Origin of the sequence: Pseudomonas batumici (assembly GCF_000820515.1) — a bacterium.
In the GTDB taxonomy this organism is placed as follows: domain Bacteria; phylum Pseudomonadota; class Gammaproteobacteria; order Pseudomonadales; family Pseudomonadaceae; genus Aquipseudomonas; species Aquipseudomonas batumici.
Window position 1 is genome coordinate 1 of the sequence record NZ_JXDG01000003.1, and the last position, 57159, is coordinate 57159.

50 protein-coding genes, 1 tRNA gene and 2 pseudogenes (1 of these 53 only partly in view) are annotated in these 57159 nt (G+C 62.3%); 31 read left to right on the forward strand and 22 right to left on the reverse strand.

From position 1 onward, the window contains the following. Positions 1–45: 45 nt before the first annotated feature. The 5 genes from UCMB321_RS00575 to UCMB321_RS00595 all read right to left on the reverse strand — a co-directional run bounded on the left by UCMB321_RS00575 (position 46) and on the right by UCMB321_RS00595 (position 6610). Complete coding sequence (locus tag UCMB321_RS00575; protein WP_040063018.1) at positions 46–3165, reverse strand: efflux RND transporter permease subunit; 3120 nt, start codon at positions 3163–3165, stop codon at positions 46–48. Further along, on the reverse strand, positions 3162–4385 hold the full coding sequence (locus UCMB321_RS00580; protein WP_040063021.1) for an efflux RND transporter periplasmic adaptor subunit: 1224 nt from the start codon (positions 4383–4385) through the stop codon (positions 3162–3164). The genes UCMB321_RS00575 and UCMB321_RS00580 overlap by 4 nt, the downstream gene beginning before the upstream one ends. Then, entirely contained in the window at positions 4382–5647 is a 1266-nt protein-coding gene (locus UCMB321_RS00585; RefSeq protein ID WP_040063022.1) for a TolC family protein, read from the reverse strand. The genes UCMB321_RS00580 and UCMB321_RS00585 overlap by 4 nt, the downstream gene beginning before the upstream one ends. A 101-nt stretch (positions 5648–5748) precedes the next feature. Continuing rightward, complete coding sequence (locus UCMB321_RS00590; protein WP_040063025.1) at positions 5749–6090, reverse strand: hypothetical protein; 342 nt, start codon at positions 6088–6090, stop codon at positions 5749–5751. Positions 6091–6187: 97 nt separating this feature from the next. After that, complete coding sequence (locus tag UCMB321_RS00595; protein WP_040063027.1) at positions 6188–6610, reverse strand: hypothetical protein; 423 nt, start codon at positions 6608–6610, stop codon at positions 6188–6190. A gap of 311 nt (positions 6611–6921) precedes the next feature. On the opposite strand from UCMB321_RS00595, the gene UCMB321_RS00600 reads away from it, so the two are divergent. Both UCMB321_RS00600 and UCMB321_RS00605 read left to right on the forward strand, forming a co-directional pair. Further along, positions 6922–7665, forward strand: coding sequence for a DJ-1/PfpI family protein (locus UCMB321_RS00600; RefSeq protein ID WP_040063028.1), 744 nt, complete (start codon positions 6922–6924; stop codon positions 7663–7665). A 57-nt stretch (positions 7666–7722) separates the two neighbouring features. After that, positions 7723–8148, forward strand: coding sequence for a hypothetical protein (locus UCMB321_RS00605; protein ID WP_040063031.1), 426 nt, complete (start codon positions 7723–7725; stop codon positions 8146–8148). A gap of 52 nt (positions 8149–8200) precedes the next feature. On the opposite strand, the gene ptrR is transcribed toward UCMB321_RS00605, so the two are convergent. After that, positions 8201–9079 (reverse strand): putrescine utilization regulator PtrR, encoded by an 879-nt coding sequence (ptrR, locus tag UCMB321_RS00610; RefSeq protein WP_040063531.1) that lies wholly within the window; start codon positions 9077–9079, stop codon positions 8201–8203. Between the two features lie 101 nt (positions 9080–9180). On the opposite strand from ptrR, the gene UCMB321_RS00615 reads away from it, so the two are divergent. Beyond that, entirely contained in the window at positions 9181–10572 is a 1392-nt protein-coding gene (locus UCMB321_RS00615) for an aldehyde dehydrogenase family protein (RefSeq protein WP_040063033.1), read from the forward strand. A gap of 142 nt (positions 10573–10714) precedes the next feature. Here UCMB321_RS00615 and UCMB321_RS30525 read toward each other — a convergent pair. Both UCMB321_RS30525 and UCMB321_RS31675 read right to left on the reverse strand, forming a co-directional pair. After that, positions 10715–11061, reverse strand: a pseudogene (locus UCMB321_RS30525) (integrase core domain-containing protein); the annotation flags it as partial. Then, the gene (locus UCMB321_RS31675; RefSeq protein ID WP_425338514.1) at positions 11051–11377 is read right to left on the reverse strand and encodes a hypothetical protein; all 327 of its coding nucleotides are present in this window, start codon (positions 11375–11377) and stop codon (positions 11051–11053) included. The pseudogene UCMB321_RS30525 and the gene UCMB321_RS31675, both read right to left, overlap by 11 nt. A 403-nt stretch (positions 11378–11780) precedes the next feature. On the opposite strand from UCMB321_RS31675, the gene UCMB321_RS00630 reads away from it, so the two are divergent. The 5 genes and pseudogenes from UCMB321_RS00630 to UCMB321_RS31300 all read left to right on the forward strand — a co-directional run. Further along, positions 11781–13103: a hypothetical protein gene (locus UCMB321_RS00630; protein WP_040063036.1), complete on the forward strand. Its 1323-nt coding sequence runs from the start codon at positions 11781–11783 to the stop codon at positions 13101–13103. 170 nt (positions 13104–13273) lie between these two features. Beyond that, entirely contained in the window at positions 13274–14710 is a 1437-nt protein-coding gene (locus UCMB321_RS00635) for an ABC-three component system protein (RefSeq protein ID WP_040063038.1), read from the forward strand. Then, the gene (locus UCMB321_RS00640) at positions 14707–15411 is read left to right on the forward strand and encodes an ABC-three component system middle component 1 (RefSeq protein ID WP_040063040.1); all 705 of its coding nucleotides are present in this window, start codon (positions 14707–14709) and stop codon (positions 15409–15411) included. Before UCMB321_RS00635 ends, UCMB321_RS00640 begins: the two co-directional genes overlap by 4 nt. Beyond that, complete coding sequence (locus UCMB321_RS00645) at positions 15408–17801, forward strand: AAA family ATPase (RefSeq protein ID WP_040063042.1); 2394 nt, start codon at positions 15408–15410, stop codon at positions 17799–17801. The genes UCMB321_RS00640 and UCMB321_RS00645 overlap by 4 nt, the downstream gene beginning before the upstream one ends. Positions 17802–17950: 149 nt before the next feature. Continuing rightward, positions 17951–18240, forward strand: a pseudogene (locus UCMB321_RS31300) (IS5/IS1182 family transposase); the annotation flags it as partial. Positions 18241–18258: 18 nt separating this feature from the next. Here UCMB321_RS31300 and UCMB321_RS00650 read toward each other — a convergent pair. Both UCMB321_RS00650 and UCMB321_RS00655 read right to left on the reverse strand, forming a co-directional pair. Then, positions 18259–18334 (reverse strand) — tRNA-Asn (locus UCMB321_RS00650). A gap of 82 nt (positions 18335–18416) precedes the next feature. Then, positions 18417–19724 (reverse strand): MFS transporter, encoded by a 1308-nt coding sequence (locus UCMB321_RS00655; protein ID WP_040063046.1) that lies wholly within the window; start codon positions 19722–19724, stop codon positions 18417–18419. Positions 19725–19930: 206 nt separating this feature from the next. Between UCMB321_RS00655 and UCMB321_RS00660 the strand changes: the two genes are divergently transcribed. Genes UCMB321_RS00660 through UCMB321_RS00675 form a run of 4 tightly spaced genes read left to right on the forward strand, consistent with a single transcriptional unit; the run spans position 19931 to position 22909 of the window. Further along, positions 19931–21154, forward strand: coding sequence for a SpoIIE family protein phosphatase (locus UCMB321_RS00660; RefSeq protein WP_040063534.1), 1224 nt, complete (start codon positions 19931–19933; stop codon positions 21152–21154). Continuing rightward, positions 21147–21716 (forward strand): SiaB family protein kinase, encoded by a 570-nt coding sequence (locus UCMB321_RS00665; RefSeq protein WP_052451034.1) that lies wholly within the window; start codon positions 21147–21149, stop codon positions 21714–21716. Before UCMB321_RS00660 ends, UCMB321_RS00665 begins: the two co-directional genes overlap by 8 nt. Before the next feature lie 19 nt (positions 21717–21735). Then, a complete protein-coding gene (locus tag UCMB321_RS00670) occupies positions 21736–22125 on the forward strand; it encodes a DUF1987 domain-containing protein (protein WP_040063049.1) in 390 nt (129 codons plus the stop codon). A gap of 22 nt (positions 22126–22147) precedes the next feature. After that, the gene (locus tag UCMB321_RS00675; protein ID WP_040063052.1) at positions 22148–22909 is read left to right on the forward strand and encodes a GGDEF domain-containing protein; all 762 of its coding nucleotides are present in this window, start codon (positions 22148–22150) and stop codon (positions 22907–22909) included. A 26-nt stretch (positions 22910–22935) separates the two neighbouring features. Here the strand turns inward: UCMB321_RS00675 and UCMB321_RS00680 are convergent, their stop codons facing one another. Together UCMB321_RS00680 and UCMB321_RS00685 are read right to left on the reverse strand one after the other, a co-directional pair. Continuing rightward, a complete protein-coding gene (locus UCMB321_RS00680) occupies positions 22936–24264 on the reverse strand; it encodes an OprD family porin (protein ID WP_040063053.1) in 1329 nt (442 codons plus the stop codon). A 345-nt stretch (positions 24265–24609) separates the two neighbouring features. Then, complete coding sequence (locus tag UCMB321_RS00685; protein ID WP_040063054.1) at positions 24610–25806, reverse strand: amino acid aminotransferase; 1197 nt, start codon at positions 25804–25806, stop codon at positions 24610–24612. Between the two features lie 325 nt (positions 25807–26131). Between UCMB321_RS00685 and uvrB the strand changes: the two genes are divergently transcribed. From uvrB to UCMB321_RS00700, 3 genes are read left to right on the forward strand one after another with little or no spacing between them, the layout of a single operon-like run. Next, entirely contained in the window at positions 26132–28147 is a 2016-nt protein-coding gene (uvrB, locus tag UCMB321_RS00690; protein WP_040063055.1) for an excinuclease ABC subunit UvrB, read from the forward strand. Positions 28148–28171: 24 nt separating this feature from the next. Further along, the gene (codA, locus tag UCMB321_RS00695; protein ID WP_040063057.1) at positions 28172–29416 is read left to right on the forward strand and encodes a cytosine deaminase; all 1245 of its coding nucleotides are present in this window, start codon (positions 28172–28174) and stop codon (positions 29414–29416) included. Beyond that, positions 29413–30384, forward strand: coding sequence for a hypothetical protein (locus tag UCMB321_RS00700; protein WP_040063059.1), 972 nt, complete (start codon positions 29413–29415; stop codon positions 30382–30384). The genes codA and UCMB321_RS00700 overlap by 4 nt, the downstream gene beginning before the upstream one ends. Positions 30385–30390: 6 nt before the next feature. Here UCMB321_RS00700 and UCMB321_RS00705 read toward each other — a convergent pair whose 3' ends face one another. From UCMB321_RS00705 to UCMB321_RS00720, 4 genes are all read right to left on the reverse strand, one after another. Further along, the gene (locus UCMB321_RS00705; RefSeq protein WP_040063062.1) at positions 30391–30981 is read right to left on the reverse strand and encodes a hypothetical protein; all 591 of its coding nucleotides are present in this window, start codon (positions 30979–30981) and stop codon (positions 30391–30393) included. A 185-nt stretch (positions 30982–31166) separates the two neighbouring features. Continuing rightward, positions 31167–32159, reverse strand: a complete 993-nt coding sequence (locus tag UCMB321_RS00710) for a diaminopimelate epimerase (RefSeq protein WP_040063066.1) — start codon at positions 32157–32159, stop codon at positions 31167–31169. A 189-nt stretch (positions 32160–32348) separates the two neighbouring features. Next, the gene (gene gudD, locus UCMB321_RS00715) at positions 32349–33701 is read right to left on the reverse strand and encodes a glucarate dehydratase (protein ID WP_040063068.1); all 1353 of its coding nucleotides are present in this window, start codon (positions 33699–33701) and stop codon (positions 32349–32351) included. 28 nt (positions 33702–33729) lie between these two features. Then, on the reverse strand, positions 33730–35085 hold the full coding sequence (locus UCMB321_RS00720) for an MFS transporter (protein ID WP_040063070.1): 1356 nt from the start codon (positions 35083–35085) through the stop codon (positions 33730–33732). Between the two features lie 351 nt (positions 35086–35436). On the opposite strand from UCMB321_RS00720, the gene UCMB321_RS00725 reads away from it, so the two are divergent. Beyond that, on the forward strand, positions 35437–36153 hold the full coding sequence (locus tag UCMB321_RS00725) for a FadR/GntR family transcriptional regulator (protein ID WP_040063072.1): 717 nt from the start codon (positions 35437–35439) through the stop codon (positions 36151–36153). Between the two features lie 40 nt (positions 36154–36193). On the opposite strand, the gene UCMB321_RS00730 is transcribed toward UCMB321_RS00725, so the two are convergent. Both UCMB321_RS00730 and UCMB321_RS00735 read right to left on the reverse strand, forming a co-directional pair. Continuing rightward, complete coding sequence (locus tag UCMB321_RS00730) at positions 36194–36733, reverse strand: cytochrome b (protein WP_040063074.1); 540 nt, start codon at positions 36731–36733, stop codon at positions 36194–36196. After that, the gene (locus tag UCMB321_RS00735) at positions 36730–37809 is read right to left on the reverse strand and encodes a catalase family peroxidase (protein ID WP_040063076.1); all 1080 of its coding nucleotides are present in this window, start codon (positions 37807–37809) and stop codon (positions 36730–36732) included. Before UCMB321_RS00735 ends, UCMB321_RS00730 begins: the two co-directional genes overlap by 4 nt. A 185-nt stretch (positions 37810–37994) precedes the next feature. On the opposite strand from UCMB321_RS00735, the gene UCMB321_RS00740 reads away from it, so the two are divergent. Both UCMB321_RS00740 and UCMB321_RS00745 read left to right on the forward strand, forming a co-directional pair. Continuing rightward, positions 37995–38501 (forward strand): RNA polymerase sigma factor, encoded by a 507-nt coding sequence (locus UCMB321_RS00740; protein WP_040063077.1) that lies wholly within the window; start codon positions 37995–37997, stop codon positions 38499–38501. Continuing rightward, positions 38498–39247, forward strand: coding sequence for an anti-sigma factor family protein (locus UCMB321_RS00745; protein ID WP_040063079.1), 750 nt, complete (start codon positions 38498–38500; stop codon positions 39245–39247). Before UCMB321_RS00740 ends, UCMB321_RS00745 begins: the two co-directional genes overlap by 4 nt. Positions 39248–39262: 15 nt before the next feature. Here UCMB321_RS00745 and UCMB321_RS00750 read toward each other — a convergent pair whose 3' ends face one another. Next, positions 39263–40105 carry an IclR family transcriptional regulator gene (locus UCMB321_RS00750; protein ID WP_040063538.1) on the reverse strand — a complete coding sequence of 281 codons (843 nt, stop codon included), beginning with the start codon at positions 40103–40105 and terminating at the stop codon, positions 39263–39265. 241 nt (positions 40106–40346) lie between these two features. Here UCMB321_RS00750 and UCMB321_RS00755 point away from each other — a divergent pair, with 241 nt between their 5' ends. From UCMB321_RS00755 to UCMB321_RS00795, 9 genes are all read left to right on the forward strand, one after another. Continuing rightward, positions 40347–41375, forward strand: coding sequence for an ABC transporter ATP-binding protein (locus UCMB321_RS00755; protein ID WP_040063080.1), 1029 nt, complete (start codon positions 40347–40349; stop codon positions 41373–41375). Beyond that, complete coding sequence (locus tag UCMB321_RS00760) at positions 41372–42247, forward strand: ABC transporter permease (protein WP_040063082.1); 876 nt, start codon at positions 41372–41374, stop codon at positions 42245–42247. Before UCMB321_RS00755 ends, UCMB321_RS00760 begins: the two co-directional genes overlap by 4 nt. Then, positions 42248–43042 carry an ABC transporter permease gene (locus UCMB321_RS00765; RefSeq protein WP_040063084.1) on the forward strand — a complete coding sequence of 265 codons (795 nt, stop codon included), beginning with the start codon at positions 42248–42250 and terminating at the stop codon, positions 43040–43042. It begins immediately after the preceding gene. 7 nt (positions 43043–43049) lie between these two features. Next, positions 43050–43340, forward strand: a complete 291-nt coding sequence (locus tag UCMB321_RS00770; protein WP_040063086.1) for a (2Fe-2S)-binding protein — start codon at positions 43050–43052, stop codon at positions 43338–43340. Further along, a complete protein-coding gene (locus tag UCMB321_RS00775; protein ID WP_040063088.1) occupies positions 43337–44692 on the forward strand; it encodes an FAD/NAD(P)-dependent oxidoreductase in 1356 nt (451 codons plus the stop codon). The genes UCMB321_RS00770 and UCMB321_RS00775 overlap by 4 nt, the downstream gene beginning before the upstream one ends. Beyond that, positions 44689–45804, forward strand: a complete 1116-nt coding sequence (locus tag UCMB321_RS00780; protein ID WP_040063090.1) for an NAD(P)/FAD-dependent oxidoreductase — start codon at positions 44689–44691, stop codon at positions 45802–45804. The genes UCMB321_RS00775 and UCMB321_RS00780 overlap by 4 nt, the downstream gene beginning before the upstream one ends. 33 nt (positions 45805–45837) lie before the next feature. After that, positions 45838–46890, forward strand: a complete 1053-nt coding sequence (locus UCMB321_RS00785) for an ABC transporter substrate-binding protein (protein ID WP_040063092.1) — start codon at positions 45838–45840, stop codon at positions 46888–46890. Between the two features lie 179 nt (positions 46891–47069). Continuing rightward, positions 47070–48263 carry a cell division protein ZapE gene (gene zapE / locus UCMB321_RS00790; protein ID WP_084614748.1) on the forward strand — a complete coding sequence of 398 codons (1194 nt, stop codon included), beginning with the start codon at positions 47070–47072 and terminating at the stop codon, positions 48261–48263. 60 nt (positions 48264–48323) lie between these two features. Next, the gene (locus tag UCMB321_RS00795; protein ID WP_040063094.1) at positions 48324–49634 is read left to right on the forward strand and encodes a leucine-rich repeat-containing protein kinase family protein; all 1311 of its coding nucleotides are present in this window, start codon (positions 48324–48326) and stop codon (positions 49632–49634) included. A gap of 135 nt (positions 49635–49769) precedes the next feature. Here the strand turns inward: UCMB321_RS00795 and UCMB321_RS00800 are convergent, their stop codons facing one another. Further along, entirely contained in the window at positions 49770–50474 is a 705-nt protein-coding gene (locus UCMB321_RS00800; protein WP_040063095.1) for a YebC/PmpR family DNA-binding transcriptional regulator, read from the reverse strand. Between the two features lie 215 nt (positions 50475–50689). Between UCMB321_RS00800 and UCMB321_RS00805 the strand changes: the two genes are divergently transcribed. Further along, positions 50690–52519 (forward strand): type VI secretion system Vgr family protein, encoded by a 1830-nt coding sequence (locus UCMB321_RS00805; RefSeq protein WP_052451035.1) that lies wholly within the window; start codon positions 50690–50692, stop codon positions 52517–52519. Here the strand turns inward: UCMB321_RS00805 and UCMB321_RS00810 are convergent. Then, entirely contained in the window at positions 52465–53349 is an 885-nt protein-coding gene (locus UCMB321_RS00810) for a LysR substrate-binding domain-containing protein (protein WP_040063096.1), read from the reverse strand. The genes UCMB321_RS00805 and UCMB321_RS00810 overlap by 55 nt on opposite strands. Positions 53350–53462: 113 nt before the next feature. Between UCMB321_RS00810 and UCMB321_RS00815 the strand changes: the two genes are divergently transcribed. Beyond that, on the forward strand, positions 53463–54572 hold the full coding sequence (locus UCMB321_RS00815; protein WP_040063097.1) for a 2-aminoethylphosphonate--pyruvate transaminase: 1110 nt from the start codon (positions 53463–53465) through the stop codon (positions 54570–54572). Positions 54573–54722: 150 nt separating this feature from the next. Further along, complete coding sequence (gene phnX / locus UCMB321_RS00820; protein ID WP_040063098.1) at positions 54723–55550, forward strand: phosphonoacetaldehyde hydrolase; 828 nt, start codon at positions 54723–54725, stop codon at positions 55548–55550. Positions 55551–55577: 27 nt separating this feature from the next. Here phnX and UCMB321_RS00825 read toward each other — a convergent pair whose 3' ends face one another. Continuing rightward, positions 55578–56681 carry a DUF2855 family protein gene (locus tag UCMB321_RS00825; protein ID WP_040063100.1) on the reverse strand — a complete coding sequence of 368 codons (1104 nt, stop codon included), beginning with the start codon at positions 56679–56681 and terminating at the stop codon, positions 55578–55580. 53 nt (positions 56682–56734) lie between these two features. On the opposite strand from UCMB321_RS00825, the gene UCMB321_RS00830 reads away from it, so the two are divergent. Continuing rightward, positions 56735–57159, forward strand: partial view of a TetR/AcrR family transcriptional regulator gene (locus UCMB321_RS00830; RefSeq protein WP_040063101.1) — the 5' portion only. 238 nt of this gene lie beyond the right edge of the window; the window shows 425 of its 663 coding nt (coding positions 1–425); the start codon lies at positions 56735–56737; its stop codon lies off the right edge, out of view.

The window sequence follows — 57159 nt, forward strand, 5'->3', positions numbered from 1 at the left end:
CCCCCCTTGTGGCGAGCGGGCTTGCCCGCTCGCCACAGATCTGATTTACCGCCGACGCTTCATCAACCAGTAGGCCGCCGGCAGCACCAGCATCGACAACAACGGCGCGGTGATCATGCCACCGACCATCGGCGCGGCGATCCGCTTCATCACTTCGGAACCGGTGCCGCTGCCCCAGAGAATCGGCAGCAGGCCGGCGATGATCACCGCCACCGTCATCACCTTGGGCCGGACCCGCAAGACCGCGCCCTCGCCTATCGCTTCAAGCAAATCGCGGTCCTCCTCGCTTCCTGCGTCTTGGCGCGCCGTCCAGGCGTTCTTCAGATAGAGCAGCATGATCACGCCGAACTCCGCCGACACCCCGGCCAGTGCGATAAAGCCCACCCCCGTGGCCACCGACAGGTTGAAGTCCAGCAGGTAGAGCAACCAGACGCCGCCGGACAGCGCGAAAGGCAGGGTCAGCATGATCAGTCCCGCTTCGCTGAAACGCCCGAAGGTGAGGTAGAGCAGCACGAAAATGATCAGCAGGGTGGCCGGCACCACCCACATCAGCCGGGCATTGGCCCGCTCCAGGAACTCGTACTGCCCGGAGTAGGAGACGGTCATCCCGGCCTTGAGCTTCACCTGCCGGGCCACCTGTTGCTGCAGGTCCCTGGCGGTCGAGGCCAGGTCGCGCCCGCGGACATCCACATAGACCCAGCCCGACAGGCGGCCGTTCTCGCTGCGCAGCATCGGCGGCCCCGCGCTCACGCCGATATCCGCCACCGCGCCGAGGGTGATCTGTTGCCCGCTGGCGGTGAGCATCGGCAAGCGCTGCAAGGCCTGCGGGCTGTCCCGCCATTCCCGCGGGTAACGCAGGTTGATGGGATAACGGGCCACGCCCTCGACCGTCTCCCCCACCGTGCTGCCGCCCACCGCACCGGACACCACCGCTTGCACATCGGCAATGCTCAACCCATAGCGGGCCGCAGCGAGGCGGTTGATCCGGATATCCAGGTAGCTGCCCCCGGTCAAGCGCTCCGCCAGGGCAGAACTCACACCCGGAACCTGCTTGGCGACAGCTTCGACCTGGTGGGCGACCTCATCGATGTCGGCCAGGGATGTACCGGCCACCTTGACCCCGATCGGACTCTTGATGCCCGTGGCGAGCATATCGATGCGGTTGCGGATCGGCGGGACCCAGAGGTTCGACAACCCCGGCACCTTGACCGCCTGGTCCAGCGCCTCGATCAGTTTCTCCGGGGTCATGCCGGCGCGCCATTGCTCACGGGGCTTGAACTTGATGGTGGTTTCGAACATCTCCAGGGGCGCCGGATCGGTGGCGCTTTCCGCCCGGCCGGATTTACCGAAGACGTGCTCGACTTCCGGCACCGTGCGGATCATCCGGTTGGTCTGTTGCAACAGCTCGCCGGCCTTGCTGGCCGGTAGCCCCGGCAGCGCCGACGGCATGTACAGCAGGTCGCCTTCATCCAGCGCCGGCATGAACTCGCCCCCCAACCGGGTCAAGGGCCAGAGGCTGGAAAGGAAGATCAGCAGCGCCAGCATCAAGGTCAGTTTCGGCCATTTCAGCACCGCCTCCAGCAGGGGGCGATAGGCCGCGATCAGCCAGCGATTGAGCGGGTTCTGCTGCTCGCCGGGAATATGACCGCGAATCCAGTAACCCATGAGCACCGGCACCAGGGTCACCGACAGCCCCGCCGCCGCCGCCATCGAATAGGACTTGGTAAACGCCAGCGGGCCGAACAGCCGCCCCTCCTGGGCCTCCAGCGTGAATACCGGGAGGAACGACAGGGTGATGATCAGCAGGCTGAAAAACAGCGCCGGCCCGACCTCCGCCGCCGCATCGCCGATCACCCGCCAATGGGTCTCGCCTTGCAGCTTCTGGCCGGGATGGCGCAGTTGCCAGGCCTCGATATGCTTGTGGGCGTTCTCGATCATCACCACCGCCGCATCGACCATCGCCCCGATGGCAATGGCGATACCGCCCAGGGACATGATGTTGGCGTTGACGCCCTCGATGCGCATCACGATAAAGGCCATCAGCACCCCCAGCGGCAGGGTGATGATCGCCACCAGGGACGAGCGCCAGTGCCAGAGGAACAGCAGGCACACCAGCGCCACCACGCCGAACTCCTCCAGCAATTTGAAGCTCAGGTTGTGCACGGCCCGGTCGATCAGTTGCGAACGGTCGTAGGTGGTGACCAGTTCGACCCCGGGCGGCAAGCTGCTGCGCAAGCTGTCGAGACGTGCTTTCACCGCCTGCAGGGTTTCATCGGCGTTCTTGCCGGAGCGCAGGATCACCACGCCGCCGACCGTCTCGCCCTGGCCGTCCAGCTCGGCAAGGCCACGACGCATCTCCGGGCCGATCTGGATCGTCGCCACCTGGCCGAGCAGGACCGGCACACCTTGCGCCGAGGTTTTCAACGGGATATTGCGAAAGTCCTCAAGCGTCTTCAGGTAGCCCGAGGCCCGCACCATGTATTCGCGCTCGGCCAGTTCCAGCACCGAGCCGCCCGCCTCCTGATTGGCGCTCTTCAGCGCGTCGCTGACCTGTTGCTGGGTAATGCCGTAGGCCACCATTTTCTGCGGGTCGAGCAGCACCTGGTACTCCTTGACCATGCCGCCGATGGTGGCGACTTCGGCGACATTGGGCACGGTCTTGAGCTCGTACTTGAGGAACCAGTCCTGAATCCCGCGCAACTGCGCCAGGTCATGCTGGCCGCTGCGGTCCACCAGGGCGTATTGATAGATCCAGCCGACGCCGGTGGCATCCGGGCCGAGGCTGCTGGTGACGCCCTGGGGCAAACGGCCCTGGGCCTGGTTGAGGTATTCCAGCACCCGCGAACGGGCCCAGTACAGGTCGGTGCCGTCCTCGAAAATCACGTAGACGAAGGAGTCGCCGAAGAACGAGTAACCGCGCACGGTCTTCGCCCCGGGGACCGACAGCAAGGTGCTGGCCAGCGGATAGGTGATCTGGTTTTCGACGATCTGCGGCGCCTGCCCGGGAAAGCTGGTGCGAACGATCACCTGGGTGTCGGACAGGTCCGGCAGTGCATCGAGCGGTGTATTGCGCACCGACCAGATGCCCCAGGCGACGATAAACAGGGTGGCCAGCAGGATCAGGAAACGATTGCCGATGGACCAGTGGATCAGGCGCTTGATCATTTCATGCCCTCCATCGGCTCATCCCTTGGGGCGATGCCTTGCAGGCTGGCCTCCGAATCGAGCAGGAACTGTCCGGACGTCACCACTTTCTGGCCCTCGCTCAGCCCTTCGAGCACTTCGATACGCCCGGCGGACTCGCGCCCGATGCGAATCTCCCTGGGCTGATAACGGCCCTCGTCCTGCGCCAGCATCACCAGGGTACGTTTGCCGGTGCGGATCACCGCTTCGCTGGGCACCAGCAGGCTCGGGGTCGGATCGGGATCGGCGAGGCGCACGCTGGCGAACATGCCCGGACGCAGCTTGCCGTCAGGGTTGGGCAACTGGCTGCGTACCGTCAGGGTACGGTTCTGCGGATCGACGCTGGGCAATACCGCCACCACCCGCCCGGCCAATGTCTGTCCGGGATAGGCGGACAAGGCGACGGACACCGGGGCGCCTACCTGGACGGAGGCTGCCTGCGCCTCGGGGATCGCGCTGTCGAGCCAGACACTGCCCAGGCCGTTGATCCGCGCCAGGCTCATCCCGGCGGACACGCTCATCCCGGCACGCACGTCCAGGCTTTGCAGTTCGCCGGCAATCGGCGTGGACAGGGTCAGCACAGGACGCACCTGGCGGGTCTTCGCCACCTGGGCGATCACCGCCTCGGGCATGCCGAGCAATCGCAGGCGTTGGCGCGAGGCCTGGATCAAGCGGCTGTCGCCACTGGCAAGTACCGCGACGAACTCCAGTTGCGCGGCCGACCACTCGGGTATCAACAGATCCACCAGGGGCGCGCCGGCCGGCAGCACATCACCGGGGGCACGGTCGTAGACGCGCTCGACGAACCCCGCCGCACGGGCTTGCAGGTTGGCGATGTCACGCTGGTTGTAGCCCAGCGAACCGACGGCCTCCAGCCCGCCGGGCAGGCGTTCACGCACCACCGAAGCCGTGCGCATGCCGAGGTTCTGGGCCAGTTGCGGCGACACACTGACGGACGCTGTGTCCTCGGCGCCATCGGCATACTTGGGCACCAGTTGCATGTCCATGAACGGCGACTTGCCCGGCGCGTTGAAATGCTGGGTCGGGTACATCGGATCGAACCAGTACAGCGCCGGGCGCTCCCGCTTGGCGGCATCGGCCGTAGCAGACATCGCGGTCCCGTCGTGGCCGAGCCGGTAGCCCCCGGCAACCCCCAGTCCCGCCAGCGCGAGGGTCAACAAGGCGTAAGCGAACGTCTTCATTTGAGGCCCTCCACATAGGCGTAATACAGGCTGGCGGACAGCTGGTTGAATTGACTCTGTTGGGTGATGGTGCGCAACCGGGCCTCAATCAGTTCGCGGCGGGCAGCGATGACTTCGTTCAGCGGGAGCTTGCCGGCCTTGTAGGACGCCAGCGAAAGTTCGGCGCGGCGCTCGGCCAGGGGAATCGACGACTGTTGCGAACGCTCCAGGGCTTTCTTCAAGCGCTCGAGTTCGGCCAGGCCGCTTTCCAGCTCGGCCTTGTGCTCACGCAGCATGGCTTCCTGTTCGGCTTCCCGTTGCTCGACCGCATGCTGCCGGGCATTGATCCGCGGCCCCTGTCGGGAACCGCTGAACAGCGGCAGGTCGAAGGTGAATTGCAGCGACGCCATGTCGCCGCCGAACTGCCGGTCACGGTGGCCGTAGACCAGTTCGACGCCCCAGTCGGGTTTCTTCTGCGCGATGGCATCGGCCAGCTCGGCGTTGGCTTCGCTGACCCGGGCGGTGGCGGCCTGCAGGTCCGGATGCCGCCCCAGGGTGTGCTGGGTATGCGGCAGGATCGGGCCCCAGGTCGGCGGCCCGTCGGCCAGGGGCTGGTCGGCATCGGCGCCGATCCAGCGGCGCAGCTTGGCCCGGGCCATGGCGATATTCTGCAGCAGTTCGTCACGCCGGTCGGCCAGCGCCAGGGCTTCCTGGTCGGCCTGGAGCAGATCGCCCGCCTGCGCGGTGCCGGCGGCGATACGCGACGGGGTGGTGCTGCGCAACAGCGCGACCTGGTGATCCAGTTGATCGAAGTTTTTCACGCTGAGTTCGGCGTAATACACATTCAGCCAGGCCAGCGCGGTTTGCCGCTTGACCTCCAGCAGCGAAGCCCGGCGCTCGGCTTCGGCAACGTCCACGCTCGCCAGCGCCAGTTGCTTGCGGGCCAGGCGCTTGTCGCTGTTGGGCACGTCCTGGCGCAGGCCGATCTGGCGCTCGGTCATGGAGTCGCCGTTGAAGGAATAACGCCCGGAGCCCTGGATGGGCAGGTCCTGGATCCCCAGCATCAGCTTGGGGTCGGGCAACGCATCGGCAGGACCGACCGAGGACTGTGCCGACTCGACCTGCGCCAGGCGCGCCAGGTTTTCGGGGGCGGTGTTTTCGGCCAGCTGCTGGGCCCGCTCGAAACTCAGCGGCTCGGCCCGGATAGCCACCAGAGGGCTGGCGCCCAGGACAACAGCGATCACACCGGCCAATACGCGGTGTGGGGGAAGGAAAGCGAACATGCTTTCGTCTCCAATGCAGGATCGACGCGCCCGCTGCAAATAGCGGTCGCGATGGCCCCTACGCCGTTTTTCAGCGGCGTGCGGGGGTTCGGATCAGGGCATCAGACGTAACGCGGAGGGCGCCAGAAAGTAGCCGGCTCGGGCTGGAGCACGGCGGGCGGTTGCAGGGTGAGCGGAAGAGGCGCAAGCGGAGTGAAGCTCTTGATCGTCAGGACCTGGAGCAGCCCACCGATCTTGCACTCCTCCCCCGACTTGCAGGACGACTTGGAGACAGCACCGTGCTCCATGTCATTGCAGCAGGGGGAGTGGGTCATTTTCGACCCGGTGTGGTTCATCGACGGCATCGGACAAGGTTCGGCAAAAGACGCGGCCGCGGCCATGCTGCCGAAGATCGGCAGCATCAGGCTGAGCACCAGGGTCAAGATCAGCTGAAACCTGAACATCGAATACGCCAATGAAAGGGATTGCGCTAAAGGATAGGTTACTTAAGCGTCGACAGGTTAAGTGAATATTAATCTTCGTGGGAGCCTTGCCCACCCGTCATTCCGAAACCGCCTGCAACACCCACCCACCCTCTTGCTCCACGATCAGGCCGCAGGCCAGCAGCAGCGGACGCAACCGAACGTGCAACTCGGGCTTGACGAACTCATGCACCCTGGACAGCTCCAACGCACCGGGAATCTCCAGCTCGCTTTTGAAGTACGACAACCAGGCCTTCTTCAGCGCCAGGAGGACCTCGCTTGGGCTGGTCCGGGCGAACTGGCGGTTGACCCGCTTGCCCAGCTCGAACGTGTGCTGGAAGGCATAGCCGGTTTCGACGCCCGCCGCTTCCACGCAACGCAGGCATTTGCAGGCCCCGTCGGCAAACGCCTGGAGCAGAAAGGCGTTGAAGTCCGTCACCGGCTTGAGGGAGAGCCGCTTGTCGGTCTGAAACAAATCGTCCTGCTGTGCCATTTCCGCCATCGTGCCCTTCCTTAACAATAGGTTGCGACTGCCCGCAACCTTTTGGAGTCCCGGGTAAAAAGCCGCGAAGTTAATCCCTTGATTCCCCGATGTCAAAGCAGCGGGTCACTCGCCCTTGTTGCCGACGAACAGACCTTGCTCCCCCGATAACGCCGACTATGCTCCCCCAGACGTAGCGCTGCACGGCCTCGATCCCCATTGACCAGCTCCCGGATCCTGACGTACGGGCCGCGCCACGCCGACTAGCAGGAAGCTATACCAGCCGATGACGCATACGCGTCCGTCGCGCGGTCTTCCCCAGGGAGGGAGCCATGTCCGCCTCTGAACGGTACCTGATCGGCATTCCGGTCTACGACGGTGTCGACCTGCTCGACCTGTCCGCGCCCTACGAACTGTTCAACTGGATGGCGCAGCTCGAACCAGACCTCAACCCCCAGGCACCGACCCGGGAAGTCCGCGTGATCTCGCTCGACGGGCCCTCGGTGAAAACCCGTGACGGGCTGCCCCTGGGTGGCAATTTTCCACTGTTCAGCGACCACACCGATCCGATCGACCTGCTCTGGGTGCCCGGTGGCGACCCGCGTGCACTGCAGCGCCTGATGCTCGACGACACGCGCATGGACTGGCTGCGGCAGCAAGGCGAGGCCGCGCACTTCGCCGTATCGGTCTGCGAAGGCGCGCTGCTGTCCGCCGCGGCCGGCTTGCTCGACGGTTACCGGGCCACGACGCACTGGGCCTTCCTGGCCTGCCTGAAATTGTTTCCGCAGATCGAGGTGGTGCCCGGCTATCCGCGTTTTGAAATCGACCGGCAACGCATCACCGGTGGCGGCATTTCGTCGGGCCTGGATGAGGCCCTGAAAATCATCGAGCTGTTATCCAGCCGGATCGTCGCCGAAACGGTGCAACTGACGATCCAGTACAACCCCCGTCCCCCCGTCAGCAGCGGTGACCCTTCGGTGGCCCGGCCACCGGTCTACAACCCCGGCGACGGTAGTACCTGCAGCTTTCCCGGCATGGCCGGGACCATCGCGCAAGTGCTCGAACGCAAGGCATGACGCACACGCGGCACACCCACCCAGTCACTGGACAACACGGATAAGGAATCACCCATCATGCGCAATCCCTTTGCCGGCAAATGGACCTATAGAAGCTTTCTCAACGACCCGGCGCTGACCGACGGCGATCCGACGAAACTGGCGGCGCTGCTGTTCGCCGAAGGCGTGTGGCAAGTAGAGAACACCGCCGATCGGGAATTCATCGGCGAACTGAGCTTCGGCCCGAACGCAGTCATGGACCTGAAAGGCGTCATCACCCCCGCATACGGCAGCTTCGCGGCCCACGTGCACATCGTCGGCAGCGGTCGCCCCGGCACCTCGACACAGGACTACTTCTACGACTATGACGGCTCACTGACCGAACATTGGCCCAACGGCGTGAACCAGGTGGCAGCCATCACCGGCTCGGTGATCCGGGTCAAACCCCACAACGGCAAACCGGCCGGACTGGTCGCGTCCTTCATCGCGGTCAAGGCCGGCTAGGCGGGACCCGGCCCGCCGCGCCAACCCGCGTCGGACCGGATCCCCAGGCGTCTCAGCGCTCTTCGCGGACCACACCGCACTCCTCGAGCAAGCGCACAAACATGCACAGGCTCTGCGACACCGTGCCCCGTCGCCACACCAGCCAGGTGCGCAAGTAGCGCATGGACTCGGTCAATGGCCAGACACTCACGGTGCTGCAGCCGGGCATGCTCTCGAGCATGCTGCGGGGCATCAGCGCCAGGCCGGCGCCGGCGCTCACGCAAGCGAGCATGCCGTGATAGGACTCCATCTCGTGGATCTTGCCGGGCACCGCGCCGTCCCTGCTGAACCAGCTTTCGAAGTGGTGCCGATAGGAACAGTTGGCGCGAAACGCATAAATGCTCTCGCCGTTGACGGCTTGTGCACGCTGGATGGGCGCATGCTGGAGCGGCGCGATCAGCACCATCTCTTCCTCGAACGCCGGTACCCCCTCCAGTGCCGGATGCAGCACCGGCCCGTCGACAAACGCGGCGGCCAGGCGGCCGGACAGCACGCCATCGATCATGGTCCCGGACGGCCCCGTGGACAGGTCCAGCTCGACCTTGGCGTAGCGCTGGTTATACGCCGCCAGCAGTTGCGGAATACGCACCGCCGCCGTGCTCTCCAGCGAGCCCAGGGCAAACGCGCCCTGCGGTTCTTCACCGGCCACGGTGGCCCGCGCCTCCTGGACCAGGTCGAGGATGCGCCGGGCATAGTCGAGGAAACTCCAGCCCGCCGGTGACAACCGCAGGCGACTTTTCTCGCGGATAAACAGATCCACCCCCAGATCCAGCTCCAACTGCTTGATCCGCGTGGTCAGGTTCGACGGCACCCGATGGATGTGCTGGGCGGCCGCACTGATGCTGCCGTGCTCGGCAACGGCCTTGAAGATCTCCAACTGGACCAGATCCAAGTCATTCTCCAATCGTGAACGATAGGCTCACTATTATTCAGTTTCCAGAAAAGCAATGCCACCGTAATCTGAGGCCGTTCCCACCCCAGCAGGACGGTGCCATGTCTTCGATTTCCAGCCTCACCCATGCCCTGTCGATCAACCCCGCCAACGGCGAACAGGTCGGCCACTACCCTTTCGAGTCCGCAGCGGCCCTGGATGCCGCCCTGGCCCGTGCCGCGGCCGGGTTCTCGCGCTGGCGGCGCACAGCGCTGGAGCAACGCTCGCAGTTGCTGATCGCCCTGGCCCAGGCCCTGCGCGACAACGCCACGGCGATGGCCGAGATGATCACCCTGGAGATGGGCAAGCCTGTCACCCAGGCCCGAGGGGAAATCGAGAAGTGTGCGCAACTCTGCCTGTGGTACGCCGAACACGGCCCCGCCATGCTCAGCGCCGAACCGACCCAGGTGGAAGGCGGCAAGGCGCGCATCGAGTATCGCCCGCTGGGTCCGATCCTCGCCGTGATGCCGTGGAACTTTCCGATCTGGCAAGTGCTGCGCGGCGCGGTGCCGACGCTGCTGGCCGGTAACACCTTCGTGCTCAAGCATGCGCCCAACGTCATGGGCAGCGCTTACCTGCTGCTGGACGCCTTCAAGCGCGCCGATTTCCCCGAAGGCGTCTTCGAAGTCATCAATGTCACGCCGGATGGTGTCTCCCGGGCCATTGCCGATCCGCGCATCGCCGCGGTCACCCTCACCGGCAGCGTGCGAGCCGGCATGGCCATCGGCGCGCAGGCCGGTGCGGCGCTGAAGAAGTGTGTATTGGAGCTGGGCGGCTCGGACCCCTTTATCGTACTCAACGATGCCGACCTCGACGAAGCGGTCAAGGCCGCCGTGATCGGCCGCTACCAGAACACCGGGCAAGTCTGCGCGGCCGCCAAGCGCCTGATCGTCGAGCAAGGCGTCGTCGAAGCCTTCACCCACAAGTTCGTCGAAGCCACCCGCCGGTTGGTGGTCGGCGAGCCGATGTCCGCCGACACCTATATCGGTCCCATGGCCCGCTTCGATCTGCGTGACGAACTGGATCAACAGGTTCAGGACACCTTGGCACAAGGTGCGACGTTGTTGCTCGGCGGTAAAAAGGTCGAAGGCTCCGGCAACTTCTACGAGCCCACGGTATTGGCCGATGTCACCGACCAGATGACCTCGTTCAAGCAGGAATTGTTCGGCCCGGTGGCGTCCATCATCACCGCACGGGATGCCGAGCATGCACTGGCGCTGGCCAATGACAGCGAGTTCGGGCTCACCGCAACCGTTTACACGGCCGATCTGGAGCTGGCCCGCCAGCTGGCCGACGAACTGGAAACCGGCGGCGTGTTCATCAATGGCTATAGCGCCAGCGACCCGCGCGTCAGCTTCGGCGGCGTGAAGAAAAGCGGTTTCGGGCGTGAACTGTCGCACTTCGGGGTACGCGAATTCTGCAACGCCCAGACGGTGTGGCTGGATCGTCGCTGAGGCGATCACGCAGCCTGGGGGCCAGGAGCCACCGGGCCTAGGAGTCTGCGCGGCAGAACTCGCAGACTCCTGATGCGTGTTGAAACGGCCCATGCGAAGATTAGGCATGACCACGAGCTATCGCCCTTACCAACTGTAGTGGTCAACTGATCCCGGACACGATTTTAAGTTTTTCTTCGGCCCGATCTGGTGGCAGCCCGCCGCTGAATTGATGTGGCCGTACCCAGTTGTAGCGGTGCATCAGGTAATCGCTGATGTCGCGCTGGGCTTGCAGCATTGTCGTGTATCCCACCGCCGGTACCCACTCCGTTTTCAAGCTCCGAAACACACGCTCCATCGGCGCGTATCCCAGCAATTTCCTCGGCGGCTCATGCTCTGAAGCATCCGATAGCGCCACAGCCGCTGGCGACAGTGACGGCTGGTGTATTGCGATCCTTGGTTGGAGTGAAACAACAGGCCTTGAGGCCTCCCTCGCTGTTCATGCGTCATGCGCCATATCCAGCGCCACCAGATTCGTCAGCTCGGCTTTCATCAGGCGATCGTACGAAATCATTGTCGTACGGCCACATAGTTCCACCATCAGCGCAGTGCGCGTCACACCTGCACTGACGTACTGCTGCTCCAAAGGTGACATCTCAGCGATGTGCGTCCCTGAAAAAACGAACCTGACGTCGTGACGTTTCTTGAGAACTCTCAGCACTGCTAATTGCTGGCCTTGGGCGGCCTTCAGGTTAGGATTACTGAGGGTGGAGTAATCGGAACTGTCGAGGTAGATAACCGTTGGCTCGGTGGCTGGCATTTCCATGTCCCCGTCGATTGACACGCGTTGGCACAGGCGCCGGCAGGTAACCTCGCCCCCCTGATGATCTGAAAAAAACCTCATTCCGCCAGCCCAATCCCCGCACGCGCTGCCTAACCCAGGCGCCTTGTGGGCTCACCACAGCCAGCGATTACGGGCCAATAGCCGAGGTCGACCAGATAGCGATTTTGGATGACTATCAGCCACCGCCGATCCGCTGATGGTTGAAGCAGTGAAAAGTCGCCGGACAGCTACATATCCAAAAATTTTCTGACGCACCGCTTCTCCCAATGCGTAGTTTTGCATAAATTGCTTCGGTCGCTGGGCCGCCCCGAACTCAGCTGAGCAGCTACTGGCGGAAGACGTTTCACAGCGCTAGTCATCAAACATTTAACCAGGTCGCTTTTACATGGCAGTTGAGCTTGATTTTCTAACCACAGATCCAGAAGAAATGGAGCTGGCAAACCGCTACTGGGCAATGAACGAGTACGGCGAGTTCTTGATGCCCCTGAAAGACCTCGTACCGTTCAAAGAGATCAAGCAGCCTGCACAGCTGACCAAATTCGTGCGGACGCTTTGCCTCGCTTACGACTTGAACGATATCTGCAAATGTGGAAAGCCGCACCGGGCCAACGGCCGCTCAAACGTGAGCAGGTCTCAACGTCAATCGCACCATCCGTGCGAAGCGTGCCTTCAGAGGCAATTGCTGGAGAAGCAAGAGAGGGAAGCTGCAGAAAGGGCCGAGCTCGAAGCGAAACTCGCTCCGCATATTGAGTGGATGAAGAGTCGAACGCTTGTGTATCGAGAGCTGGCAGATGATTCGGTACTGGTGCTGCGGGCCTTGCATGCCTCCGTGGGCTCTCGGTTGTGGAAGGGCCGATTCACTCATGAAGACTGCAGTGACTTGTCGCCCTACGCCAGTGGAGGATTCGTCAACCGCCTCTACAGGGAAGGTGTGCTAGGGGATGACCCGGAAGCAGCTTGGCAAGGCACTTATTACCAGAGCGAAGGTGAGGTTCGGATCCGGCTGGAATACGCCAAACTGTTCTTGCCGCCCGATTTTGAATTCGGTTCTGGTGAGGAAGCATTCAGCCTGCTCATTGACAGGGAATTCACAGACTCTGAAGCACTGAGCACGCTGTGGCTTGATTACGCCTGTGATGACGTGACGCGATACCTGATGGATCAGTGCGAGCTGCACAATCAATTAGTCGAGCCTGTCGCATTTGTGAAAATCCAGGACACCATTCGTCATGGCTTGCGCACTTACAGCGTATCTCAGCTCTGGTTCATCGTCTGGAAGGTCGTCCGCGATGCTGCAGCCTTGTCCAGACGTTCCTATTACAGCCAAGAACGCGCTACTGCGACCATCGCTACGAAGATTCGCAAGCAACTTGAACTAGCCGACCAAACGGGCGAGCTGCGTGACACCTGGAGCCGTCCCCAGCCCCATATCGTAGGGACGCTAGGTATGGTGTTCAACGAGCTGTTTGGCATTGATGAGCGCTCGTCGGGCGAGTCGGTGCTCTACATGTTTGCTCAGATGGGTAGGCAACAGGAGGGAAATAGCGATATCCACGAACTCGCAGCTGCCTTCATGAGAGACACGATGGACAAGGACACACCTCTGCAGGCGCTGGAAGCATTTGCTGAGTTGATCAGATCTGGGCTGACCACTGAAGGTGCTTTGGTCGAGGCTGTTCAACGGAACCCCGAGCTTTTTGCAAACTGACCCATTCATCGCTCCTCTCATACCAGGCTCCTCGCTATCGACCCATCTTCGAAAGCATGGCACATAGCCACAATTCTCCTTTAAAATCGCCGGGTGCGTAGGGAGACGCTGCATTGTCCGTTTGGCCTACCCGCCCCCAAATTTTAGGTGATGGTGCTGGAGATTGTCCGATGGCTTTCGATGCTTCACCCTCCTGGAGTGGATTCAACTACCAGGGCAAGGTCGCTCTTCACCACGCGCTGACGCTAATCAATGCTCAGCCGGTTGGTTACGACTTTTCGACCACAGATTTAATGCTTGAAGCCAATGAGGATTTTGAAATCATCATCAATGGCGCATCGGTCTCATTTCATCAAGTTAAAGCCTACAACTCCAGCACATTTGAAGAATATTCGGATGCTTTATTTGGTCTCACCATAGAACTTTACAAAAGAAATGATGTGAATGGGTACATCCATACTTGGAAAAAAATTAATGACAGGCCGAAGTGCAAAGGCCTGCTCGCATCTATTAAGAACGACTTTTCCACGGTACTGAAAGAATATCGAGATGCAAACCCTAAAACAGGTAAAAGCATTCTGGAGACAGCTGCTGCCGGGGGAAACAACCTCAAAAAGAAGGCGTCAATCCTAAAAGCATCGCTTCCAGGCCTAAATGCCAAAGCGCTCGCTCTCATCATTGACAACATCGTTACCCAAAAAAACGATGCTCTAGCGCGGCTAGCCAGTTACGTTTATGAAGACGGAAAAGCATTCTGCGACCTTGGTGACATTAACACCAAAATAAAGCAGCAGCTTTCGATAGCGCTAGCTAAACGCCATATCCCGATCACCGATGACCAACTCGAAAAAAATCTCAATTACTTTTTAGGGATCATTGATAGCTATATCATTGAACGGCACAAGACCAAGACAGCCGCAACTGCAAGCCCTATTAAGTTCGAAGAAATCATCGCCGCCCTCAGCTTTGATCATGAGGATGTCAGCAGGCACTACATTGCTTGTCGCTTCAAAGATCGTTTCACACGACTGATGGACGAATACCTAGGGGATGAGGAAGATTACCCTCAACCCAAGTCCTCGGAACAGTGTAATTTGAAGGCAGCGCAAAAGCTGTTGCTATCACTCCCTCCCATGGAGTTATGGGAGCACTACCGGCATTTTTCGCCACAACTTCATCTCGACAGTGGCAACAATACCGACAATGCATTCAGTGCCGTCGACGACGGCATTCGCTTTTGCCTGCTGAAAATCCTTCACGGAATAAACTTTTCACGTTTATCTCAGGATGCTGAGCGCTACCGGTTTTCATACAAATGCACCACTATTCCACCGCAAGGTTATCTACCAACCACCATCATGCCCGTGGCCAGGATCAGCTATACGATTCGACAACTAAGCTCGAACCCATGCCTTGGAGAGCTTCTCTACGAGGTTCGTAATTTGATCTATTGCGGTACAGAAGTTCATCCATTTGCTCCAGATGACGACAAAAGCACCAGTGCGCCTCGATCAACAGAAGACGACCCGCGAGCCAAACGTGACGACATCTTGCCATTAATCACCCTCCTTCCCTTAGAAAATGCAAAAGGCGCGCTTGCAAAATGATAACAATCCTCAACAACATCATGGCAAGCAACGGGTTCAAATTGGTGGATGTCGACCTGGCGAACGAGTCATTCAACTCCAGCTTGTATAAAGCAGAGAGCAAGCTCCGAGAAGAGTATTTTTTAACAATTGATCTAAATGATAATAGCAACGAGGCGTTGAAACGATTTATTGATCAAGCCGCGCAAGAGATATTTGAAGACATTCAAAGCTCGGGCAAGGTCGAATTATACTTTGAAAAAAACTGCACCATGCTCATCTGCCTAGATTCTTCAGGCTTGGATCAGGACTTAGTGTTAGCCCTCGAAGAGGACCCCTACAACTTCAAAAAGAATGTCATCAAGTACTCTGCGACTGAATTGGCGGCGCTTAACGCCTACCTGACCAGCCACTCCATAACCGCGATCACGAACGACACGATTAACGACATTCTAAACGCAAACAGCGGCAAAGATTTCCTAGAATTCAAGCATCAGAACAGATCTCACAACCGACTTTATGACCTCATTATCAGGGTGATGCTCAAGCTCTCTTTCCTTTCCTACCACCCGCAAGAACAAAAACTCGAAAATTTGACAGGGCAGATCGACGCCGCCGTACCGGCCGCATTGACCGAAACGTTTGAGCGAATTTTGTCAGCCGACTGGAAGGACGAGGCGGTTATTGCGAACGTAGAGTCGATCTGGGGAAATAAAGCATGATCACACTGACCAAGGTGACGCTTAAAAACTTTAAAGTCTACGGGGGCGAACCTTTTACGGTAAACTTCGAAGATAATCGCCTCGCCCTGCTGGACGGCCCGAATGGATATGGAAAAACAACGGTATTCGATGCCATTGAACTCGCCATCACCGGTACCATTCGCAGGCTGATTGTGCTCGAAAGCCGGCAAAACCCCTCGGACATTGTGGTAGCCCACAACGGGCAGAACGATGTCGAAATTATTGTAGAGTTCCGCGATGAGAACGGAAACAAACGAACTTTCCGGCGGAGGCTCAAGCCCAACATATCCAACTCAGCAAGACGCATCGGGAATTTCTCAGATCTGTGGGAATTTCATGAAGTCGTAGGCACCCAAGCGATCCCGCTCCATAACGACACATTCGACCAGCTTTTCAATAGCAAAGATTTTGCTCGCGACTTCCTACTCTTTCATTATATCGAGCAGGAAGATACATCTCGATTCCTTAAATCAAACAATGAGGCCCAGCGCGCGGAGAAGTTGGCCAACCTGTTTGGCGACACCTTCGAATCGGAACAAAAACTTCTAAAGCTCACGGATGTCAAGAAAAGGCTGTTTACGGCACGCAGAGACAACAAGACCAAGATAGAGAATATACGCAGCCTGCACAACCTTGAAGCCATCAACGATCTGTCGGCAGGTGAAACCGAGCAACATGCCTATGTACTGCCATGGCTGACCGGAGAGAAGATGCCGTTCTGGGATCGTCCTTCTATTGCCCAGCTGAATGAAGATCGCATGAATAAAGCGATTGCGGAACTGGAAAAAATTCGTGCCCTGTTTACTTATCGAGAATTTTTTCTGCGCTCCAGATGGTATCAGCGGGCAGCCCAAGAGCGGGAACTCATTGAGTTATATATCGGCTATGCAAATACCTACCATCATTACCAGCAGATTGAAGCCGACTACAGCACTTACCAATTCGTAAAACGGTCGAGCGACATACTCAACAACGGCGATTTGAAAATCCTACATCAAAATCTGGAAACTGCAAAATTATTCCAAATTCTCAACGTCGACTTTCCTGACGCCTTCATCAACGATGTCGCCTCTTTGGTCGGGCTCACAGAAAAGTCCAAGGGACTGACGTCGATTTATACAGAGCTAATGAAGCATCATAAGGCCTTGCATGACAGCATGCAGGCGAACCCTACGGATACCCTGTGCGCTCTCTGCGGCCATGACTATTCGACCCATGAAGCATTGAACAAAGCGGTCACTGATCACGGCCACCTTTTACGCACTCAGTTGGGCGATCAAGACCGGGTATTGGTCACAGCGCGAGAATCATTTGAAAACAATCAACTCAAGCCCGTACTCAAGGCTTGCGACGAGTTTCTCAAATTGCGAGAGCTACCATCGCAACAGGAATTGTCGAGAATAGCAAAAGCAGCGGCTAATAAGGATAGACTGGAACGCCTACGCAGTTGGCTTGCGAGCGAAAATATTGCCGACCACGATCTCATTTCGCCTATTTTCCCTGTAACGGGTAGTCAGGCCTTTATATCAGAAAAGGCTGACCTGCTATCTGAGCGTATCCGATCGCGCATTGGCCCATCACCAGACGGCTACACAGAGTCGTTTGGCAACGATATCTATGAGCGGATTTACCTAGATTACTTCGAACGAGAAGGTGAAAAACTCCGCGGCTTTGACCTAGCCGTGCTTGAGCGCAAAGAGCGATTTATCAAGTCTCAATACTTTAGCTCGCTGACTCAAGTAGTAGCTCAACTCCTAAAGTTTGAGAAACAAGGAGCACTGCTTGATATCGCGCTATTGGACACCGGCAGGCTTATTGATGTCGTCAACACCCAACTAGGTCAGTACCGGAAAAAACTGATTACCGACATCGAAATCCCGTTCTACATATACTCAGGTAAGATACTCCAAAGCCATCAAGCTGGCCAAGGGCAAGGGGTGTTCATCAAGGATCCCCTCGGTAATGACGTACTGAAGAACGTGCGGCTCGTCTCTGACTGGACGACAGACCACGATATCATGAACACCATGAGTTCTGGTCAAATCTCGGCGGTAGTCATTGCCCTTACGCTAGCTCTAAACCGAGTCTATGCGAAAAAATTCTCAACCATCCTCATTGACGACCCCGTCCAGACAATGGATGACATCAACATGTCGTCGCTCGTCGAACTCTTACGCAATGACTTCAGCGACAGACAAATCATCATGTCCACGCACGAGGACAAGGTTGCGCGGTATTTCACTTACAAATACATCAAGCACAGCGGAAAAGTTAAAATCATCAACCTCATGCAACGTAAGGAATACGAGCCGGCGAACAACTATGTCTATCGTGCAGCCGCGAGCTCTAAACCTTCAACAGCGGTATAAGTGCTAGGAGTCTGCACGGCAGAACTTGCAGACTCCTGATGGGTGTTGAAACGGCCCATGCGAAGATTAGGTATAACCACGAGCTATCGTCCTTACCGACCCGACCAACTCGTCCTGTTGCCCGCCGCGCCACAGTGTTCAGCTCGCGCAAGATCGAGCGACGTGAAACGCGTCTGGCCACCCTCTCGCGGCCAAAGAGCGCTTGGAGCAGCGTCAGCGCGCAGCCGATCTGAAGAAGGGACGTAGTGACGACGATCGCCGTCCACGCGGGCCGGACGGCAAGCCTCAAAGAGGACGCTGCAAACGTGAGTTTGGCATCCCCGGAAACAAGGCGCAGGAGAACTTCAGCAACCCGGACAGCCGCATCGTGAAGCTTGCCAGCGATGGCTTTGACGCAGGCTATAACGAACAAACGCGCAAAAAAAAACCTGCATCGCTGCAGGCTTTTTCTTCTGTCTGGCTCCACAACCTGGACTCGAACCAGGGACCCAGTGATTAACAGTCACTTGCTCTACCAACTGAGCTATTGCGGAATGGCGCCTATGTTACTGATATAAAAAGAGAAGTCAAGCCCTGCCCGATCAGCCGTCGGCGCCGCTGGCCAGTACCCGTCCCTCACACCGGCCAGCGGCGATGCTGATCATCAATAATATAGGCGTGCTCGTGGATCTTGCCGCCGACGCCATGCAGGTGCGGGTGATCCGCCGGCAGGTCGTCATGGCTATGCCTGAGCGATGCCTGTTCGTGGGCCGGTCGCCAGATCGCCAGGCTGACCATGACCGCCACGGCGGCGAGCACGCCCAGTACCGCGAACGAGGCAACCAGGCCGACCTGCGCGCCCAACCAGCCGGCGAGCGGATAGGTGATCAGCCAGCAGGCATGGGACAGCGCAAACTGCGCCGCGAACAACGCCGGACGGTCCTCGGCATGGGAAGAGCGGCGCAACAGCCGACCACCGGGGGTCTGCGCCAGCGAATAGCCCACCCCAAGCAGGAACCAGAGCGGCAACAGCGCACTGTAGGTGCTCAGCATTGTCCCGGCACCCAGGCCGAGCACCAGCAACCCGGCCCCCAGCAGCATCACCGTGCGATCCGCCACGCGGCTCAACAGCCGCGGCAACACCAGCGCGGCGAGCATCGATCCCGCGCCAAAGGCCGCCAGGGCGAAGGCGGTAAAGCGCTGCGGCAGGGAAAAATGCGCCTGCACCAGCACCACGGTATTGACGATCACCATGGCACTGGCGGCGGCCACGGCCAGGTTGAGGGCCAGCAGCCCGCGCAGGCGCGGTGTCGCCAGGAACAGGCGCACGCCACGGGTGGTGCGTTCATAGATACTGCGCCGCGCGCCGTTCCTGGCCTTGGGCAGCACCACCGAGCCGACCAGCATGGCCGAGGCGAAGAACCCCAGCGCGGTGCCGCCGAACAGGCCGTGGAAACTGATCACGCCCAGCAGCGCGGCGGCGAGCATCGGACTGACCAGGCTTTCCAGGTCGTACGCCAGCCGCGCCAGCGACAGCGCACGGGTGTACTGCTCCTCGTCGGGGAGAATATCGGGAATGGTGGCCTGGAAAGTCGGGGTAAAGGCGGCCGAGGCCGATTGCAGCACGAAGATCAGTACATAGATCTGCCAGATCTCGCTGACAAAAGGCAAAGTCAGCGCCACCAGGGCCCGGACCAGATCCAGCGCCACCAGCATCGTCCGTCGCGGCAGGCGCTCGGCGAACGCCGCAGCCACGGGAGCGACGCCGATATAGGCGCTCATCTTGATCGCCAGGGCGGTGCCCAGCACGGCCCCGGCCTGCGCGCCGGCCAGGTCGAAAGCCAGCAAGCCGAGGGCAACCGTTGCCAGGCCCGTCCCCACCAGCGCGATGATCTGGGCCAGGAACAGATGCCGATAGGTGGTGTTTTTCAGAATATCCAACATGACGATGCTCCGACGTGCGAGGGCCCATCATATCCTGTGACCAGGAAAGAACGCTCTCTCGCCCCCCACAGGGGCCGGGCTGTCGCCGGCTCCTTGAGCAGATCGGCCAGACGAGAGGCCGTCATATAAGCTTCATATTGCGCAGATAGCATTGTGCCTTCATCTTGCCCGGCGACCCCAGCATGCGCGCGGAAAACTTCCCCTTTATGCGTCCACAGCGGCCCAGAGATCATCGCTGCGCAGGTGATTTATGCATTGAAGTCCCGGCGATCGACTCCAGCAGCACCAATGCCCTGGTGATGGAAACCTTCACCTCGCGCAAGGAAATCGCCTGCCTGGCGGTGCTGGAAGACGAGCGCCCGATCGGCCTGATCAACCGCAATATCTTCCTGTCGATGATGAGCAAGCCGTTTCATCGCGAGCTGTACGACAAGAAAAGCTGCATTGCCTTCATGGACAAGGAGCCGTTGATCGTCGATGCCGGAATGAGCATTGAAGAATTGACCTTCAAGACCGTGGAGTTTGGCGAAAAGACCCTGGCGGACGGTTTTATCATCACCCGCGACGGCCAATTCGCCGGATTGGGCAACGGCCTGCAACTGATGGAAGTGGTCGCGGCCATGCAGGCCGAGAAAAATCGCCAGATCATGCAGAGCATCGAGTACGCGAGCGTTATCCAGCGCGCCATGCTGCGCGCCTCGCGGGACACCCTGAAGTCGACCCTCGACGATGCCGTGCTGTTGTGGGAACCGCGGGATGTCGTCGGTGGCGACTTCTATCATTTCTGCGCCTACCCCGATGGCTGGTTCGGGGCGATCGCCGACTGTACCGGTCATGGTGTTCCCGGTGCCTTCATGACCTTGATCGCTTCCTCCTCGCTGACCCAGGCGCTGGTCCAGCTCGGCCCCCGTGATCCCGGAGCACTGTTATCGGCGGTGAACAAAAGCGTCAAGGAGCTGCTGGGACAGGTCCAGGGCGTCGATGAAACCCCCGAGTCCGACGATGGCCTGGATGCCGCCTTTTTCTGGTTCGATAGCGCGAGCCGGACCTTGAGCTTTGCCGGCGCGCGCATGTCGCTCTACCTCTTGCCGCCTGATGCCCAACAGCTGGAAACCCTGGCGGGCCAGCGCGTGGGCGTCGGCTACGTGGACAGCGACATCGACTACCAATGGCCGGTGAGCCGAGTGACGGTGGCGCCGGCCAGCCTGGTGTTCATTGCCACCGACGGCTTGACCGACCAGATCGGCGGCCCGCGCAACATTGCCTTCGGCAAGAGCAAGGCCTTCGACACGATACTGGAACACCGCAATCAGCCAGCGACCGTCATCTGCGAAGCCCTGCAACGCACGCTGGCCAATTGGCAGGGAGAGCAAGCCCGGCGTGACGACCTCACCCTCTTCTGCGCGCGTCTTGGAAACGATCATGATTAACTCAAATGCTGCTCACTCCGACTGCCACTTCTTCGACCTGGCCCAACAGCGCAACGTGATTTTCTATCACATGGGTTATTTCTCCCACACCATCATCACCGCGATGGCCGAGGTGGTCAGGCTGCAACTGGAAATCTCGGGTGTGAATGGGCCGACGCGACGCAAGTTGTTTTCATCCTTCGTCGAACTGTCGCAGAACATCATTCACTACTCATCCGACTCGTTGCCCACCGACCCTTGCGAAGATTCGTCGTTGCGCCAGGGCGCGGTGTGCATCAGCGCAGAGGGTGATCGCCACCTGATGCTCTGTGCCAACCCGATCGCCACCAGCGACGTCGACCGTCTGCGGGAAAAACTCGAACCCCTGCGCAACATGTCGCTCGAGGAGATCAAGCAGGCCTACAAAGTGACCTTGCGCGCGGAAACCCCCGAGGGCAGCAAGGGCGCGGGCCTGGGTTTCCTGACGATGGCGCGCGATGCCTGTGCGCCGCTGGAGTTCGATTTCTACCCGAGAGCGGACGACCCGGGAACCACGCTGTTCTGCCTTAAAGCCACTATCTAAGTAGAGGGACGCAATCGCCATGGATAATTTCTACGTTGAAGCAACCGCCACATCACCGGAAGTCGACTTTCGTTTCGATCAGAATCTGCTGACGATAAAAGGCGAGTCCTACCCGGAAAATGCCGCCGCCTTCTATACCCCCGTCCTCCAGCAACTGCGCAGCTACCTCGCCACCCGCGAGGACACCACCATCACCACCCATATCGCGCTGGCCTATTTCAACAGCTCCAGCACCAAGATGCTGTTCAGCATTTTCGATGCGCTGGACAAGGCCGCTCAATCGGGTAACGAGATGCAGGTGAACTGGTACCACGATGAAGAAGACGAAACGATTTTCGAGTTCGGTGAAGAGCTGAAGGCCGACTTTACCGCCATCACTTTCAACGACCACGCAACGACTCTGCAATGAGTCCCCGAGAAGGATGATGAGCATGACTGCTTCAGTCACTTCCGCCGGCGCACAGGATGACGCGGTACCCGACCTGTTCAGAAGCGAAACTGACGCCCTTGAACACGCCCGTTCGATTCTGGCCCTGACTGAAGCTGACGCCCCGGTGTACCAGCAGGCACTCGGCGACCTGACCGTGCACTTCGAACGGCTCATGCGCGAGACGCGCCGCCTGATACGGCGCAGCGACCGTGCCGAGCGCGAAATGAATACGCTCAACGCCCAGTTGCAAACCCTGGCCCGCCAACTCGAATACCGCGCCACCCACGATGCGCTGACCGACGTGCTGAACCGTGGCGCGATCATTGACCTGACCGTGCAAGCCTTGCAGAAGACCGGTGCGGTGATGGTGGTGCTGGACATCGACCACTTCAAGCAGATCAACGACGAGTTCGGCCATCCCGCGGGCGACGCGGTGATTCAAGGCATCGTCGGCTGCTTGCGCCGGGCGGTGGGCAATGCGGGATTCATTGGCCGCGTGGGCGGCGAGGAATTTACCGTGCTGATTCCCGCCGGCACGCTCGAGGAAGGCCTCAGCCTGGCCGAAACCCTGCGTGACAGCATTGCCTCGCATGTCTTCGGGCAGCCGGTCAACCGGCGGATCACCGCGAGTTTCGGGGTCAGCGCCAGCCCCATGGGCACCGGTTTCGACAGCGCCTATGGCTTGGCGGATGCCGCCTTGTATCAGGCCAAGCGCGCGGGCAGGAATCGCGTGGAGGCGGCGCGGACAGGCGCCGAGGCCTGACCGCCCCTCCTTTTCCCACCCCCTGATCAGAAGATCGAGATAGGGTAATCGGCGATCAGACGCAGTTCGTTGTTGTCGCCTTCAGGCTGGTCGGCGTTGGCACGGTGGAACGACTGGCGCAGACGCAGCGACAGATCCTTCACCGGACCGCTTTGCACGACGTACTTGGCTTCGAAGTCGGTCTCGTGGTGCCGGCCATCGGCACCGTAGTGCAGCTGGTTGTAGGCGCTGTCCGCCGCCATCCGGGTGCCGTTGATATCGTCACCGTAGATATAGCGGGTCATGAAGCTCAGGCCCGGCACCCCATAACTCAGCATGTTCAGGTCGTAGCGCGCCTGCCAGGACTTCTCGCCCGGGCCGTTGAAGTCCGAGTACTGCACGGAGTTGGCCAGCATGATCGAGTCGCCACCATCGCCCGGGCCGTTGGTGCCGAAGCCGACATAGTCGAACGGCGTGTCGCCGTGGATCTTCTGGAACGCCAGGGTCAGGGTATGCGCCGTCAGGAAGGTGTAGGCGGTGGCGAAGGAGAACGCGGTGTTGTTGATCGGTCCGGCCTTGGCCGCCCCCTCGTCATTGGTCCGGTACAGGTTGAAGTCGAAGTTCAGCGACTGCCCCGGCGAGATCCCCAGGGTGTAGTTGCCGTTGGTGTAGTACTGGCGCCAGACGTCTTCGAACTCGGAACCGTAGAGGGTGAAGTTGAGGTTGTCGTTGACCTTGTACTTGCCGCCGAGGTAGTTGACGGCGCTGGTGGTCACGTTGGCGTACGTGGCATACAGCGAATGATCGTTGCTGGTGGAGACCACCCCGGTACCACTGGTGAAGTGCCCGGCTTCCAGGTCCAGGTCCTTGATCTCGCTGCTCAGCAGGTTGAAGCCGGTGGCGGTTTGCGGAATCAGGCGGGTGCCGCCGGCGGCGAATACCGGCGCGGTCGGTTGCATATCGCCGTAGAGCAACTCGGTCTTGGAGATCCGCATCTTGACCGCGCCGCCGGCCTTGGCGTAATCGTCCTCGGGCTCGCCGCTGCGGCTCACCGGCAGGTTACCGGTACCGGCCGTGCCCGCGCCGCCATCGAGCTTGATGCCCCAGTAACCGAAGGCGTCCACGCCGAAGCCGACGGTGCCCTGGGTGAACCCGGAGCTGTAGTTGCCGAAGATGCCCTGGGTCCAGTCCTTCTTGTCCGCCGGACCGTTTTTCACGTCACGGTCGAAGTACTGGTTCTTCAGATGCAGGTTGAGGCTGCTGTCCTCGACGACCCCCTTGGCCTCGTCCTGATCCGTGACCGTGGTCGCCATGGCGGCCTGGGCCACGCCCAGCGAGACCGCCAGCGTCAGGAAGTTGAGTTTGGTCGATATCATTGTTATTCCCCTGGTTAATAATGTTTCACCCTCTTGTCAGTGCGAACGGCGGCGCACGCGCCGTCCTCCGCGCGAAGGGGTGGAAACGTAAAACGGTGAAGGGCAGGAAGTGCCCGAGGGCAAGGACAATCTTCGAAGTATCGAAGGAAGTGGCGGATGGATCATTATTGTAATTGCCGCCACCTATATATATTTTTTTGCTCGCGGCCTTGATGAACACTGAATTAACCGGCAGTGAAACTTTCTTCACCGAGTTTTAAGTTGCCGCTCATGTTTCTCCAGGCGAAAAAAAAGACCTGCATCGCTGCAGGTCTTTTTCATGACGCCAAGGCATTACCGGTCAGGTCAGATCACCTGGATGATCGCCTTCACCACGGCTTCGATATTGCGCTGGTTCAACGACGCCACGCAGATACGGCCGGTATCCAGCGCGTAGATGCCGAACTCGCTTTTCAAGCGGGCCACTTGCGGGGCGGTCAGGCCGGAGTAGGAGAACATCCCGCGCTGGCGACCGACGAAGCTGAAGTCACGCTTGGCGCCGTGCTGGGCCAGCAGGTCGACCATCTGCATGCGCATGCCGCGAATGCGCAGGCGCATTTCCGCCAGTTCCGCTTCCCACTGGGCGCGCAGCTCAGGGCTGTTCAACACCGCCGCGACAATGCTCGCACCGTGGGTCGGCGGGTTGGAGTAGTTGGTGCGGATCACGCGCTTGACCTGGGACAGGACACGGGCGGTCTCTTCCTTCGATTCGCTGACGATCGACAGCGCGCCGACACGCTCGCCATACAGCGAGAACGACTTGGAGAACGAGCTGGAGACGAAGAAGGTCAGGCCCGACTCGGCGAACAGGCGCACGGCGGCGGCGTCTTCATCGATGCCATCGCCAAAGCCCTGGTAAGCCATGTCGAGGAACGGCACCAGGTCCTTGGACTTGACCACGTTCAGCACGTCTTGCCAGTCGGCCGGAGTCAGGTCGACACCGGTCGGGTTGTGGCAGCAGGCGTGCAGCACGACGATGGACTTGGCCGGCAGCGCGTTGAGGTCTTCCAGCAGACCGGCACGGTTCACGCCGTTGCTCGCGGCATCGTAGTAACGATAGTTCTGCACCGGGAAACCGGCGGTTTCGAACAGCGCACGGTGGTTTTCCCAGCTCGGGTCGCTGATGGCCACGGTGGCGCTCGGCAGCAGTTGCTTGAGGAAGTCGGCACCGATTTTCAGCGCGCCGGTACCGCCGACCGCCTGGGTGGTGAGGACACGACCGGAAGCGATCAGCGGCGAATCCTGACCGAACAACAGGGTCTGCACGGCCTTGTCGTAGGCGGCAATCCCGTCGATCGGCAAGTAGCCACGGGAAGCATGCTGAGCCGCGCGCTGGGTCTCGGCTTCGATAACGGCCCGCAACAGTGGAATTTTCCCACTTTCGTCACAGTAAACACCAACACCCAGATTGACCTTGTCGGTACGGGTATCGGCATTGAATGCTTCGTTGAGGCCCAGGATAGGATCGCGTGGTGCCATTTCGACAGCGGAGAACAGGCTCATTATTGCGGCGGCTCTGAATGGAGGATGGAGGGGGTGACAACGCTCCAGCCGATTGCACTAGAGCGGTGCACAAACGGGGAGCTAGTATAGAGGCCATCACCGGTCAGGGCGACCGACTATTGTCGGAATGTGACAAGTTTTTTGATTTATTTGCGGCACGCCCGTCCAATTGCAACAAGGTGTCTAGGTTAGGATTGCCTTGAAAGCTGTCGTACCAAGCACCATATCCAGCATTATCATGGTTTTTCCCTACGACATCGGTCGTAAGAGACCCTTTCTCGTTTTTGCCGTGACTGTCAGGCGGGAACGAACCCAGAGGTAGGTTATGTCCGAATTCCAGCTCGTCACCCGCTTCCAGCCCGCCGGCGACCAGCCCGAAGCCATTCGTCAGATGGTCGAGGGCATCGAAGCCGGCCTGGCTCACCAGACCCTGCTCGGGGTGACCGGCTCGGGCAAGACCTTCAGCATCGCCAACGTCATCGCCCAGGTGCAACGGCCCACCTTGGTGCTGGCGCCGAACAAGACCCTGGCCGCGCAGTTGTACGGCGAGTTCAAGGCGTTTTTTCCGAACAACGCCGTGGAGTATTTCGTTTCCTACTACGACTACTACCAGCCGGAAGCCTACGTGCCCTCCTCCGATACCTTTATCGAGAAGGATGCGTCGATCAACGACCATATCGAACAGATGCGCCTGTCGGCGACCAAGGCGCTGCTGGAGCGCAAGGACGCCATCATCGTCACCACGGTGTCCTGCATCTATGGCCTGGGCAGCCCGGAAACCTACCTGAAGATGGTCCTGCACGTGGACCGCGGCGACAAGCTCGACCAGCGCGCGCTGCTGCGCCGCCTGGCCGACCTGCAATACACCCGCAACGACATGGACTTCGCCCGGGCGACCTTCCGGGTGCGCGGCGACGTGATCGACGTCTACCCGGCCGAATCCGACCTGGAAGCGATCCGTATCGAGCTGTTCGACGACGAAGTGGAAAGCCTGTCGGCCTTCGACCCGCTGACCGGCGAGGTGATCCGCAAGCTGCCGCGCTTTACCTTCTATCCGAAAAGCCACTACGTGACGCCGCGGGAAACCCTGCTCGACGCCATCGACGGGATCAAGGAAGAGCTCAAGGAGCGCCTGGACTACCTGCGCGACAACAACAAGCTGGTGGAAGCCCAGCGCCTGGAGCAGCGCACCCGCTTCGACCTGGAAATGATCCTCGAGCTGGGCTACTGCAACGGCATCGAAAACTACTCGCGCTACCTCTCGGGCCGCGCCTCCGGCGAAGCACCGCCGACCCTTTACGACTACCTGCCGGCGGATGCGCTGCTGGTGATCGACGAATCCCACGTCAGCGTTCCGCAAGTCGGCGCCATGTACAAGGGCGACCGCTCGCGCAAGGAAACCCTGGTGGAATACGGTTTCCGCCTGCCCTCGGCGCTGGACAACCGGCCGATGCGCTTCGACGAGTGGGAAGCGGTCAGCCCGCAGACCATTTTCGTCTCCGCCACCCCCGGCAACTACGAAGCCGAACACGCCGGCCGGGTCGTCGAGCAGGTGGTTCGCCCCACCGGCCTGGTGGACCCGCAGGTAGAGGTCCGCCCGGCGCTGACCCAGGTCGACGACCTGCTCTCGGAAATCAACAAGCGGGTGGCGCTGGAAGAACGCGTGCTGGTCACCACCCTGACCAAGCGCATGGCCGAGGACCTCACCGACTACCTCGCCGACCACGGCGTGCGGGTACGTTACCTGCACTCGGACATCGACACCGTGGAGCGGGTGGAAATCATCCGCGACCTGCGCCTGGGCACCTTCGATGTGCTGGTGGGGATCAACCTGCTACGCGAGGGCCTGGACATGCCCGAGGTGTCGCTGGTAGCCATCCTCGATGCGGACAAGGAAGGCTTCCTGCGTTCCGAGCGCTCGCTGATCCAGACCATTGGCCGGGCCGCGCGCAACCTCAACGGCCGGGCGATTCTCTACGCGGACCGCATCACCGGCTCCATGGAACGGGCGATCGGCGAGACCGAGCGCCGGCGCGACAAGCAGATCGCCTTCAACCTGGCCAATGGCATCACGCCCAAGGGCGTGTTCAAGGATGTCGCCGACATCATGGAAGGCGCCACCGTGCCCGGCTCGCGCAGCAAGAAGCGCAAGGGCATGGCCAAGGCCGCCGAGGAAAGCGCCCGCTACGAAAACGAACTGCGCTCGCCGAGCGAGATCGCCAAGCGTATTCGCCAGTTGGAAGAAAAGATGTACCAGTTGGCCCGCGACCTGGAATTCGAAGCGGCGGCGCAGATGCGCGACGAGGTCGCCAAGCTGCGCGAGCGCTTGCTGACCGTCTGAAGCTCACCCGACAAGGACCCACCCATGCATATCCTCAACGCCAAGCTGCGTCATCGCGAAGGCCTGTACGACCTGCACCTGGAACACGCACGGATCGCGAGCATCACCCCGCAGACCGGCCCGTTGACGGTCGGCCCGAGCGACCTCGACGCCCAGGGCAACCTGGTCGTCCCGCCTTTCGTCGAACCGCATATCCACCTCGACGCCACCCTCACCGCCGGCGAACCGCGCTGGAACATGAGCGGGACCCTGTTCGAAGGCATCGAATGCTGGGGTGAGCGCAAGGCCACCATCACCCACGACGACACCAAGACCCGTGCCAAAAAGACCATCCGCAGCCTCGCCGCCCATGGCATCCAGCATGTGCGAACCCATGTCGACGTCACCGATCCGCAACTGACCGCACTCAAGGCCATGCTCGAAGTGCGCGAGGAAACCCGGCACCTGATTGACCTGCAGATCGTGGCGTTTCCCCAGGAAGGCATCGAGTCCTATCGCAATGGCCGGGAGCTGATGGTCGAGGCGATCAACCTGGGCGCGGACGTGGTGGGCGGCATCCCGCATTTCGAATACACCCGGGACCAGGGTGTGTCCTCGGTGAAGTTCCTGATGGACCTGGCGGAAAAAACCGGCTGCCTGGTGGACGTGCATTGCGACGAAACCGACGACCCGCACTCGCGCTTCCTCGAAGTGCTGGCCGAAGAAGCCCGCAGCCGCGACATGGGCTCGCGGGTGAGCGCCAGCCACACCACGGCCATGGGCTCCTACGACAACGCCTACTGCGCCAAGCTGTTCCGTCTGCTGAAGGCCTCGGGGATCAGCTTCGTGTCCTGCCCCACCGAGAGCATTCACCTGCAGGGACGCTTCGACAACTTTCCGAAACGCCGTGGCGTGACCCGGGTCGGCGAGTTGCTGGACGCCGGGATGAATGTCTGTTTCGGCCAGGACTCGATCGTCGACCCCTGGTACCCACTGGGCAACGGCAACATCCTGCGGGTGCTGGAGGCCGGGCTGCATATCTGCCATATGCTCGGTTATCGCAACCTGCAAAGCGCCCTCGACATGGTCACCGACAACAGCGCCAAGGCCCTGTCCCTGGGCGACCGCTACGGCCTGGAAGTCGGACGCCCGGCCAACCTGCTGATCCTCTCGGCGGACAGCGACTACGAGATGATCCGCAGCCAGGGCCTGCCGCTGTATTCGATCCGCAACGGCCAGGTCCTGGTGCAACGCGAACCGGCGCAGCTGCACTGGCAGGACCGCCCATGAAATTCGACAAGGCCTATTGCGTCAGCCTCGACGAGAAACTGACGATCTATGACGTGCGCGACCTGAACTTCGATGAAACGCTGGAGTTCGATTCAGGCCGGGAAAGCTTCCAGTGCCCGAACGATGCCTGCCGCGCGGCCTTCGACAGCAGCAACCGGCTCACCACCTACAACGCCAGCAACCCGCGCTTCAAACGGACCCCGCACTTCAAGAACATGCCCAGTACCCGGCACCTGGCAGACTGCCCGTACCTGAGCCCGGAAACCGCAGCGAATGGGCTCGATCCGGATCAGCCGCTGGAGGATATCGAAGGCGAGCAGAACTTCCCCGTCGAACTGCTACTGACCCGCCGGACCTACACACGCAAGACGCCGACCGCCAGCTCCGGCCACCAACCACCGTCGAGCGCCGAGCCGGCACCAGCCCCCTTCGACGCCCCTGCCGCCCATGAAGCCAAGGCCACGCCGAACCGCACCAGCGTATTCGCCCATCCGGTGGAGTGCTTCGTCTCCAACCACGCCAACAAGGACCTGCTCAAACGCATGCCCTTGACCATTGGCGACCTGACCCTGAACTACAACGCCTTCTTCAAGAAGGTCGAATACTGCCAGGACCGCCAGGGCCTGATCTACTGGGGCAAGATCAAGGAAATCAAGGACTACAGAACCAGCTTCAGCGTGGTGTTCGACAAACCGGTGTGGGCCGACAAGAAGCGCTATTCGATCAATGTCTACCTGAGCAAGAACCTCATCGAGAATTACCGCCAGCGCACGGTGTTCCTGGAAGAGATCAAGCGCGTCATCGACCAGGCTGAAGACCTGTATTGCTTCTTCTACGGCGTCACGCCGCAATTGAAGCAAGTGCCGAGCAAGAAGGACCCGGAACAGACCTTCAGCGTGTTCAGTTGTGAAATCGACAACCTGGATCACTTCCTGATCCGTGAAGCGCCAGGACTCGATGCCCCTTGAGTCGGCTCAGTCGACCGCGCTGGAACGCGCGGTCGAGGCGCCGGCCCACTGGTAGGTTTTATGCGCGGCACAACGGGTATCGCTGGCCACCGAGCGGTCGAACACGAACTCGAACGTCACCGCCCCCTGATAATCCGTGCGCACGATCCGGTTGACGTCGAGCAGATGCCAACTGCCGTCCTGGCGCATGGCGTCCGGCGAGCGGTATGGGTCACTGGCCCGAACCACGCCCTGTTTATTCAAGGTGTCCAGGTGAAAGTTCACATTGGCCTTGTTGCCGCCGCTCTGGCCGCCGCTGCGAACAATCCGGTACCTCACCGTACTGACATCGAAGTAAGCCGTACTGCCGGCGGAGGCGAACACCACCCTGGCCTCGAGCTCACCGCGGAAGGGGCCGACCGAGCATGAAAAATAATCGGTGCGACTGCCTTCCAGCAGTTCCGCCGGACTGGATTCGACCGCATCGGTCGCACCGGAGGACGCCGTGATCCTTTCCCTGGCGACCGGCTCGGGCAGCAGTTGAGCGCAAGCGGAGCCGGCGCTGAAAACCAGCCCGGCACACACCAGCGTGCTGAATAAACCTTTAGGTACTCTCATCGTAAATTCCATTTAAACGAGTCGGAAATTCGCACCTGTTTTCACGGGCCGAGCGAGACAGGCACTCGCCAGCCTTGAACCTCGCCGATCCATCAAGCCAAAACCGCCAGGGCCGGACAAGGGCAAAACGGACCTCTCGAGGGGGCGTTTTTTCTGCTCGTGATGTCGGCAGCGAGCACCGCCCCTCAGGATTGACGCCGGGCCGCGCCAAACAGATGGACGCTCTGCAATTCATCCTCCAGCGCCACCAGACGGATCGGCGCCGTACCGCCCGGCATGCTGACCCGGACCTCGCCCGCCTCGACCCAGCCGACCCGCCAGGCGGCGCAGGCCACTGCGCTGGCACTGGTGCCGGAGGATGCCGTGGGGCCTTCACCCCGCTCGAATACCCGGGCTTGCAAATGCCCCGGTGCCACCAGGGTTGCCCATTGCAGATTCACCCCCGCCGCACAGGGCTCGCCGGCACCGGTCGGTGGAGCAAATGCGAGGCGCGTGAGACCAGGCTCCAGCGAGGACTCGCCCATCTGTGCATTGCTCGGCAGCAACGCAGGATCCTCGACCAGCGTCACGCAATGCGGATTACCGATGCGCACGAACTGGCTGCGCTGCCAGGCGGCGTTCAGGCTCGACAAGCCCGCGACATGGTTCAAGGGACGGCCGTTGAACTCAGCCTCGCCGACACCCTGGGCCGCCACCGCCGCCGGACCGAACGCCGGCTTCCCCAGATCCAGCCAGAACCCCTGTTGATCCTCGACCCGCGCCGGCTCGACCGAGGTGGAGACCGGCGTGAGACCGCCCGGCTGATCGTGATGGACCCGCAGCAGACAGCCGCCCTGCGCCGGCATCAAGCCTTGCTCGGTCAACGCCTGGGCGAAAATCGTCAAGCCGTTGCCGCTGCGCTCGGCCAGGGTGCCATCGGTATTGACGATCAGCAGATCGAACGGCGCTTGCGTCTGGAACGGCCCGACCAACAAGCCATCCGAACGATGGTGTTTGCCCCCTCGCGCAGGGGCCTGCCCGCCCCAGCCACAGAGTGCCTCCACCGCTTCAAGCGTCCAGGACTGGCGCTGCAGCGCCGCCTGCTCGGCGTGCGCAGGCACATCCAGGCCCAGTCCGCGTACTTCCGCGGGGCTGGCCACGGCATAGATATTCCCACGTGCGTCGTAAAACGTCGGCATACACCCTCTCTGCAAGCGTCCTCTCAAGCCTGCCATTGTAGGAGCGAGCTCGCTCGCGATGGTAGTCAGGACACCGCGGGGTATCAGGTGTCCCGCGTTATCGTTGACGTCTATCGCGAGCAAGCTTGCTCCTACAAGGGAGCGTGTTCGACCTTTTCCTGAAGGTTTATTCGCCAGATCGAACAGGCCTCACCGCACCAGGCACGGGCGCTTGTTGTTGAACGACCAGCCGGGAATCAGGAACTGCATCGCCACGGCGTCGTCGCGGGCGCCGAGGCCCATATTTTTGTAGCACTCATGGGCCTTGGCCACTGCATCCATATCCAGCTCGATCCCCAACCCCGGCTTTTGCGGGACCTGGATAAAACCGTCGACAATCTGCAACGGATCCTTGGTCAGCCCCTGGCCGTCCTGCCAGATCCAATGCGTGTCGATGGCGGTGATCTCACCCGGCGCAGCGGCGGCCACATGGGTGAACATCGCCAGGGAAATATCGAAGTGGTTGTTGGAATGCGAACCCCAGGTCAGGCCCCATTCATGGCACATCTGCGCCACCCGCACCGAGCCTTGCATCGTCCAGAAATGCGGGTCGGCCAGGGGTATGTCGACAGCGTGCAATTGAATCGCATGACCCATTTCCCGCCAGTCGGTGGCGATCATGTTGGTCGCCGTCGGCAGGCCCGTGGCCCGGCGGAACTCGGCCATGACTTCACGCCCCGAGTAACCGTTCTCGGCACCGCAAGGATCCTCGGCGTAGGCCAACACGGCATGCTTGTCACGGCACAGGGCAATCGCCTCCTTGAGCGACCAGGCACCGTTGGGATCAAGGGTGATCCGCGCCTGGGGGAAGCGTTCGGCCAAGGCGGTCACCGCCTCCATCTCCTGCGCTCCGCCGAGCACCCCGCCCTTGAGCTTGAAGTCATTGAAGCCGTAACGCGCCTGGGCGGCTTCGGCCAGCCTGACAATGGCCTCGGGGGTCATGGCCTCCTCATGGCGCAGGCGGAACCAGGCGTCATCTGCCTCGGCTTCGTGGCGGTAGGCCAGGTCGGTCTTGCCACGATCACCGATGTAGAAGAGATAACCGAGCACCTTCACCGCATCGCGCTGCTGTCCTTCACCCAGCAAGGCCGCCACGGGCACACCGAGGAACTGGCCGAGCAGGTCCAGCAGCGCGGCTTCCAGTGCGGTTACCGCATGAATGGTGATACGCAGGTCGAACGTCTGCTGGCCGCGACCGCCGGCATCGCGCTCGGCGAAGGTGCGGCGCACCTGGTTGAGCAGCTTCTGGTAGTTGCCGATGGACTGCCCCAGCAACAGCGAACGGGCATCTTCCAGGGTGGCGCGGATACGCTCGCCGCCGGGGACTTCACCGACGCCGGTGTGACCGCTGCTGTCGGTGATGATCACGATGTTGCGGGTGAAAAACGGGCCATGGGCACCGCTCAGGTTCAGCAGCATGCTGTCGTGGCCAGCTACCGGGATAACCTGCAAGCCGGTGATGACGGGGGCCTGGCCGGCCATGTTCAAGGTGTTTGTCGTCATGATTCGTACCTGTGTTCAACCGCAGTATTCAATGGGATTTGTTCAAGACCGGGCTGACCGATCCCGGTAGCGTGTGAGAAGGCTTGGGCTTGGTGCGGGCAAAGAACACCAGGATCGCGGCGATCACCGAAGTTGCCGCCAGGCCGTACAAGCCGCCCTGGATCGAGCCGGTGCGCTCCTCCAGCAAGCCGAAGGTGGCCGGCGCGACGAAACCACCGAGGTTGCCCGTGGAGTTGATCAGGGCAATCACCGCCGCGGCGATGCGCGCATCCAGGTAAGCCTGGGGAATCGGCCAGAACAGCGACGACGCGGACTTGAAGCCGATCGCCGCGAAGCACACTGCGACAAAGGCGAAGATCGGCCCGCCGGTGGTGGACATGAACATCCCCAGCGCGGCTATCAGCAGTGCCGAGGCGACCCAGGCCTGCTGGTGTTTCCACTTGCCCGAGGCGGCCGCGAAGGCATACATGGCGATGATCGAGATCAGCCAGGGAATCGAGTTGAACAAGCCGACCTGCAGGTCAGTGAGCTGGCCCATCTTCTTGATGATGCTGGGCAGCCAGAAAGTGGCGGCATAGATGGTCAGCTGGATGCAGAAATACAGCACGCAGAACAACAGGATCTGGCGGTCCTTGAGCAAGGTCCAGATCGACGGTTTGACCGGCATCGAGGCATCGCGCTCGTGCTGCTCGTCCTCGATGGCCTGTACCAGCCGCTGCTGCTCGGCAACGCTCAGCCACTTCGCATCCGCAGGCGTGGAGTCGAGCCAGAACCAGGTGAATCCGCAGAGCACCACCGACGCCAGGCCCTCGATGATGAACATCCACTGCCAGCCGTGCCAGCCGAGGCCTTCGATCTGCAACAGGGCACCGGACAGCGGACCGGAAATCAGCGAGGCCACGGCTGAGCCACTGAGGAAGATGGCGATCGCCTTGCCCCGCTCCACCCCCGGCAGCCAGCGGGTGAAGTAGTAGATCACCCCGGGAAAGAACCCGGCCTCAGCCACCCCCAGCAGGAAACGCAGGATATAGAAGTGGGTTTCGTTCTGGACAAAGGCCATGGCCGTGGCGACCAGTCCCCAGGTGAACATGATGCGGGTCAGCCAGATCCGGGCACCGACCTTCTGCAACAGGATATTGGACGGGACTTCGAGCAGTGCATAACCGATGAAGAACAGCCCGGCACCAAAACCGTAGGCAGCGGCTCCGATCCCCAGGTCGTGTTCCAGGTGCGTGCGCACGAAGCCGATGTTCACCCGGTCGATGTAGTTGACGATAAACATGATGACGAACAGCGGCAGCACATGACGCTTGACCTTCGCCACGGCGGCGGCCAGCAGGGAATCGCGTTCCGCCGTTGCGGACGGATCTAGGGTGTTGTTCACGACAGTCTCCCACGGGTTGTTTTTGTGTGCGGGGGTGCTGGATCAGACGACCCAGTCGACAGTCATCATACGAGTAGAAAAATAGAGCAACAAGTGGTCATACAGCGTTTTTTGGGTAAAAAGCGTTCAGATTGAGCGGTAGAATTCTTCTATGAATTTTATATTATTGATTTATAGGTATTTTTTACAAAAGCAGCACGCCCGACAAAATCACATAAAAGCCTTTGACCAAAGCCGCCGCCAAAAAACTCGCCTTCCTCGGCATCAAGTTGTCATACATGATAGCCATGGCCGCTACGCCTCTTGTCAGACGAGTGTTAAGCTTTCCCCTCGCCCCTGCGTGACACGCCCATGAGCACTGAAACCGCCCCCCTTGCGCCACAACGCAAACGCAGCCCCAACCTGGCCCATGACCTGGTCGATCACCTGACCCAGCAGATTCGCCTGGGGTATTTGAAACCGGGCGACAAGCTGCCGTCGGAAAGTGCCATCGTGCGCGAGCACAAGGTCAGCCGCACGGTGGTGCGCGAGGCGATTTCCAAACTGCAGGCCGCGGGCTGGGTGGAAACCCATCATGGAGTCGGCAGTTTCGTGCTGGAGCGCCAGGAGCCCCATGGCTTGCGCCTGAATGTGGAAACCGCGCTGAGCGTGCGCGATCTCCTGGAACTGCGCCTGGGCCTGGAAACCCAGGCGGCGGCGCTGGCGGCACGTCGGCGCAGCGACGAGCATCTCAAGCAGATGCGCGCAGCGCTGGACGAGTATCGGAGCCTGCTGGCCAACAATGACAGTTGCGTGGCGGCCGACCAGCGTTTTCACCTGCTGATTGCCGAAGCCACCGGCAATGCCTACTTTTCCGAGATCCTGCTGCACCTGGGCAGCTCGATGATTCCGCGCACCCGGGTGCCGGGCGCGGAGCGCGGCGATGCTGACCTGGCACAACTGGGCCAACTCGCCAGCCTGGAGCACGAAGCGATCCTGACGGCTATCCGCCGCCAGGACCCGGATGCGGCGCGGGCGGCGATGTGGACACACCTGAGCAACAGCCGCGAGCGGTTTTCCCGCGAATGACCCGCCCGTCGGTCAAGGCAATCTGAAGCCGCGCTCGCCTTCAGTCCTTGCCGCGCACCATGCTTTCCAGCACCCCGTCCCGACGAATCCAGCCATGGAACAGCGCCGCCGCCAGGTGCAGCAACACCGTCAGGAACAGCAGATACGCCAGGTAGCCATGGGCCTTGCGCAGGAAGGCAAAGGTCGTCGCATTGGCCGACACTAGCGCCGGCAACTGCAACGAACCGCTCAACATCACCGGATCCCCCGCCGCCGAAATCATCGCCCAGCCCAGCAGCGGCAACACCAGCATCAAGCCATACAGCAACACATGGGACAGCTTCGCCGCCAGCACCTGCCAGCCCGGCAAATCGCTCGGCAGCGGTGGCTGGCGAGTACTGAAACGCACCAGCAGACGCACCACCACCAACAGCAGGATCGCAATCCCCAGCGGCTTGTGCAGGTGCAGCAACCACTCATGCCGCTCGGACACCGAGGCCACCATACCAGCACCGATAAACAGCATCGCCAGGATCATCAACGCCATCAACCAATGCAGCAGACGCGCCAAGGGGGCGAAGTGATTCGACGGGGCGCTCATGGGCGGGACTCCTGTGACGAATGGACGGCGGGCAATGCGCCCACTTCGCTGGTGCGACGCAGATAGGAACTGGCATAGGCCGCCGAACGCGCCGCCAGCAGGGGGTCGGCCGAAGCCTCGATGCCACTCGGCAAGACCAGCGGGTCGTAGTTGATATCGCGGCAATCGCCGTCGTCCTGGGGCTGGGTGCTTTCCAGCACCAGGGTGCCGGCGTTGAGCACCTTGTGCTCGCCGGTCCATTGCCGGCTGGCATCGTCCGTGGGGTCGCCGGGACTGGCCAGGGTGAGGTTCAACTGCCATTTCAGCGGCCCCGCCGCCAGGCGTTGGGCCAGGTCCCTGGCGAGGAAATCGGCACCGTCCGGCGCCATCGCACCCGCCGCATCCTGGCTCAGCGGCACCAGCCCCCAGCGCACGGCCTGGCGCTGGCCGGCCGCGTTGACCAGGTAGAAGGCATTCAGGCCGTTGTAGCTTTCGGTGGCGTAGCTGGCCGACGGCTTGGCGGTCTTGATCCATTGCAGGAACGGCGCGGTTTCCGGGTGACCGGCGAAGAACGCCGCCATGGCCGCCGGGTTCGGCTTGCCGGTGCTCGGGTCGGGCGCGGCCGCCTGGAGCTGCTGGAAGAACGCCTCGGGCGTGCCCACCGGAAACACCGGCATGCTGTTCATGCCAGTACGCCATTGCTGGCCGTTGGCCTGGGTGAAGCGCAAGCCGAGGCTGCGAATCGGCACACTGCTGTCCGGCGCGTAGGGATTGCCGCTGGGCAAGGCGAAGCGCCCTTCCACCGGCACGCTGCCTTCGCGAAAGACCTGGGCGGTGGAATAGGCACGCGCGGCATCGTTGCCTTCAAAATACCCGGCCACACAAACACCCTTGGCATGATTGCGTCTGAAACCGGCATGCAGGCCGTTGTTTTTCTCGAAGGTATCGACGATGCGCCCGGGCGTCAGGCGCTGCGGGTCGAGCCGACCGCCGACATAGGCAAAGGCCCCGGCCAGGGCACCGACCACGACGGCGATGCCGGCCAGGCGCAAGGCCTTGCTCGAACCACTGAGGGGCGGTGGGGTGTGATCTACCATGAAAGAACTCCAGGGCCTCAGGCGGCCACACGGTGAAGGAGCTATAGGACGAAGGTCGGCGCGGTTTATTCCCGGCTCCTCGATTGATTGTTCGAATATTTATTTTCCGGCCGTTGGAATAACCTGCGAAGCCAGGCGTCTTGCTGGTCCAGGCGTAGCGACGGGTCAAGAACCCGCAGGATTCCATGAACGATCTCGATGCACAGTTACGTGAGCTGATCCCGCGGATGCGGCGCTTCGCCCTGTCGCTGACGCGTCATCCCAGCAGCGCCGACGATCTGGTCCAGGCCAGCCTGGAGCGGGCCCTGTCCAGCTGGGGTGACAAGCGTGCCGAGGGCGACCTGCGGGCCTGGCTGTTCTCGATCCTGTATCGACAATTCATCGACGCCCACCGTCGCGGCAAACGCTATGCGCGGATGCTCGAGTTCTTCACCGGTCGGGGCGACGCCCAACCCTCGGTGGAACGCACGGTGGTGGCCCAGTCGACCCTGGAAGCCTTCGAGCAGTTGCCCGCCGAGCAGCGGGCGCTGTTGCTCTGGGTCTCGGTGGAAGGTTTGAGTTACAAGGAAGTCGCCGAGATTCTCGACGTCCCCACCGGTACCGTGATGTCGCGTCTGTCCCGCGCCCGCCAAGCCCTGCGCCAGCTCGGCGACGGCGAAATCACCAGCCCCTCCCTGCGGATACTGAAATGATCACTCTTCCCCCAAGCGAGCGTGACCTGCACGCCTACGTCGATCATCAGCTCGGCGACGCCGACCGGCAGTTGCTGGAGACATACCTGGCGACCAACCCGGAACTGGCCGAACAGGTCCGCGACTGGCAACGCGACGCCCAGCACTTGCGGGCGGCCCTGGGCGGTGTCTTGCAGATGCCGGCGAACCCGGCACTGGACCCGACGCGGATTCGCCAGCGCCTGCGTGGCAGGTCCCGCCGTCACCTGGCCAGCGCCGCGGTGTTGCTGCTGGCCGTGACCCTCGGCGGCGTCGGCGGCTGGCAGGCCCGGCAGATGACCTTCCCGCTGCCCGCGCCGATGGCCGATGCGGTGCAGGCCTATCGCCTGTTCGCCACCCAGGACATCCTGCCGGCGGACTTCAAGGTCGAGCAGAGCGGCGACCTGCAAAACTGGCTCGACCGTTATTTCACCCAGGCCAACCGCTTGCCGAACCTGCAGAATGCCGGGTTCAAACCGGTCGGCGCGCGCTTGCTGAGCACCGAGCAGGGCGCGGCCGCGATGGTCCTGTATGAGAACCCGCAAGGGCAGCGGATCGGCTACTACGTGCGGCCGCCGGGACCGAGGAACTATATGCTGGAGCGCGGACATCGGCGCGACGGCGAACTGCAGGCCGAATACTGGTCCGGCAGCGGCTACAACTACGCGATAGTCACCCCGGCGGACAGTCCGGCGGCGCAGCTGCTGCAGCAGACCGCCCGGTTCTAGGCAAGACAAACCCCACTACTCCGGAGTACCAAATATCTGCGACGGCCGCCGCAACAACGGATCGAACGGATTGATCCGCGGACCGATCGCCGCCGCCTCGCGCTTGAGCAACTCCACCACCGTCGGCAGGCGATCCGGCCCGAGTCGGTCGCTGATGGTGGCGACACTCAAGGCCGCCACCGCCCGGCCCTCGCGATCCAGGATCGGGACCGCGACCCCGGCCATGCCCTGAAGCACGCCAGTGTTGCGACCGGCATAACCGAGCTTGCGCACATTCTCCACCTCCGAACGCAGCAGCACTTCGTCATACAGATGGAAATCCCGCAGCCGCGGCAGGTTGTAGCGGATCACCGTTTCCCGCTCCTCTTCCGGCAGGAACGCGAGGATCGCCAGGCTGCCCTGCCCTACGCCCAGGGCCACGCGCCCACCGATATCACCGGTAAAGGTGCGGATCGGAAACGGCCCTTCGCTACGGTCCAGGCAGATCGCATCGAAACCGCTGCGGGCCAGGAGAAACAGCGAATCCCCCAGCGACGCCGACAACCGCAGCAACGCCGGCCGCACCAGTTCACGCAGATTGCCGGTCTGTCCGGCCCGGGCCGCAAGGGCGAAGAACTCCAGGCTCAGGCGATAGCGTTTGCTGCGTGCGTCCTGCTCGACCATCCCCTCGTCCACCAGGCTGCGCAGCAGCCGGTGCGTGGTGGGCTGGGACAAACCAACCCGCTCGGCCAGTTGGGTCACCCGTTCACCGCCCTCCGGAGTCTCCCCCAGGCTGCGCAACACGGCAAACAGCCGTGACACCGCACCGACACCGACTTCATTCTTCTTTTCATTCCGATTAATGGAATCTGCTGGCATCTTTTTCACCTGAAATTTTACCCACTGAATGAAAGTGAAAATAATCATTCTTTCAGTGAAATTCACTCTTTCGCACATCCTAGGCTTCGTCCTACTCTGCGTCCACAAGGGGCGATTCGAACAACATCGGTAGCCGACACCCGTCGAGCACCACGTACCCCGGCAACACCCTTTCGTCTCTGCCCATGACAAGAAAAGTGCGCCCCGCGTGCACGACAACAACCACAGGTGGAACGCAGTTATGGCCTTTCTACGACTTGAAGGCGTGTGCAAGCGCTATGGCGAGATCGATGCCGTGGTCGCCACGCAGCTCTCGGTGGACAAGGGCGAGTTCGTCTCGCTGCTCGGCCCCTCCGGTTGCGGCAAGACCACGACCCTGCAAATGATCGCCGGCTTCGTCGAGGTCAGCGCCGGCACGATTATTCTCGATAACCGTGATATCACCCATGCCAAGCCCAGCAGTCGCGGCCTCGGCGTGGTGTTCCAGAGCTACGCGCTGTTTCCCCACATGAGCGTCCAGGACAACGTCGCCTTCGGCCTGCGCATGCGCAAGGTGCCGGCCGCCGAAGTGCGCAGACGGGTGGCAACGGTGCTGCAGTTGGTGCGCCTGCACCAGCACGCCGAACGTTATCCGCGCGAGCTGTCCGGCGGCCAGCGCCAGCGGGTCGCCCTCGCCCGGGCGCTGGTGATCGAGCCGCCGGTGCTGTTGCTCGACGAACCGCTGTCCAACCTCGACGCCAATCTGCGCGAAGAGATGCAGTTCGAGATTCGTCGCATCCAGCGTGAAGTCGGCATCACCACCCTGATGGTCACCCACGACCAGGCCGAAGCCCTGTCCATCAGCGACCGCGTGGTGGTGATGCAGGCCGGGCGCATCACCCAGATCGACGAGCCCTATAAACTCTACGAGCACCCGCGCACGCGCTTTATTTCCGGTTTCGTCGGCAAGGCCAACCTGCTACCGGGAGACCGCGACGCCAATGGCTGTCCGCAGGTCCGTCAACTGCCGGGTAAAGGTGCTCTGACCCTGAGCCTGCGTCCGGAAAAGATCGACCTGCTGGCCGCCGGCAGCGGGCGTTTGCCCGGGAAGATCCTCAGCCGTTTCTTTCTCGGCAGCCAGTGGCTGTATCGGATCGACACCGCTATCGGCGAAGTCACGGTGGTGCGCCGCAATGACGGTTCGGCGCCGCTGAACGAAGGCGCGGCGGTGGGCCTGGATTGGCCGGCGGAGCTTCTGCGGGTGCTGGAGCACGGCGAGGTACCGGCATGAGCCTGCTCGCGCGGATGCGCCAGGGACGCCGCGGTTACCTGCTGTCGGCGCCAGCGCTGCTGCTCTACCTCGGCCTGCTGGTCCTGCCGCTGGGCCTGACCGGCGTGCTGTCGTTCAACGTCTTCGATTACCAGACCGGGGTCAAAAGCAACGCCTACACCCTGGAACACTACGGCGTACTGTTCAGCGATCCGTACTTCTATGAAATTTTCCTGCGCACCTTCTGGATCAGCGGCCTGACCACCCTGCTCTGTGTGCTGATCGGTGTGCCCGAGGCCTACGTCCTCAGCCGCATGGGCACGCCCTGGCGTTCGATCTTCCTGATCCTGATCCTCACGCCATTGCTGATTTCAGTGGTGGTCAGGGCCTTCGGCTGGAGCCTCCTGCTGGGCGCCGACGGCCTGGTCAACCATGGCCTGCAAGCCTTCGGCCTGGCACCGATGAAGCTGCTCTACACGCCGTTCGCGGTGGTGATCGCCCTGGTCCACGTGATGTTGCCGTTCATGATCATCCCGGTCTGGACCTCCTTGCAGAAGCTCGATCCGGCCGCCGAACAGGCCGCGCTGTCCCTCGGTGCCAGCCACGCCACCGTGATGCGCCAGGTGGTGTTGCCGCAGGTCATGCCCGGGGTGTTGTCCGGCACGCTGATCGTGTTCGGCCTGGCCGCCAGCTCCTTCGCGATTCCCGGCCTGCTCGGCGGACGCCGGCTGAAGATGGTCGCGACCCTGGTCTACGACCAGTACCTCTCGGAGCTCAACTGGCCGATGGGCGCGGCGATTGCCGTGGTGCTGTTGCTGCTCAACCTGCTGATCATGCTGTCGTGGAACCGGATGATCGAACGTCGCTACAAGAAATCCCTGGGGGCCGCGTAAATGTCCAGAAACGGCCCGTTGGCCCTGCTGTTCCACAGCCTGATCGTAGTGTTCATGATGGCGCCGCTGGTGGTGGTCTGCCTGGTGGCCTTCACGCCGGAAAATACCCTGAGCCTGCCGACCACGGACTTCTCATTGCGCTGGTTCCGCGCGGTGTTCGAACGCGCGGACTTTGTCCGGGCGTTCTACAACAGCCTGATCCTGGCCTTCAGCGCCGCCAGCCTGGCGACCTTGATCGCCGTTCCGGCGGCCCTGGCGATGACCCGGCATAACTTCCCCGGCCGGGACTTTCTCAACGGCCTGTTTCTCTCGCCGATCATCATCCCGCACCTGGTGCTCGGCGTGGCGCTGTTGCGCCTGTTCGCCCTGAAGGGGGTCAACGGCAGCTTCACCTGGTTGATCTTCGCCCATGTGCTGGTGATCACGCCCTATGTGCTGCGCCTGGTACTGGCCGCCGCCATCGGCATGGACCGCAGCGCCGAACAGGCCGCCGAATCCCTCGGTGCCGGGCGTTTCACCCTGTTCCGCCAGATCACCCTGCCGATGATCCTGCCCGGCGTGGCCGGCGGTTGGCTGCTGGCGTTTATCAACAGCTTCGACGAAGTGACGCTGTCGATCTTCGTCACCTCCCCCGCGACCCAGACCCTGCCGGTGCGCATGTACGTCTACGCCACCGAGTCCATCGACCCGATGATGGCGGCGGTCTCGGCCCTGGTGATCGCGCTGACCGCGCTGACGATGATTCTGCTCGACCGGGTCTACGGCCTGGACCGGGTACTGGTAGGCAAACAATGAGGTCGACATGGCGCTGCTGAAACGACTGGCCGAAGGCGATCGCCCGGCCCTGGACTTCACCCTCGACGGCGAGCCGGCCAGCGGTTTGCAGGGCGACACCCTGCTCACCGCCCTGCTGACCGCCGGTGAACATCTGCGCCACAGCGACTTCAGCGGCGAGCCTCGCGCCGGGTTCTGCCTGATGGGCGCCTGCCAGGATTGCTGGGTCAGGCTGGCCGACGGGCGCCGGGTGCGCGCATGTTCGACGATGCTCGAAGCCGGGCAGCAGGTGAGTCGTGAAGGGAGACCGCGGTCGTGAGTGCGATTGTGATCGTCGGTGCCGGACCGGCCGGCATTCGTGCCGCGCAAACCCTGGTTGCCCATGGCCTGCGGCCCTGTCTGCTGGATGAAGCCGCGCGCGGCGGCGGGCAGATCTATCGGCGCCAGCCGGAGAACTTCCGCCGCTCGCCGGTGACACTCTACGGTTTCGAAGCCCGCAAGGCCGTCGCTGTCCACCAGACCCTCGACCGTCTGCGCGAACAGCTCGACTATCGGCCCGACACCCTGGTGTGGAACGCCGAGGACGGTGCACTGGACACACTGCAACAAGGCCGCGCCGGGCGCCTGGCCTATGCCCGGGTGATCGTCGCCACCGGCGCCACCGACCGGGTGCTGCCGGTACCGGGCTGGACCTTGCCCGGTGTCTACAGCCTCGGCGCCGCGCAGATTGCCCTGAAGTATCAGGGTTGTGCCATCGGTCAACGGGTGGTATTCGCCGGCAGCGGACCGCTGCTGTACCTGGTGGCCTACCAATACGCCAAGGCGGGAGCCAAGGTCGTGGCGGTGCTCGACAGTGCGCCCTTCAGCGCCCAGTGCCGCGCCCTGCCCGGCTTGCTCAAGCAACCGCTGACCCTCGCCAAGGGCCTGTATTACCGAAGCTGGCTGATGGCCCACGGCATTCCGGTGCACCAGGACGCCCATCTGCAACAGATCGACGGCGAGCAACGCGTGCAGTCGTTGTGCTGGCGCCAGGGCACGTCCCTGCACGCGCTTGACTGCGACGCGCTGGCCCTTGCTCACGGCCTGCGCAGCGAAACCCAACTGGCCGATCTGCTGGGCTGTCATTTCAGTTGGAATCCCTTGAACCGCGCCTGGCTGCCCGATCGCGACACTGCCGGGCGCAGCAGCGTGGCGGGTGTCTACCTGGCCGGCGATGGCGCCGGAATCATGGGCGCCGATGCGGCGGAAATGGCCGGCGAGCGGGCCGCCCTGGCCCTGCTGGAAGACCTTGGACGCGCCGTCGATCCGCAGCGAACAGCATTTCTGGAGGCTCGCCTGCAACGCATCGATACCTTCCGCCAAGGACTGGAACAGGCATTCCCCTTCCCCGAGCGCTGGGCTCCGGACGCCCCGGACACACTGATGCTGTGTCGCTGCGAGGAAGTCAGCGTCGGTGAGGTGCGCGCGGTGGTCCGCGAAGGCCATTGGGAAATCAATCGGGTCAAGGCTCATTGCCGGGTCGGCATGGGCCGCTGCCAGGGACGGATCTGTGGCGCGGCGGCGGCGGAAATCATCGCCAGTGAAAGCGGCCTGGGCCTGGACGGCATTGGCCGTTTGCGCGCCCAGGCGCCGATCAAGCCATTGCCCTTCGGCGTGGAGGTCGCGCCATGATCGAAGTCGACGTGGTGATTCTCGGCGGCGGCATCGTCGGCGCTTCGGCAGCCCTGGCCCTGAGCCGTCAAGGCCGTCGCGTGGCGCTGCTGGAGCGGGACTTCTGCGGCTCCCATTCCAGCGGCGTGAACTACGGCGGGGTGCGCCGCCAGGGACGGCCGTTGTCGCAGTTGCCGCTGTCCCAGCGCGCCCACGGGATCTGGGCGCGCCTGCCTGAGCTGATCGGCATCGACGGCGAATACCAGCGTTCGGGGCATCTCAAGCTGGCCCGCAGCCTCGACGACCTGGCCGCCCTGCACGCCTATGCCGACAGCAGCCAGGGCTTCGGGCTCGACCTGCAAATGCTTGACCGCGAGCAGTTGCAGCGACGTTTTCCCTGGGTCGGCAAGATTGCCGAGGGCGCGTCCTTCTGCCCCGACGACGGGCATGCCAACCCCCGACTGGTCTCTCCGGCATTTGCCCGGGCCGCCCGCCTGCTCGGCGCGACCGTGCTGGAACAGAGCGAGGTCAGCGAGGTCGAGCATGATGGCCGACGCTTTATCCTGCGCACGCAAACAGGCCTCGAAGTCCGCGCCCCCTGGCTGCTCAATTGCGCTGGCGCCTGGGCCGGCAACCTCGCCGCCCGGTTCGGTGAAACGGTGCCCATGCACGCCGGCCATCCGGCCATGCTGGTGACTGAACCCTTGCCCCGGGTGATGGACGCCAGCACCGGCGTCGAGGGCGGCGGCATCTATGCCCGCCAGGTCACCCGCGGCAACTGCGTGCTGGGTGGCGGCCAGGGTTTTGCCCTCGATCACGCCCGCGCCCGCCCGGGGCAGGCCGCCGTGCTGGAGATTCTCCGGCAAGCCGTCGAGCTCTACCCGTTCCTGGAAGGCGCCCAGGCGATTCGTACCTGGAGCGGCACCGAAGGCTACCTGCCCGACCGCCAGCCGGTGATCGGCCCGAGCCGTACCCAACCCGGCCTGCTGCACGCCTTCGGCTTTGCCGGGGCGGGCTTCCAGATCGCTCCGGCGGTAGGTGAAGTGCTGGCCGAACTGGTGTGCCAGGGCCAGTCGTCGACGCCGATCGAAGCTTTTTCCATAACCCGTTTCCAATCCACTCCCGCCGTTTGAGCGGGCCGTCAGAACCCAGAGGAAGATCGCGCCATGAAGAAGACTCAACGCAATGCCCTGATCGGTTTGTCCTGCCTGCCTCTCACTGCCCTGCTCGTCGCCGCGCCGGTCCAGGCCGAGCCCACGCTGTACCTGGGGATGAACGGCGGGACCATGGAGCGTTTGTACACCGACAAGGTGCTGCCACCTTTCGAAAAGGCCAACCACGTCAAGGTGGTCATCGTGCCCGGCACGTCCGCCGACATCCTCGCCAAGGTCCAGGCAAGCAAGGATAACCCGCAATTGCACGTGATCTTCCTCGATGACGGGATCATGTACCGGGCGATCTCCATGGGTTTGTGCAGCAAGCTCGAAGACAACCCGACCCTGGCGCAGATCCCGGCCAAGGGGCGGATCAAGGACCAGGCGGTGGCGGTCAGCCTGGGGGTGACCGGGCTGGCCTACAACACCCGGCTGTTCAAGGAAAAAGGCTGGGCCGCGCCGACCTCGTGGATGGACATGGCGGACAGCAAATACAAGGACAAACTGGTGTTCCAGTCGATGTCGTCCTCGACCTTCGGCCTGCACGGGTTCCTGATGTTCAACCGGATCCAGGGCGGCAGCGAGACCAACGTCGACCCCGGTTTCAAGGCCTGGCCGGAGAGCGTGGGGCGCAATGTGCTGGAGTACATTCCGAGTTCGGCCAAGCTGTCGGAGATGGTCCAGACCGATGAAGCGGCGCTGTTTCCACTGACGCCGACCCAGGTCACCGCGCTCCAGCTCAAGGGCATCCCGGTGGGGTACGCACAACCCAAGGAAGGCGCGGTGGTGCTGAACGTGGCCGAGTGCGCGATCGCCAACAACACCCAGCCCGAACTGGCGCAGAAACTCGCCGAGTTCCTGCTCACGCCCGAGGCCCAGGCGGCGGCGCTGGAAGATGGCGACCAGATCCCGTCCAACCCCAACACCCCGACCACCGACAAGACCCGGGGTCAGGTCGAGGCGATGAAGCACTACCTGGAAACCGCGGTGGCCATCGACTGGGACCAGGTCAACCTGCTGCGCCCGGAGTGGAACGCGCGCTGGAATCGCAGTATCGAGCGCTAGCGGCCCTGGGGGCGACGACGCCCCGGAGCGGGGTCCCGGAGTCATGCATTTTCGAGATCGCTGGTCGGCGCCTTGGGTATTGGTTAAATTAGCGCCGCCGCCTGCAAGATAGCGCTCGATGCGGCTCGCGACACCATGAGCCCGACCCTCTGGACCTTTACGCAAGGGGATCCTCTCCGTTGGCCGTCCTGCCCCCCCATCGCCCTGGCGTGAAGTCCCGTTGGCCAGCCTTGCGCCGCTTTTTCGGCAAGGCTTTCGCCGGGAAGGCCAGCCCCCTGCCACCGTCCCACGACGTGCACGAATATTTCCGGCGCAAAGCCCATCACCAGGGCTACACCCTGAGCCTGAGCCAACAGCGGGTCATCGAGCGCATGGCGCAACAGGCCAGTGCGCTGCTGCACACCTCCCCCCGGAGCCGGCAACGCAGCCTGTACCTGCACGGGGCGGTCGGACGCGGCAAGAGCTGGTTGCTGGACGGTTTTTTCCAGGCCGTGCCGATTGCCGAGAAACAGCGGGTCCACTTCCACGACTTTTTCACCCACCTGCACCAGGGCATGTTCCGCCACCGGGAAGCGCCAGATGCCCTGGGCCGGACGCTGGACGAACTGCTCAAGGACTGTCGGCTGCTGTGCTTCGACGAGTTCCATGTCCATGACATCGGCGATGCGATGCTCATCAGCCGACTGTTCAAGGCCCTGTTCCAACGGGGCGTGCTGCTGTTGGTGACCTCCAACTACCCGCCCGAAGGACTGCTGCCCAACCCGCTCTATCACGCCCGCTTCAAACCGGTGATCGACCTGATCAACGCCCGCATGGAGGTCATGGAGGTCGGCGGTCCGCATGACTACCGCGGCCAGCCCCACAGCCATACCCAGCAGCAGTTCACCCAGGGCCAGTACGTCTGGCCGGGCAGCCCGGCACAACGCCAGTCCCTGCGGTTGCCGGAGCGCCAGGCCCCGGCCTTTGCCTTGCGGGTGGGCGCCCGGCAACTGAACGTGCGCCTGTGTGCCGAGCGCACAGTGCGCTTCGAGTTCGCCGATCTGTGCGACCAGCCCACGGCCGTGATGGACTACCTGGAATTGTGCCGACGCTTCGACACCTGGATCATCGACGAACTGCCCAGTCTTGAGGACTGCTCGATCGCCGCCCAGCAGCGCTTCATCAACCTGATCGACGTGCTGTACGACCAGGACAAGCGCCTGCTGCTGATCGGCGAGCGTCCGCTGCGCGACAGCCTGGGCGGCAACGCCATCGACCTGGCGCGGACCCGCAGCCGGCTGGGACAGTTGCTCGAAGTCGGGCCTGAAGCCATCGCCACGACTGATATCGACCTCAACACGAGCGGCGCCCACTCATCACTGCGCCGCACCTGAACAACATTGCTATCATGGCGGTCTTTTTTCGATGATCGCGACGAGTACTCACGCCCGCTTATGGATACCCTTGCCCAACTGCGCGCCGGCCAACTGACCGGTATCAAGCGACTCGACCTGTCCTGCGGGCTGACCGAGTTCCCCCGGGAAATCTTCCAACTGGCCGACTCCCTGGAAATCCTCAATCTGAGCGGCAACGCCCTGAGCAGCCTGCCGGACGATCTGCACCGGCTGACGCACCTGCGCATCCTGTTCTGCTCGGACAACCAGTTCACCGAACTGCCGGCCTGCCTGGGCCAGTGCGCCAAACTGAGCATGGTCGCCTTCAAGGCCAACCGCATCGAGCAGGTACCGGCCGCCGGCCTGCCGCCCCTGCTGCGCTGGCTGATCCTGACCGACAACCGCATCACCGAGCTGCCGGAGGAGTTGGGACGCCGGCCCTTGCTGCAGAAGCTCATGCTGGCGGGCAATCGCCTGCGCACCCTGCCCGCCAGCCTGGCGGATTGCCACCGGCTGGAACTGATCCGCATCGCCGCCAACCAGTTGGACGAGTTGCCCGAGTGGCTGCTGACCTTGCCAAGCCTGTCCTGGATCGCCTATGCCGGTAACCCGAAGCTCGACCACACCGGTGAAGTGCTGGTCGGCGACACCACCCCGACCATCGACTGGGACCAGCTGCAACTTGAGCAGCGCCTGGGCGAAGGGGCCTCGGGCGTGATCAGCCAGGCCCTCTGGAGCCGCCCGCCGGCGCCGGCCTTGCCGGTGGCGGTGAAGCTGTACAAGGGCAGCATGACCAGCGACGGTTCGCCCCTGAACGAGATGAATGCCTGTATCGCGGCGGGCCTGCATCCGAACCTGATCAAGGTCGAAGGGCGTATCGCCGGTCATCCCGACGGCCAGGCGGGCCTGGTGATGGAACTGATCGACCCGCGCTTCGCCAACCTCGCGGCGCTGCCCAGCCTCGACTCGTGCAGCCGGGATGTGTACCGGGACGAGACCCGTTTCAGCGCCGACCAGGCCTTGCGCATGGCGCGCGGGATCGCCTCGGTGGGCGCGCACCTGCACCGCCTGGGGCTCTGCCATGGCGACCTGTACGCGCACAATATTCTCTACAACGAAACCGGGGATTGCCTGCTCGGGGATTTTGGCGCGGCGTCGTTCCACGCACCGACGGACAGCCTGGAAACCCGCGCCCTGCAACGGATCGAGGTGCGCGCGTTCGGGATTTTGCTCGGGGAGTTGCTGGAGCGGATCGATGGAGGCCTGGAGCCGTCCACGCTTGAGTCGCTCCAGGCCTTGCAGTTGCGCTGCACCCAGCCGGATGTGCTGGCCCGGCCGGGGTTCGAAGCGATCTGCGCAACGCTGGCATAAAACAATGCCATTGTAGGAGCAGCCGGTCGACGCTCGATTGCTCGCGATGGACGTCAACGATAACGCCGGGCACCTGATACCCCGCGGTGTCCTGACTACCATCGCGAGCAAGCTCGCTCCTACAGGATTACAGGATCAGCCCGCCAGGCCGACAAACATGTCCTGCACGTCGTCATGGTTGTCCAGGCCTTCGAGGAAGGCTTCGACTTCTGCCATCTGCTCGTCGCTCAGGCCACTGACCGGGTTCTTCGGCTGGTAGCCCAGCTTGGCCGACAACACGGTGAAGCCTTGCTCCGGCAGGGCTTTCTGTACCGCATCGAGGTCGGTCGGCTCGGTGAGGAACAGGGTCGCGCCCTCCTCGCCCGGCTCGAAATCCTGGGCTCCGGCTTCGATGGCGGCCATTTCCGGGTCCGCATCCGGGCTGTCCGGGGTGGCTTCGATCATGCCGACATGGTTGAAGTCCCAGGACACCGAACCCGACGCACCCAGTTGGCCCTTGCGGAACGCCACACGAATTTCCGCCACGGTGCGGTTGATGTTGTCGGTGACGCATTCAACGATCAGCGGCACCTGGTGCGGGGCGAAGCCTTCGTAGGTCACGCGGTGATACTGCACGGTTTCGCCCAGTTGTCCCGAGCCTTTCTTGATGGCACGTTCCAGGGTCTCGCGGGGCATCGAGGCCTTTTTCGCCTGCTCGACCACCAGGCGCAGATGTGCGTTGGTGGCGACGTCCGCACCATTGCGCGCGGCAATGGTGATTTCCTTGACCAGCTTGCCGAAGATCTTGCCCTTGGCGTTGGCCGCGGCTTCTTTGTGTTTAACCTTCCACTGTGCGCCCATTACTCACTCTCTCGATCAGAGGCGTCGCGACATTTATTGGCCGACGCTTTACCGCCCAGTTTATACGGCCAGAACCCGCCAATCGACCAAAACCTGACGAAGATTACGACTCTACCCTGATGATCGTAGGCAATTTCCCAAACACACTTTTGCTGTGTCCAGGCGCCCGCGGCTTTTCGTACCCTCTGCCGCAAAATCCGTGGAGAAGAGACGAAATGCCTCAGGACAAGGAACGACAGATCTCACTGACCATCGGCCTGCTCCCCGACCCCTTGCCGGTCATCCGCTTCAAGGGCCGCGAAGCCTTGAACGAGCCCTTTCGCTTCGAGATGGACCTGCTGGGCGACACCGCCCTGGACCTGGAGACACTGCTGCATCGCCCGGCCTTCCTGGGTTTCGGCCCCGGGCAAGGCGGTTGGCATGGAATCATCCACGAAATCAGCAGCCGCTACCTGGAGCCAAGGCTATGCCACTACCAAGCGGTGTTGGTGCCCCGTCTGCAAGCCCTGGAGCTTGCCCCCAGGCGCCGGGTGTTCTGCGACCTGAGCGTGCCGGCGATTCTTCGGCGGCTGCTGGCAGCCCACGGCCTGGACGCCGCCGATTATCGCTTCGAACTCGACCGCGGCCTGTACCCGAACCGGGCGCTGTGCCTGCAGCAGGATGAAAACGACCTGCAGTTGTTGAACCGGCTCTGCGAGGAAGAAGGCATCCACTATCACTTCGAACAGGCACCGCAACGCCATGTCCTGGTGTTCGCCGAAGACCCGCAGAGCTTCCCCGAACGGCCCGGTGTCCTGCCCTGCCACGACAGTGCCCAGGCGCTGGAGCAGCCCTTTATCAGCCAGCTCTACGAGCGTCACCAGATGCTCGCCAGCCATGACAGTCGACTGCCCGGCCATACCCCGATCTGGCCACCCCAGGCACCCGCCGACGGGGCCGCCAACCAGGCGAACGCCTACGGCCTGCACAGCGCCAGTCCCACGCCCCGGCAGCGACACGAGCAGCAATGCAGCCAGCGTATCCTCGAGCGGTTGCGCTGCGAACAACGCCAGATCCAGGGCTACAGCAACCTGGATAGCCTGCGCAGCGGCGACGTCCGGCGTATCGGCGGCCATCCGCGCCAGGCGCTCAACGATCAATGGCTGATCACCGAGATTCAGCATCTGGGCGAACAGTGCCTGGACAGATGCCCCGTCGACGCCTTCAGTGTCGAGGACGACGACGGCCTGCACGACGAGTGTTTCAACCCACAAGGCTACAGCAACCATTTCAGGGCCATCCCCTGGTCAACACCGTTTCGCCCCTCCCTGCGGCAGAAACGCCCCCCCTCCCAGGGGTATCAGATCGGCACCGTCCTGGGTCGCCATGCGGGAATCGCCCGGCCCGATGCCCAGGGACGCCTGCGGGTGCAGTTGCAGAACAGCGTCCAGGCCGTGGACAGCGCGCCGGGCTGCTGGGTCGCGCCAGGGGTCGCGCAAGGCAAGGCGCCCAGGGTCGGCAGCCGGGTGCTGATCGACTTTGTCGAGGGCAAGCCCGACCAGCCGCTGATCTGCGGTTTCCTCGCTGACCGGGACGTTTCCCTTGACGAAGGGCCCCCGGTCGATGTGCCGCTCGGCACGCCCACGCCCTGGGAGGGACAGGATATTCTCCGCGCGCCGGACGACGATCCCGGGGAGTTCTACCTGTATGAACAGCCCCATGAACCACCGTCAGCCTCCAGCCACTGCCTGTGCGAAAACATCTGGTACATCGTGCGGATGCCCCGGCCCGGGCTCAAGGAACTGGCGCGCCTGAGTCGCGATGACATCCTCCTGGAGGGCAAGAGTGACAGCCGTGGCGCGGCCCTGCTGGGCCCCGCCGGCAGACGGCGGCTGGCCCTGGAGCTGGCCGCCACGCCGGAACAACTCTGGCTGCTCTACCCCGGGCAATGCGTGGCCCTGCACGAGTACCTCCAGCAACACTGGAGCCTGCGTCAACGCCAGGCCTTTCTTCAGGACGGACTGGGTGACGCCAGCGTTTCCGGCACCAGCCCGAGGAAGGCCTGAATCAGCCGCAGTTCCTTGCGCCGTTCCAGGCAGCCGAGCAGGTGCCGGTTGACCAGGCCATCGCCGCGGATCGGCAGTGCCCGTACCCTGGGGTCATGACTGACTTCCAGCGATGACACGATCCCCACCCCCAGCTCCGCCGCCACCGCTTCGGTCACCGCCTCGCGGCTGTCCAGCTCCAGCAATACCCGAGGACTCACCGCGGCCTGGGCACAGGCCTGGTCGAAGGTTCGCCGGGTGATCGAACCCGGCTCGCGCAGCACCATGATCACCTGGTCCAGTCGCTCCAGGGCAATCCCCTGCGGTTCGGCCTGCCACGGATGCCCCTGCGGCACCAGCGCACAGATCCGCGACTCGCTCAGGTCTTGCAGGTACAGGCCCTTGCGCGGCTCGACCTCGGTCAACACCGCCACGTCGGCATGCTCGGACAACAACGCCGCCAGGGTTTCCTGGGCATTGCCCAGCCTCAGGTTGACGGTGATCCCCGGATACCGCGCCCTGAGCCGGGCGAGCATCGGCATGACCATATGCGGCCCGTCCGCGGCGATTTCCAGGCGCCCGGTCAACAGTTGTCGATTGGCTTCGAGCATGGCCTGGGCCTCCTCGGCCAGGCCGAACATCGCCCGGGTAATGGCCGCCAACCGGGTGCCCTCGGCGGTCAGCTCCACGCGCCGCGCCGTGCGCCTGAGCAAGGTGATCTGGTAATGCTCTTCCAGGGCCTTGATATGCCCGGTCACCGCCGGCTGGCTGATGAACAGCCGGGCCGCGGCGCGGGTAAAGCTGCCTTCGCGGGCCACGGCATCGAATGCGCGCAGTTGGAACAGGTTCATAGCTATCGGCCTCACTGATAGCTCGCATAACAACAAACAATTTGATTGATGACAAGCCAAACTGCAATTTATGCCCTGTATCCCGTCAACGATCCCTGCCGCGAGAAACCCGCATGCGTACTGCCGCTCCCGTCCTGCTCACCCCGGGCCCACTGACCACCTCGGCCCGCACTCGCCAGGCAATGAACCTGGATTGGGGCTCCTGGGATGAGGCTTTCAACCAACTGACGGCCAGCCTGTGCGAGCAACTGCTGGCAATCGTCAACGGTGCCGACAGCCATCACTGCGTACCCCTGCAAGGCAGCGGCACTTTCGCCGTGGAAGCGGCCATCGGCACCCTGGTGCCACGCAACGGCAAAGTGCTGGTGCTGATCAACGGCGCCTACGGCAAGCGTCTGGCGAAGATCTGCGAGGTGCTGGGCCGTTCGTTCAGCACCTTCGAAACCGCCGAGGACGAGCCCACCAGCGCCGCCGATGTCGAGCGCCTGCTGCGCGCCGACCCGACCGTCAGCCATGTGGCGCTGATCCACTGCGAGACCAGCACCGGCATCCTCAATCCGCTGGCGGAGATCGCCGAGGTGGTCGCCCGCCACGGCAAACGACTGATCATCGACGCCATGAGCTCGTTCGGCGCCCTGCCCATCGATGCCCGCCAGGTGCCGTTCGACGCCCTGATCGCCGCTTCCGGCAAATGCCTGGAGGGGGTGCCCGGGATGGGCTTGGTGTTTGCCCGCAAGGAGGCGTTGGCCGCGGCTGCCGGCAACTCGCATTCGCTGGCGATGGATCTGCACGATCAGCACGCCTATATGGCCAAGACCGGCCAATGGCGTTTCACCCCGCCGACCCACGTGGTCGCGGCGCTGCACGAAGCGCTGCTGCAGTACCACGAGGAAGGCGGCCTGCCCGCCCGCCTCGGGCGCTATGCCGACAACTGCCAGGTCTTGCTGGAGGAAATGGCTCGGCTGGGTTTGCGCAGCTTCCTACCGGCGGCGATCCAGGCGCCGATCATCGTCACCTTTCATGCACCGCAAGACCCGCACTACCAGTTCAAGGCGTTCTACGAACGGGTCAAGGCCAAGGGTTTCATTCTTTATCCGGGCAAGCTGACCCGGGTCGAGACGTTTCGCGTGGGCTGTATCGGCCAGGTCGGGCGCAGCACGATGCAGGCGGCAGTCGCTGCGATCGCCGAGGCCCTGCGGGAAATGGAAGTGCTGGACATCTAGATTTTCAAGACTGAACACGCCCCTGTAGGAGCCGGCTTGCCGGCGATAGCGTCCTGAAGAGCGATGCAGGACGCAAGGCCTCATCGCCAGCAAGCTGGCTCCTACAGGTCTGCATTCCAATTTCTATTATCGTCTTCAAGGCTGACCCACATGAACTACCGCAACCCCACTCAACTGCAAGCCGCCATCCTCGACTGGGCCGGCACCGTCGTCGATTTCGGTTCGTTCGCACCGACCCAGATCTTCGTCGAGGCCTTCGCCGAATTCGACGTGGCGGTCTCCATCGAAGAAGCCCGAGGCCCCATGGGCATGGGTAAGTGGGAGCATATCCGCACGCTGTGCGACCAACCGGCGATCAGCGAGCGCTACCGCAAGGTGTTCGGCCGCACCCCGAGCGATGACGACGTCACGGCCATCTACGAGCGCTTCATGCCCCTGCAGATCGAGAAGATCGCCGAACATTCGGCCCTGATTCCCGGCGCCCTCGACACCATCGCCACACTGCGCCGGCAGGGGCTGAAGATCGGTTCGTGCTCGGGCTATCCGGCGCGGGTCATGGAGAAGGTCGTGGCACTGGCCGCCGGCAACGGCTATGTCGCCGACCACGTGGTCGCCACCGACGAGGTGCCCAACGGTCGCCCCTGGCCGGCCCAGGCCCTGGCCAACGTGATCGCGCTGGGCATCGACGATGTCGCCGCCTGCGTCAAGGTCGACGACACCGTGCCGGGCATCCTCGAAGGCCGCCGGGCCGGCATGTGGACCGTCGCCCTGGTGTGCTCCGGCAATGCGCTGGGGCTGACCTACGAGCAATACCGCGCCCTCGACCGGGCGACCCTGGACAGCGAGCGCCAGCGTATCCATGAGCTGTTTGCCGGCTCCCGCCCCCACTACCTGATCGACACCCTCAACGATCTACCGGAGGTGATCGCCGATATCAACAAGCGCCTGGCGAAGGGGGAAATGCCCCAGGGCAACTGATACCGGAGACCTGCCGGAGCCGGGGTGTCAGAGCTTGATGATATTGCCCTGGGCCGGCGGCACCTGCCCGTGATAGAGCCGTGAGATCAGCTGCTCTGCCGCCTCGAAGCCCTCGCCGACGACCACTTCCAGCAATGGCGTCGGCCCTTCGCTCACCGTCTGGTAGAAACGCTGCAGGCCCTCGCCGATATAGCGGCTCACCCGTTCCGGCCCCCATTCGGCGTTACGCTTGCGGATCTGGATCGGCGCGAAGAAGAACACCGGCTGCGGCCCTTCGATCGCCGTGAGCTGCGCCTCGTCCGTGGTTTGCGCGGAGCCGGCGAAGCAGCTGTAGACCAATTGCCCGCCCAAGCGCCGATGCACCCGATCACGCAGCGCCAGGTCACCGGAAAAATCCACATACAGCGTCGGACGATCCGTTTCCAGCATCTCCAGCTCATCGTAGGCCAGGGTCTGTTCATAACAGCCCAGACCGGCGACAAACGCCCGGTTGGTCGAGGACGTCAGGGCGACTCGCGCCAGCTCGGGCCGGCCCTCCAGGCAGACCGCCGTACCAAAGGCCGTTTTGCTCGACGCGCTGGAAAACACCAGGCGCGTGGCCCCGAAGAACCGGTTGTCCTGAAGGAAGTCCGCGAGCATCGCCGAGGTCAGGAACAAGGGCTTGAGCAGGATCTGCAGATCCTCGGTGTCCGGGCTGTAGTAAGGATCCCAACTGCACCGGGTGTACTGGTTATAGGCCGAGGTCAGGTCCTTGCGGTGCTCAACACCGTCATAAAAGCCCCGCTCGGTGACCCGCTCAGGCTTCATCCAGAGATGGCTGGCAATCGGAAAATAACCGTAGAAACGCTCCCCCACGGCCACCCCGTCCACATTCGACACCAGCACATCGGCAAAACCCCATGCTGGCATATGGCCCCAATCCGTCTGCCCGGTAGGAAAAAAGCCCCAGTAGTTCATGGAATCGCCATAGGCGGCGTAGGTGATGTTGTTGGTGGTCAGGGCGCAGCGTTCAACCTTGAGGATCGCCTCGCCCGGCCCCGCTACCAGTGGGCGTTGCTGCACTTCGATCCGGCTCTGGTCGAGGCCGTTCTTGCGGGTGATCAGTCGTGTTACCGTGCTGGCACTTGGCATAATCAGACTCCTCTCTGCGACGATTGCGGGTGGAACCAGCTTAATGGCAGACCATGAAGAACGGGTTCGGAAACGCCGGCAAGCCGGCCGCACACAGCCTCAAGCCCCGCGCCAAGCCGCTCAAGCGGCCCAGCCAGGCCCGGGCGATTTTCACCGTCGAGGCCATTTACCAAGCCTTTGTTCGGATTTGGCAGCGCAGCGGCTGGTCCGCACTGACCACCCGTGCGGTGGCCCTGGAAGCCGGTGTGGCCATCGGCACGCTGTACGATTACTTCCCGAGCAAGGCCGCGTTGCTGTCCGGTTATGTGCGCCATAGCGTCGAGCGCTTGCTGCACCAGCTCGATGAACAGGTGATCCGGGCCGAGGGCCTTGCCTGGCAGGCGCGCCTCGAACGGTTGGTACAACTCAGTGGTCATCCGGCAGGCCCGGACCAGCCGTTGTTCGACTACCCGCTGCTGATGCTCGAACACCAGATCGC

Coding starts and splice junctions, on each gene's coding strand:
- UCMB321_RS00735 (WP_040063076.1), bottom strand. CDS start 37,809: ATGGTAGATCACACCCCACCGCCCCTCAGTGGTTCGAGCAAGGCCTTG.
- UCMB321_RS00800 (WP_040063095.1), bottom strand. CDS start 50,474: ATGGGCGCACAGTGGAAGGTTAAACACAAAGAAGCCGCGGCCAACGCC.
- UCMB321_RS00580 (WP_040063021.1), bottom strand. CDS start 4,385: ATGAAGACGTTCGCTTACGCCTTGTTGACCCTCGCGCTGGCGGGACTG.
- UCMB321_RS00760 (WP_040063082.1), top strand. CDS start 41,372: ATGAGCCTGCTCGCGCGGATGCGCCAGGGACGCCGCGGTTACCTGCTG.
- UCMB321_RS00660 (WP_040063534.1), top strand. CDS start 19,931: ATGCGTCCACAGCGGCCCAGAGATCATCGCTGCGCAGGTGATTTATGC.
- UCMB321_RS00575 (WP_040063018.1), bottom strand. CDS start 3,165: ATGATCAAGCGCCTGATCCACTGGTCCATCGGCAATCGTTTCCTGATC.
- UCMB321_RS00590 (WP_040063025.1), bottom strand. CDS start 6,090: ATGTTCAGGTTTCAGCTGATCTTGACCCTGGTGCTCAGCCTGATGCTG.
- UCMB321_RS00645 (WP_040063042.1), top strand. CDS start 15,408: ATGATCACACTGACCAAGGTGACGCTTAAAAACTTTAAAGTCTACGGG.
- UCMB321_RS00745 (WP_040063079.1), top strand. CDS start 38,498: ATGATCACTCTTCCCCCAAGCGAGCGTGACCTGCACGCCTACGTCGAT.
- UCMB321_RS00600 (WP_040063028.1), top strand. CDS start 6,922: ATGTCCGCCTCTGAACGGTACCTGATCGGCATTCCGGTCTACGACGGT.
- UCMB321_RS00740 (WP_040063077.1), top strand. CDS start 37,995: ATGAACGATCTCGATGCACAGTTACGTGAGCTGATCCCGCGGATGCGG.
- UCMB321_RS00685 (WP_040063054.1), bottom strand. CDS start 25,806: ATGAGCCTGTTCTCCGCTGTCGAAATGGCACCACGCGATCCTATCCTG.
- uvrB (WP_040063055.1), top strand. CDS start 26,132: ATGTCCGAATTCCAGCTCGTCACCCGCTTCCAGCCCGCCGGCGACCAG.
- UCMB321_RS00605 (WP_040063031.1), top strand. CDS start 7,723: ATGCGCAATCCCTTTGCCGGCAAATGGACCTATAGAAGCTTTCTCAAC.
- UCMB321_RS00710 (WP_040063066.1), bottom strand. CDS start 32,159: ATGCCGACGTTTTACGACGCACGTGGGAATATCTATGCCGTGGCCAGC.
- UCMB321_RS00700 (WP_040063059.1), top strand. CDS start 29,413: ATGAAATTCGACAAGGCCTATTGCGTCAGCCTCGACGAGAAACTGACG.
- UCMB321_RS00615 (WP_040063033.1), top strand. CDS start 9,181: ATGTCTTCGATTTCCAGCCTCACCCATGCCCTGTCGATCAACCCCGCC.
- UCMB321_RS00655 (WP_040063046.1), bottom strand. CDS start 19,724: ATGTTGGATATTCTGAAAAACACCACCTATCGGCATCTGTTCCTGGCC.
- UCMB321_RS00780 (WP_040063090.1), top strand. CDS start 44,689: ATGATCGAAGTCGACGTGGTGATTCTCGGCGGCGGCATCGTCGGCGCT.
- UCMB321_RS00795 (WP_040063094.1), top strand. CDS start 48,324: ATGGATACCCTTGCCCAACTGCGCGCCGGCCAACTGACCGGTATCAAG.
- UCMB321_RS00635 (WP_040063038.1), top strand. CDS start 13,274: ATGGCTTTCGATGCTTCACCCTCCTGGAGTGGATTCAACTACCAGGGC.
- phnX (WP_040063098.1), top strand. CDS start 54,723: ATGAACTACCGCAACCCCACTCAACTGCAAGCCGCCATCCTCGACTGG.
- UCMB321_RS00805 (WP_052451035.1), top strand. CDS start 50,690: ATGCCTCAGGACAAGGAACGACAGATCTCACTGACCATCGGCCTGCTC.
- UCMB321_RS31675 (WP_425338514.1), bottom strand. CDS start 11,377: ATGGAAATGCCAGCCACCGAGCCAACGGTTATCTACCTCGACAGTTCC.
- UCMB321_RS00750 (WP_040063538.1), bottom strand. CDS start 40,105: ATGCCAGCAGATTCCATTAATCGGAATGAAAAGAAGAATGAAGTCGGT.
- UCMB321_RS00785 (WP_040063092.1), top strand. CDS start 45,838: ATGAAGAAGACTCAACGCAATGCCCTGATCGGTTTGTCCTGCCTGCCT.
- UCMB321_RS00665 (WP_052451034.1), top strand. CDS start 21,147: ATGATTAACTCAAATGCTGCTCACTCCGACTGCCACTTCTTCGACCTG.
- UCMB321_RS00810 (WP_040063096.1), bottom strand. CDS start 53,349: ATGAACCTGTTCCAACTGCGCGCATTCGATGCCGTGGCCCGCGAAGGC.
- UCMB321_RS00670 (WP_040063049.1), top strand. CDS start 21,736: ATGGATAATTTCTACGTTGAAGCAACCGCCACATCACCGGAAGTCGAC.
- UCMB321_RS00680 (WP_040063053.1), bottom strand. CDS start 24,264: ATGATATCGACCAAACTCAACTTCCTGACGCTGGCGGTCTCGCTGGGC.
- UCMB321_RS00630 (WP_040063036.1), top strand. CDS start 11,781: ATGGCAGTTGAGCTTGATTTTCTAACCACAGATCCAGAAGAAATGGAG.
- UCMB321_RS00725 (WP_040063072.1), top strand. CDS start 35,437: ATGAGCACTGAAACCGCCCCCCTTGCGCCACAACGCAAACGCAGCCCC.
- gudD (WP_040063068.1), bottom strand. CDS start 33,701: ATGACGACAAACACCTTGAACATGGCCGGCCAGGCCCCCGTCATCACC.
- UCMB321_RS00640 (WP_040063040.1), top strand. CDS start 14,707: ATGATAACAATCCTCAACAACATCATGGCAAGCAACGGGTTCAAATTG.
- UCMB321_RS00770 (WP_040063086.1), top strand. CDS start 43,050: ATGGCGCTGCTGAAACGACTGGCCGAAGGCGATCGCCCGGCCCTGGAC.
- UCMB321_RS00765 (WP_040063084.1), top strand. CDS start 42,248: ATGTCCAGAAACGGCCCGTTGGCCCTGCTGTTCCACAGCCTGATCGTA.
- UCMB321_RS00825 (WP_040063100.1), bottom strand. CDS start 56,681: ATGCCAAGTGCCAGCACGGTAACACGACTGATCACCCGCAAGAACGGC.
- codA (WP_040063057.1), top strand. CDS start 28,172: ATGCATATCCTCAACGCCAAGCTGCGTCATCGCGAAGGCCTGTACGAC.
- UCMB321_RS00705 (WP_040063062.1), bottom strand. CDS start 30,981: ATGAGAGTACCTAAAGGTTTATTCAGCACGCTGGTGTGTGCCGGGCTG.
- UCMB321_RS00815 (WP_040063097.1), top strand. CDS start 53,463: ATGCGTACTGCCGCTCCCGTCCTGCTCACCCCGGGCCCACTGACCACC.
- UCMB321_RS00755 (WP_040063080.1), top strand. CDS start 40,347: ATGGCCTTTCTACGACTTGAAGGCGTGTGCAAGCGCTATGGCGAGATC.
- UCMB321_RS00585 (WP_040063022.1), bottom strand. CDS start 5,647: ATGTTCGCTTTCCTTCCCCCACACCGCGTATTGGCCGGTGTGATCGCT.
- UCMB321_RS00730 (WP_040063074.1), bottom strand. CDS start 36,733: ATGAGCGCCCCGTCGAATCACTTCGCCCCCTTGGCGCGTCTGCTGCAT.
- UCMB321_RS00675 (WP_040063052.1), top strand. CDS start 22,148: ATGACTGCTTCAGTCACTTCCGCCGGCGCACAGGATGACGCGGTACCC.
- UCMB321_RS00595 (WP_040063027.1), bottom strand. CDS start 6,610: ATGGCGGAAATGGCACAGCAGGACGATTTGTTTCAGACCGACAAGCGG.